Raw genomic sequence first — 57,671 nt, forward strand, 5'->3', positions numbered from 1 at the left:
GGCTACCGGTGAATACATCGCCTATGTCGACGGGGATGATCTGGCTCTGCCGGGCAAGCTGCAGAGCCAGGCCGATTATCTTGATACGCACACTGGCTGCACCCTTTGCTACCACGAAGCGGAGATGTTTGATGATGAAACTGGCGCACGAATCAAGCTCTTCACCCGCGATTATTACAATGCTCGCTATCTCGAACTAGTGATGACGCGGGAGGCATTGATCCGTTTCGGGGTGTTCGTCAATGCCAGTTCCATTATGTTTCGCCGTTATGAAGGGATGGAAAATGCCATCGATGAGGGGTGCAAGATCATCCTCGATTATCCCTGGCACATCTTGAACCTCTCCCACAATCCGGGGACGCTGGATTTTATCCCCGAATTATTGGGCCGCTATCGCTTCCATACCCAGAGCTTTGGAGGGCAAACCCGCAAATCGGCTGAACGTCGTGAACAGTCGCTGCGCGATCTGCTGCGCGCCTGTGATAACGCCGCTGCGTTTGGGGCGGATCCCGTGGCCATTGCCCAGGGGCGTGCCCATCACTATTACTCTGCCGCACTCTACTTTCTGCGGCAGGATGACGTTGCCCGCTTCACGCAACTTATCGAACAGTCAGTTACTGAGGTTGCGAAGCTGGCGCCAGGCTGGTTCTTCGATGAGAGACATCAACTGGCGTGGGCGCAGCGGGCCCATCCAGCACGGGTCATGCAACAACTGTTTGGAGAGGCTGCATGAGTTATCAGGCGATCGTCATTGGCGCCGGGCTTTCCGGTGCCGTCATGGCTGAGCGAATGGCCAGCCAGCTCGGTTGGAAGGTACTTGTGCTGGAACAGCGCGATCATATCGGTGGCAACTGCTTTGACGAGTATGATGAGCATGGGGTGTTGATCCATCGCTATGGACCGCACCTCTTCCATACCGATAATAAGGAGGTCTGGGATTACCTGTCGCAGTTTACCGAGTGGCAGCCTTATGAGCATCGTGTGTTGTCACGCATCGACGGGCAGTTGGTGCCGATCCCGTTCAACTTGACCAGCATCGAGCGCTGTTTCCCCGCCGACAAGGCCGGCGCCATGATTGAGGCCCTGCGAACCCGGTTTGGTGATGGTGCCAGAGTGCCTATTCTGGAACTGCGCAAAGAGGTGCATCCCCTGCTGGGTGAATTGGCAGATTTCATCTATCAGAAAGCTTTCGTCAACTACACCAGCAAACAGTGGGGGGTACCGCCCGAGCAGATCTCCCCCGAGGTGACGGCGCGGGTACCCGTTGTGGTCAGCAGGGATGATCGCTACTTCACCGACCCTTGGCAGGCGGTGCCGGCCGCAGGCTATACCGCCATGTTTGTGCGCATACTCGCACACCCGCTGATTGACGTGCGGCTGTCTACCCCCATGGTGCAGCGTGTCAGATTGGATTGGCAGCAGAAGCAGGTGATGTTGGATGGTGTGCCTTTCGACGGTCCACTGATCTATACCGGTATGCTGGATCAGTTGATGCCGGCAGAAGGGAATTGCCTGCCATACCGCTCGCTGCGTTTTGAACATCGCCATCTGGCGCAAGAGCAATTTCAACCTGTCACCACCGTCAATTATCCGAATGAAGAAACCTTCACTCGGATAACCGAATTCAAGCATTTCAGCGGGCAACAGCATCCCGGCACCAGTATCGTGTACGAATATCCCTGTGACTATAAGCCTGAGCAGGGGGTAGAGCCTTACTACCCGCTGTTTACCGACTCAGCTAAGCAGCATTATCAGGCTTGCCGCGATGAATTGGCACAGTTCCCGCAACTGATAGCTTTGGGCCGCCTTGCCGAGTATCGCTATTTTGATATGGATGATGCTGTCGACAATGCGCTGCAACACTTTCGACACCTGGCTAAGCCGATGACAGGGAGATAAGCGTGATGAATTATCTATCGAAATTGGATGGAGCTCTGCAAGCGCAGCCGATCCGTGCCATTTCATGTGATGTATTTGATACCTTGATCTTCCGTCACGCCGGAACCGTCGAGCAATTCTGGCAACAGTTGGCATTACAAGCTTACCAGTTGGGTATTCTGTGCAATGACGATCCCGAAGCCTTTGTTGAATATCGTAAAGAGGCTGAATCGATGGCGCGGCGTCAGATGATGCAGCGAGAAGGTCACAGAGAGGTGCGGCTAGAGCACATCTATGCTTGCTGGTCCAGCGCGCAGGGGGAGCAGTTGGCCCAGCTGGAGCAGCAGCTGGAATACGACAACTGGTGGCTTAATCCGGTACTGGTCGATTGGCTGGCCAGCCAGCAACAGCGCGGCCTACCGATCGTGCTGCTTTCCGATATGTATCTGCCTGCCAGCCTGTTGCAGCGCTTCTTCAGTACCAAGGCCCCGCAGCTGTTGCTGCATAGGATCTATGTTTCTGGCGAATATCGTGCCAGCAAACAGGATGGGGGTCTGTATCAGCGCCTGCTGGCCGAGCAGCAATGGTCGCCCGCATCGGTTTTGCACATTGGGGACGACAAAATTACCGACCTGCAGATGGCAAAGGCCTCCGGGTTAAGCGCCTGTTATGTTGGGTTAGGGGATGATTACCTCGCGCAATTGAAGTACGAGCAGCGTCTGTTTCCTCTTGCCATCCCTGGATTGGAGCGGTTGCGGCGGCAATGGCGCTGGCTGAGTGATGGCTCGGCCAGTTCTGGAATAGCCAGTCATGTCTATGCGCCGGTTCTCTACGCTTTTGCACGCTGGCTCATTGTGCGTTGTCAGCAACAGGGGATCACCACGCTGTTCTGTCTGCTGCGCGAAGGTGATGTTATCGCACGTCTCGTGGCACAAATTCCCGGACACACGCTAACTGTCAAGACGCTGGCGGTCTCCCGTCGTTCCAGCTTTCTACCCAGCCGAGAGTGGTCGCTGGAGCTGTTGCATCCTCTCTGTCAGCGTCGCGGCTATACACTGGCCGAATTGCTTGAGGATTTGGGGCTTGAGTGTTCACCGATGTGGTTCCAGCACCGGCTCTGTACCTTGTCTGCGCTGGTACAAACTCCACTCTGGCTTGAGGTGCTGAGCTGGTTGGAGACTGTCCAGCCGCAGATCGTTGCCCACTTGCAGCAACAGCGGCAGTGGCTGCTGCAATACCTGGTGCAACAGGGGGTAACAAACGCCCCTGAGATCGCCATACTCGATTGGGGATGTGGTGGCAGCCTGTTGCAAAATCTCCATCAGCTGGTAGGGCTAGATGATGTCACCTATTTCATGTTCTATGCCAGTCAGCGTGCGAGCCGGGTAGCGCTAAGCCAAAAACTGCAGATATTTCAGCCCGCATCATGCCAAGCATGGGCTCAGCAATTAGCTGCCTATCCTGAAATAAGCGAGATCTTGCTCAATGGTGCGCTCAGCTCGACCCGATGCTATCAGATAACGAATGATGGCCAGATCACGACCAAACCAGTTGCACAATCTGATGATGCGATCCTCGGTCGGCAATCGCGCGAGGCGTTTGTTGGCATCCTGCTGAGATGGGGTGAGCAAGCATCTGCAGCTGGCTGGATGGAGGAAGGGCCGTCACTCGCCGAGCGTCACTATCTGGTGGGAATTCTCTATCGTCTGATTCTTTATCCTATGTGGCATGAAGCGCGTGAGTTGGCCAATTTATCGTTGCCAATGGCGCCGGGATGCAGCCAGCCACTGTTGCCACATAGCCGCGTGATCGGGCTTAAAGAACGAGTATGCAGCGGTGAGCAGGCATATCAGTTGTTATTGGATGGCACAGATCCGATTCTACGTAATACGGTTTGGTATCCTGGACTGGTAGCTCTGGCTTTCCCTGACCAATTACAGCAGTGCGGTGAGTTGGCTACCTATCAGGATGATGAGAAGGTTGCACCGTTGTTGTTACAGAAGTTACGACAGTCAGGTATTACCAAAACGGCGTTATATGGTGCTGGTGAATTGGGATTGAAAGTGTATGAGTTCCTTACTGCACATGGTATCAATATTTGCTGCGTGATTGATCGTCGGGCCTTGAATAGTTGTATTCGATTGGGTGAACATCAAGTAATCACGTTGGCAGAGGCCAAAAGACGGGATGTGGACTGTTTTACGGTCGCGTCACGGGCCTTTGCCAGCGAAATAAGTGCCGAGATCCGGCTGCAGTACAATGATAAAACCGCTGGCACTAATATTATTGTCTTCAGATAGTAATGTCGGTGTTTTATAAAAAAGTGAATCAATGAATTGAAAATAGTGATGTTTTCGTATTCATAATATCAAATTATTATAGTGTTATGACTGTTTTAGTCGTGCACTAAAAGGAGTTAAAATGACTAATTCAATTAAGGCACCTGGGTTGTTTCAGGTTGAACTGACTAATTATTGCAATATAGATTGTACCATGTGCGCGCGTTCAGCAGGTCTGAATAGACCTATAGGACACATGGACTTGGAACTTTTCAAAAAAGTTGTCGATCAATCCCGTGAATATAAAATGCCGATCCATTGGTTACATCATTTTGGGGATACCTTAATTTATCCTAAATTGCGTGATGCTCTACAATATTTCAAGGCCCATGGTTATGGCCCAGGAAATGTTTCTACTAATGCAATTTTATTGAATGATGACAAGATTGATATATTGTTGGAGTATGGTGGAAATGTACTATGTTGTATTGACACTATGGATCCAGATGCTTATAAAAAAATAAGAAACAATAATCATTTTGAAAAAGTAAAAGGTAATATTGAAAAGTTCATCGCCGAACGTGACCGCAGGAATTCTGATACCGTAATTACGATACAGTTTTTACGTACTGCGCATAATATGGATGAAGATTTGACCATTATGATGGACCACTTTGGCCAACATGATAATGTTCGATTTATAGAAAAACGTACGGACAAGCATCCTAAAGGTGGAGATATTACTATTGTAGCATTGGATGACGAATTTAATCATAAACGGACTTGCTTTAAGATTCGTTCGGAGTTGTGTGTGTTATGGACTGGCGAGTGTGTACCCTGCTGTTGGGATGCTGACGGAGAGCAGATTATAGGTGATGTGCGTGATGAATCACTAGCTGATATCTGGCTGGGTGAGCGACATAAAAAAATGCAGCAACAATTATATAAGGGAGAAGAAGGAGTGTTGTCGCTGTGTGATAAATGCACTGGTCCTATCAGCGATAATATTATGGGGTTGAGAGAACAGGTCAATGCCCATGCTTTACGTTGGATTGAAGAGGGGAAGACGGTTGTGCTTGCTGCCGCCAGCAAGGCCATGTTTGATTTGTACGAAAAAACACAACTACGGAACCTGAATGTAGCGGCTTTTTGCGATATTAATCCGGAAGGGAAAGTACCCCCTGTTAATATTCCAGTCCTCCCGTACTCAGAAATTGAAAGGATCAAGCCGGATGCGATACTAATTTTCTCTCCAGCCTACAGTACGGAAATATACTTCCAACAGAAACATTGGCGTGAAGAAAATATTGAGATAGTAGTTCTCGGTGAATTTCTATAATCTGGTATGATAGCAGGAGTACTTTATGCCTTTTTGTATGCAGAGCTATCTTGCTCCTATTCCCTCTGTGGTGCTGGATAACTATCAAAAATATCTTGCACCATTAAAAAATCAGGGTAAACGTATTGTATTTGCACCACATTGTGAACTGGTATTTAATCTGGTGTATCGTGGCTATTTCTGTCATTTCACAGTCCTTGGTGCCTTGGATAAAAATAATAAAAAAATTGGCAAAACAGGTAATGGTATTTTTGCTTATAGCTATGACAGTCTCACCGAATTGAAACCGGATATTGTTGTCGTAGCCAATACCCGCTACCACAATGAAATTGTGGTAGCCCTGCGTACAGTCGCAGAGGCGTTAAATTTTGAATTGGTTGATCTTTGTGAAGGTTACGAGCATACTGCATTTAGGCAGGAATTAGCTGAATTTCTGGACTGCAGGAAAATAAGCCAATTACGACCTGGTTGTATCGATGTGCCAGCAACAATTACCGATACAGATGTGATGGCCGTCGAAATTGTAATTGAGACAGGTTGGGGGTTAGGTGATAAATTGTGTGCACTGAGTGCTGCTCGTGAATTTGCACGCAGTAATCCCAATCTGTCGGTTTATTACAATACCTTACCAGAAATTGTTTCAGCCTATAGTGATGAGCTTTTGAAGTTGGGCTCTGGGGCCTATCCTTTGCCGGAAAATTATGCGCTGTTTCATAGAGAAAAGGATTCATCGCCAGCAGCAAATTATTTAGGCTGTTATTACCTTGGTTTAGGTATTAATTTTTATTCTAATCCTGGGCTGGAGTTGCCCGCGGTACCACCTTGTGCCGGATTAATGCCAGATAGTTATATTGCATTACAGCCTACGGCTAATTGGGCAAGTCCGAATCTTTCCTTGGATAATATAAAAAGAATCATAAAGAACGCCCCTTTACCCGTCGTTTTGACAGGGAATTATATTACCAATAACTCGACTGATAATGTCTCAGACGAAGATAAGCAGCGATTCAATCAGGAACTTGTCACTGCAGGGGCAAATGCCTCTTATATCGGTGATGAAATGAATATGCTAAAAATTATCCGTCATGCAGCACTGGTCCTGACACCGCGTTCAGCCAGCGCACATATAGCAGCAGGTTATGGTGTCAAAGCCGTTGTTTGGGTACCCAATGATGGCGAGAATTGGCATCTGGATTATCCAAACTGGCAACATAAACGTATTTCCGCTGCACAAGAACACGTTGGTGATGAGCTGATTCGTGAAATGCATAACCTGATAAAGACAAAATAACATGGAGTTTATATGACATCCTTTATTCATGATTGTGTATACAAAAAAATATTCAGTTTATTGCCGGATCTCATTCGTTCGCAAGACCGAGTTTTATTGTATCCGGCAGGGGCCATGACTAAAGAGTTGATACAAAAGAATGTATTTAAAGAATGTAATTTAATCGGCATTGCGGATAAATCATGCAGTGATGGTTTCGATGCTGCACTTAATGTCACTACGTATAGCCGAGCATCCATTTTCCAAGCTGGGCCTGAATATATTCTGATCTGTTCGCTCTCATACCATAATGAAATCATGAGTGATTTTTTCGCTGACTGTTTGGCTAGAGATATAAAATTAGTTGATTTGTCAGAGCTTTTTGAAGCAGGAAAAGAAGATAGAACCGCGGCTTATATTGATAAGGTCAATGCCTTGTTATGTTCATCAGAGATTCGTGCATTGTTGGCTGATGACAAATACAAGGATAAACGACGCTTAGAGCCCTTTGGCTATAAATGTTACTCACAGCATGATGAAGACGGTATGTTAGCTGAGGTATTTCGTAGATTGGGGGCCACCTTGCCACATACATTTGTCGAGTTTGGTGTCGGTGATGGCTTGGAAAATAATTCATTATTACTTTTAAAACAAGGCTGGCAAGGTTTATGGATTGAAGGGAGTAATACTAATGCTGCCTTGATAAAAGAGCGTTTTGCCAAACAAATTGCTGATGGAATGTTATATTTTGAACATCAGTTCATCGACAAAGATAATATCAACCAATTGATTGGTAACCATTTCAATGGTGACATAGGCATGCTATGTATTGATATTGATGGTAATGATTACTATGTCTGGGAAAAAATTGATATTGTGCAACCTTGGGTTGTTGTAATTGAGTATAACGCCAAATTCCCTCCTCCCATGAAATGGTCAATAGAATATAACAAGAATCACATCTGGAATTTGACAGATTATCAAGGGGCCAGTCTGGCTGCACTGGCTGAATTGGGTGACAAAAAAAATTATCAACTGGTTGGCTGTAATCTCAATGGCACCAATGCCATCTTTGTGAGAAAGGATAAAATCGATAAACAATTCTTGGTAACCGATGAACTGCTGGAGTATTACCATCCACCAAGATATTTCCTGACGGATGGATACCGAATGATGTGTGGTCACGTGCCTGATCCGCGAATGGGCATTATTTTATAATTGGCGTAAAGTAACCTTGGTGCATCGTGAATTCTGGTGCGCCATTTTTACACCAGCGATCTGGCATAAATAAAACCCATATTATTAGGGGACTATAATGATGAAAGAACTTGTTCTTGGTATTAATTATTTTGGGCATGATTCAGCCGTATCGCTGGTCAATATGGATGGTGACGTTCTGTATTGCTTAACCGAGGAGCGTTTTTCCAATATAAAGCATGATGGGGCTTTTCCTATCATGTCTATCAATACAATTATAGATTTGATCAAACAGCATGCGCTTGGGGATTTGAGATATATAGCATTAAATCATGATCCTGAGCTATATGTAACCGATAAGTTATTCAACTACATTGACAGCTGTTGTGTTCGTGAATAGTCATCCCTGCTTAAGGATAATATTTTGGCTGTATTGCCTGAAATGCGGGTATGTCGGCAAGGGATGTACCCGCTTAATTTTTTGCAAGAGTTAATTATTCGCCTAGGGATTCATAGCGATGTATCACAAGACCTGCTTCGATATATAAAGTGGTCTCTGAATCGTTATCTTTATACGCGACAAATACTTAATAATATTGCGGCTATGTTTCCGGCATGCCAAGTCATTCCAGTGGCTCATCATACCTGTCATGCGGCCAGCGCTTTCTTCTGCTCTGGTTATTCAGAGTCTGCCATCATGACGATTGATGGTTACGGTGAGCATGATACGGTTACCCTAGGTTTAGGGTGTGGCCATGATATTTCAGTTATCTCGAAAAGTTGCTGGCCTAACAGTATCGGTCTTCTTTATAGCATGGTGACCCAATATTTAGGTTTTGATTGGTTTGGTGACGAATATAAAGTAATGGGAATGGCTGCTTATGGCGAACGCAAGTATCTGCCGCTTTTTAAAAAATTGGGCAGAGTGACAGAGGATGGAGTCTTTGAATTTATTCCTGGAGATCTGATGTCTAGAGATGAGGTGCCTGGCGCTCCCGGAGAACAATGGTACGCATTTACACCACTTCTTGAACAGTTATTGGGTGGGCGGCGTCATCACGATGACGAGTTCGAACAGCGGCATTTTGATGTTGCCGCAAGCCTACAGGCATTTGTCGAAGACTGTGGTGTCGACATGGCCAAATATCTAAAGCGTATCTATCCTCATGTCGACAAAATTTGTATCGCTGGTGGTGTCGGCCTTAATGGCTTAATGAATTCTCGTATTTTGAAAGAGGCAGGTTTTTCTAGTATTTATATTCAGCCTGCTTCATCTGATGATGGGACGGCTATTGGTGCTGCATTCAGTGTGGTGGCTTCCAAGTCTGAAAATCCGAAGTTTGGTCGACTACATAATATGTTTCTTGGTGTGGAACGTTCAGATGAAGAAATAAGGCTAGCTCTGGATGATAAAGGGTTGATTTATACTCGAGAGAAAAATATATCTGCTAAAATTGCGACCTTACTATCGGAAGGGAAAGTTGTTGCTAGATATGAAGGCCGATCTGAGTTTGGACCTAGAGCATTAGGGCATAGAAGTATCATGGCGAGTCCACTACACCAGGAAATGAAGGATGTTATTAATTCAAGAATAAAGCATCGTGAACGATTCAGACCTTTTGCTCCTGCCTGTTTGGCTGAGGATATAAAAGATTATTTCTATGCTGAGGATGATGCTGAATTTATGCTGATCATTCCGCAGGTTAAGCCAGATAAGCAAGATATTATTCCTGCTGTCGTGCATAATGATGGTACTGCGAGAGTGCAAGCCGTTCATAAGAGCAAAAACCCCGGATTTTATGACATTATAGAAGAGTTTAAAAAAATAACTGGTGTACCTGTCGTAATAAATACCTCGTTCAATGTTAATGGTGAAACGATCGTAGAATCACCCCAAGATGCAATAGAGTGTTTTTTGTACACTGATATTGATTATTTGGCCATAGGCGATTATCTGGTTAGTAAAACTGATAACCTTTCCGCTAGGATTAAACTATCCCGCTCGGCATTCTTGGAATTACGCAAACAGCGTTATTGCCAGCAGAGTTGGTGTCGGCAGTTGTTTTGGTCTTCTGACACGGGGTCTGTCAGTGCGTCAGAATCTGATCTCGACGCACAAGAGCGGCGTATGAAATGGCGTCGTATGGCATCGGTACTCCATCGGCATCTGGTGGCGATGCCTTATCCTGCATTCTGTATTGTTGGTGCAGGTGAGATCGGCATTGTATTTCTAAATGCATTGCGTAACCGCATGCAGATTAGTTGTTTGGTGGATAAACAGGCTGAATCTATGCAAGGATTCTCAGTACCGGTAAAAACCCTCGAACAAGCTATTGCCGAAGGTGAACGCCATTTTATTATTGCATCTGAGGCCTTTGAGTCGGAGCTTAAAGCTAGGATAAATCAGCTTTTGCCGATAGAAAAAATCGTTATGTTTGGTATTTCAGATCTTATTTCTATGATGACCAAATCTGTAGAGTGAGGTACGAGTGTTGGTGTATTCCATTTGCGAGTACGCCAGCAATTTTATTGATTTATCCACTATTCAAAGATGGTCTATGATACTCAAAATCACAAGCAATAAAAAATTATGCTTTTTATGGAGGATGCTATGGATAGTTTTGGTAATAAAGTAAATTTAGATGACGTGCTTAATTATGTTAATGATGGTGATGATGTGCGTGCACTACAAATATTAAGTTCTTGCATTTCGAACAACAATGATAATTTTCTATATTGTCATTTATATGTTTGTTGTTTAATAAATACCGGCCGTTTCTCAGAGGCAATTAGTTTTTTAAAAACAAAATCATCGACACCATTTTATAATGATTCACTTTGCAGAATTTATAACCTTACTAACAATGAACATGCGGAGATTGAACTGCAAGTTATTTCTGCAAAACAGAGAATAAAATCAAAGGAATATGTTGTAAGTGTCATAAATAAACTAATTGGTAAAAACTCTAATCGGTATAATTTGATTGCCTTTGAGTTGGCGCGTAATTTTACTGACATTCATCCTGATTATCCTCTTGGATGGCAATTACTTGCTAAGTTAGCCATGTATACTGATAATTGGAGGGAGGCGAATTAGCTTACCTGAAATTGCTGTCAATGGATGAAGGTAATGAAAATATACTAAATGACTATGAAAGTTTGTTAGCCAGAAAAACTATTGAACTCAGTTTTTTTGAAAATGAAACAGGTCTGGCACAGGGAACGGAATCAGAGAATAATAAACGCTCCATTAAAAAGCCCTATGTTATGGCACGCTATCCAATGAAAGATGAATTGATGACTAGTTTTAGAGATGCTTTTTTAAAGCATGTTGCAGTGGAGTTTAACTCTAATCCACCAAAGTTTATGCCTCATGATAAGTTTGTAATATTTGGTTCGTGCTTTGCATCTAATGTAGCTGCCGAATTAAAGTCTCAAGGTAAAGATGTGTGGCATATCCCTATTGGTGAAGATGTGAACAATACATATACAAATAAATTGTTTTGGCAATGGGTGTGTGGTCATGAAGTAGGGGCTGATCTAGAAAATAAGATGTTCAAATTATTAAATGTTTCTAGAGTAGAGGTTTTTCAAAAAATAAAAGATGCAAAATGCTTTATTTATACATTAGGATTGGGTGCTGCTTTCTTTTCTAAAAGCACTGGTGAACTTCTTGTGCCAGATTCAGATTGGGTAGGGACAAGGGCTTTGATAGAACATGGGGAATTCAAAACGACTAGTGTCAGCGATAATTATAGAAATATCCTAGAAATAATCAGTTTGATAAGAGAGGTTAATATAGGGGCGCAGATAATAATTACATTATCTCCTGTACCATTGCTTGCTACTTTTGAACGGCATTCCGCTGTAATCGCTGATTGCCTAAGCAAGTCAGTTTTACGTGTGGCGGTCAATGAGGTCATGAATGATAAAATTGATGCTGTTTATTATTGGCCAAGTTTTGAGGCTGTTCGTTGGTTAGGCCCACATATAGGTAAATGCTATGGAAGTGATGATGGTGTTTCACGTCATATAAATGAAAACATTATTTCAGATATCATTTCTGTATTTGTTGATTCAGTTACGGTGCGTGATTGTTAGTCATCATGGTGAAACTATTATATCCTGACTTTGGTATGAGTATGAATTGGTTGTGAAGAAGAGTGAAACTTGTCAGTGGAATAAACGTTACCCCCATTTAATTGCTACTTTTGGTTGGCGCTTCCGTTGTGCCAGACATGGGTCTTCAATAGATGACAGATTTCGCCTTGCTGCTTGGCCTGTAGCCCCGGAAAGAGTGGAAGCGTGATGGCTCCGGCATAAAACTGCTCGGTACATGGAAGAGGAGTCTGAGTCCACTTTTGATACCAAGGTTGTTTGTAAATAGGTATATAGTGCACGTTGGCGCCGATATCCTGTTCACGTATTTTTTGGAAGAGCACACTGCGTTGTTCAGGGACTACATGGTGAACATAGAGATGGAAGGCGCTACGCCGCTCGCTGTTGAAATATCGAAGTAGTTGTTGTGGTGCCAGTCTTTCGAAGTAGTACCGAGCAATCTTGTTACGCGTGTTAATCCATGTCTCCAGATTGGCCATCTGGCTCAACCCTAGTGCCGCCTGAATGTCGGTCATCCGGTAGTTGAAGCCCAGCATCTGCTGCTCATAGTACCAAGGGCCGTCCGGCTCATTGATAAAGTCTTCCGGTTCGCGGGTGATGCCGTGGCTGCGGAGCATGCGCATCGTCTTGGCAAGCGCAGGGTCGTTGGTCATGGCCATCCCCCCTTCACCTGTGGTGATGATCTTCACTGGGTGGAAGCTGAAGACGGTGATGTCGCTGTAGCGGCCGTTGCCGGTGGGTTCATCGTGATAGCGAGCCCCTAGGGCGTGACAGGCATCCTCGATGATCCGAAAGCCATACTCTTGCCCCAAGCGATGGATCTCTTTCATATCGCAGGGGAGGCCGGCAAAGTGCACCGGTATGACCACCTTGGGTAGTTTTCCTTCCGCCTTGGCGGCAATCAGTTTCCTCTCCAGCTCCACTGCGCACATGTTCCCTGTATCGGGCTCAATGTCGACGAAGTCGACTTGTGCACCGCAATAGAGAGCGCAATTGGCTGATGCCACGAAGCTGATGGGGGATGTCCAGACCCAGTCGCCGGGGCCAACGCCCAGCGCCAGACAGGCGATATGGAGTGCTGCAGTACCTGAATTGACCGCCACCCCAAATTTAGCTCCACAGTAGTCGGCAACCGCTTGCTCGAAGCGAGGAACGACTGGCCCCTGGGTCAGGAAGTCGGACTTGAGAACTTCCACGACAGCATCGATATCTGCCTGGCTGATAGACTGACGGCCGTAGGGGATCATTCTGCTACCTTGCTCTGGTTCATCTTCTGCAGCTGTTCAATGGAGAAAAAGTCAGGGTTGCTTCGAGAGTTGTATTCAAATCCCTGCTCGACCATCTTTCCTTTTTCGCCCGTAGCAGTCTTGGAGAAGTCGTTGTTGCGATTATTGAAGTTGATTGTTGGGCCGATCACGAAGAAGTCATCAAATTCAAAGGTGTGATAAGAGTCATCGGCAGGGCACATCACTTCGTGAAGTTTTTCTCCTGGGCGGATACCGATGATCTTGTGTGGCAGGTTCGGCGCCATAGCACTGGCGAGATCCGTAATTCGGACGGATGGCAATTTGGGAACGAATATTTCCCCTCCCTTCATCCGCCCAAAATTATCCAGAACGAAATCCACCCCTTGCTGCAAAGTGATCCAGAAACGCGTCATCTCCTCATGGGTGATGGGCAACGCATCTGCATTCTGGTCAATCAGCTTCTGGAAGAAGGGGACGACAGATCCGCGAGAACCTACCACGTTACCGTAACGAACCACGGCAAAACGGGTTGGGTCTTGACCCGCAATGTTGTTGGCCGCCACGAAGAGCTTGTCTGATGCCAGTTTGGTGGCACCGTAGAGATTGATTGGGTTGGCGGCTTTGTCAGTGGAGAGGGCGATAACTTTTTTGACTTGATTGAGCAAGGCGGCCTGGATGACGTTTTCAGCACCATGGATATTGGTTTTGATACACTCCATGGGGTTGTATTCAGCTGCTGGAACCTGTTTCAGTGCGGCTGCATGGACCACGTAATCGACACCACGCATTGCCATGGTAAGGCGGTTGGTGTCTCTTACATCACCGATAAAATAGCGCATGCAGGGGTCGTTAAACTCCTGCTGCATCTCGAACTGTTTCAGCTCGTCGCGAGAATAGATGATAAGGCGTTTCGGTTTATAACGTTCCAGTACTGTCTTGACCAATCGTTGGCCAAACGAGCCGGTGCCACCTGTGATCAGTAGCGTTTTATCGTTGAACATTGTGGGCATCTCGTCATAAAAACAGTAGATGAATCATATGCTAGCAAATAAAGTACCAGCTTTTTTGGCAAAGAGTGTGATCCATTCACAAAAACAGTTTTAAAGATTTGGTTACTACCCAGAACACCTCAGGTCGCTCCTCATCATCAGTGATTTATCAAGATGTGCTGGTTGCTTTGCGAGCTTAGCTGGATAGCTTGGCAAACCTGCTCCACTGCATTGAGGGCTCTTGGGGTGAATCGGTGCAGCTCATCGGAGTTGACCAGCATCAGTCGGTGATGTTTCACCGCATCAAGGTTTGGCCACTGCAGCCAGTGGCGCAGGGCGTCAGGATCTTGACTCCCGGCCAGGATCAGCGCGGGGTTGGCCCTGATGACCTGTTCCATATTCACCTGAGGATAGGGTGTTCTGGCATTGCTCATGACGTTGACTCCGCCGCAGAGTTCGATGGCCTGAGCGGGCCAGGCGTTACCGCTCACGCTGGTGAGCGGCGGGTACCAGAGCTGGTAGAACACCTTGACGCCGGTTGGTTGGCCATAGCGCTGTTGCAGGGAATGCAGGCGTGCCAAATAGCGATCTGCGGCTTCGTTGGCACTCTTTTCCACCCCCAGCAATGTGCCCAGCGCCCGCATCTCTTCGGCCAGCGAGGCAAAATCGGTAGGCTCTGAGTAGAAAACCGGGATACCCAGCTGCTCCAACGGGGCCAGCATCCGTGATTGAGCCGAGCGCCAGCCGAGGATTAAGTCCGGCTTTTGCGCCAGCAGCGCCTCGACATTGATGCTGCGATAATTGGCCACCTTGGGCTTGGTTTTCACCTCGGCGGGATAGTCTGAGGCATCGTCGATGGCCACCAATTTGTCGCCGGCGCCAATCTCGTAGAGCAATTCGGTCAGGTGAGGAACAACACTCACCACCCGGGTCGGCGTAGCGGCCTGCAGGACACCGGGCAACCAGGCAAGCAGCACGCAGGGCAGCCAGATCGGCAAGCGCAACACTCTACCCATGAAATAACCCCGCTACCGTGACAACCAGCGCCAGTATCAACCAGCCCCAGCCGCACCCTTGCAGAATGTTGAGCACCTTGCGCGGTGTCTCGCTATCTGGCTCAGCACCAGTGCCGATGACGGGCCAGCGCTGGAGAGCCCCCTGATAGTAGCGAGGGCCACCAAGGCGGATCCGGCACTTGTCTACCAGCAGAGTGAGCAGCATCCCCATGGCGGGATAGGGCCAGAGCGCGCCACTGCGCAGCAGCTGTGCGGCCTGTTTGAGACGGCTTGCCAGCAGTGGCAGCCCCAGCAGCAAAATGACGCAGGCATTGAGCCCCTGATAGAGGGTGCTGGCGGCGCAACCAAAGTGGTCGAAGGCAGGATCTTTGCGACTCCAGCTCAGGTTCATCAGCTGTACCAGCCGCCAGAGCAGGGCTCCCTGTACGCCAGCCAGGGCAAATCCCAGCAGCGGGCCAGCCCATTGGCCGACCAGACGCAGGGCGCAGCTCTCCGTCACCGCTTTGGCGAGCCCCATGGCCGAGAGTTTGCCGGTCTCCCGTTTGAGCCAAGGGGCTGCCTGCAATCTTGCCAGCGGCAGAGTCTCCTGCGTGGCGAGCGAGCGGGTGGCATGGGCGAGTTCGCGCAGTGGACGGGATTCGATCATCAGTAGCAGGAACAGCAGGTCGAAGACTGGCTCGCTCAGGGCCAGATTGCGCAGCGACCAGAGCCCGGCGGCGCAGGGGAGCCAGACTACCAGCATTGCCAGCAGGCCAGCCTGCATTTGCTGGCCGGGTGAACCATCGGGTCTGTGTACCTTGTGCCCCAGCTTGGTCAGCAGGGGCGTGACGGCCGAAAGACGCAGATGGGATGGCCACGGGATCACCGCCTCCAGTAGGGCAGCCCCCACCAGAATGGCCGCCGTCGTCGAGAGGAGGGCGTCGGCCATCAAATCAAGCGAGCCGGTCTCGATCACAGCTTGCCGAGCATCTTGATAATCACTTCGGCGGAGTGCTTGCCGGCCACTTCGATGAAGGCATCGAAGGATTCAACCTGTTCCTTGCCGGCGATATCGGACATCGCGCGCACCACCAGATAGGGCACTTTGAACATGTGGCACACCTGACCGATGGCAGCACCTTCCATCTCGACCGCCAGCATCTGCGGGAAGTCGGCGCGAGCCTTGGCGATGGCGTCCGGTTTGCACATGAACTGATCGCCGGTACAGATAAGGCCAACCTTGGTCTGGTGCTTGCCCTGCTCGGCGATGCAATCCTGAGCGACCGCGATGAGCTTCTCGTCGCAGGGGAAGGCGGCAGGTTGCTGCGCCATCTGGCCCATCTCGTAACCAAAGGCGGTCACATCGACATCGTGGAAACGCATCTCGCTGGCGATCACCACATCACCGATGTGCAGATCCTGGGCAAAGCCGCCGGCAGAGCCGGTATTGATGACGCAGTCGGGGGCAAATTTTTCCAGCAGCAGGCTGGTGGCCACGCTGGCGGCGACCTTACCGATACCGGAGCGGGTCAGGATCACCTCTTTGCCTGCCAGTATCCCTTGATAGAACTCGCAGCCGCCCAGTTGCAGGGTGGTGGGGTTGCTCATCTGGCTGCGCAGCAGGGCTACTTCTTGCTCCATGGCGCCGATAATACCTACTTTCATTGCTGACCTCGTCTTGATAGCCGTGTGGCTGAATTTAAGTTGCTGTAGATCATAACAAAAGATGGCGTCGGCGCCGAGAGGCACAAGCGAAAGGAGAGATGAAGCGCGGCGCTCCATATGGGAGCGCCGCAGGTGACAAAAAGCATTGATGAGAGAGGAGAGAGGGCCTTTAGCCGAGCGCGGTATCGAGGGTCATCATCAGGGCAAAGCCCGCCATCAGGCCGAGGGTTGCATAGGTCTGGTGACCGTTGCGGTGGGTCTCCGGGATCACCTCGTGCGAGACCACAAACAGCATGGCGCCGGCGGCGAGCCCAAGTCCGATGGGGTAGGCGATGGCAAGGCCGCTGGAGAGCCCGACCCCGAGCAGGGCGCCAACCGGTTCGAGCAGGCCGCTGGCGATGGCAACCAGCACCGCCACCGAGGGGCGAAAACCGGCGGCGCACATGGCCAGCGCCACTGCCAATCCTTCCGGAATATCCTGCAGTGCGATGGCAGTGGTAAGCGGCAGCCCCACCGACATATCCCCCTGCGAGAAGCTCACCCCGATGGCCATCCCCTCCGGCAGGTTATGCAGGGCGATGGCAAAGACGAACAGCCAGACCCGGGAGCAGCTCTCGTGGCCGGGGCCGCAGGGGCCGGTTTTGTCATGCTCGTGCGGGGTAAACTGATCCAGTCCCAGCATCAACAGCACCCCGAGGGTCATGCCGACCACCACCACGGCGGCGGCGCTAAAGCCGTTGCCGGTAATCCCCTCGGCGGCCTCCAGCCCCGGCAGCAGCAGGGAGAAGGCACTGGCCGCCAGCATCATACCGGCGGCAAAGCCCAGCATGGTGTCCTCAACCTTTTGCGGTACCGAGCGCAGAAACAGGGCGGGCAGGGCGCCGATGGCGGTGGCGGCAAACCCGGCGGCACCACCGATCAGGCCGTAGCGCACGCCGCTGGTTACCTCGCCGGTAGCGAGCATGATGAGACTCTGCAACAGCAGCAACAAGACGGCAGCCAGCGCGATAAAGAGGCCGAGAGCAGTGAGTGGGCGGCTTTGCATCTGGCTGCGCAGTTGCTGTGACCAGGATAACGGAGGAAGAGCTGAGAGATGGTCCATGGCATGACCTCAAGGTGTACAAAGTGGATAGTGGCATTACATCCACTTGGCCCCCCCTTGTCCATGCCTGCAAGGCGATTGTCGCTATCTGAAAATCTGGAAAGAGTTTATCCAAGCAACCACATGGGAATCTTATCGGTAGTCAAAGGCGGGGGGCAAGAGGGGTGGTATGCATATGACTGAAGTGGATGTTGAGTGGCAAGTGGGGATGCATCGCTAACTCTTTTAAATCAGCTGCAGATGTCTGCCTTAGTGTTCGGATAACAGAAACAAAAAAACCGGCTTGCGCCGGTTTTTTGTCTTGGTGAAGGCTGGGGAGCTGGCTTATTTCGCCAGGGACTCCGGCAGCTCTTCGCGGATCTTGCCGAGCATCTCTTTCAGGACACGCGGGTTGGCAACCACGATGTTGCCTGAGTTTTCGTAGTTGTGACCGCCTACGAAGTCGGTGACGATGGCGCCAGCTTCTTTGGCCAGCAGTTCACCGGCAGCGGTGTCCCAGGGTTTCAGGCCGATTTCCCAGAAACCGTCGACGCGACCGGCAGCCACGTAGGCCAGATCCAGTGCGGCAGAGCCGGAGCGACGGATGTCGGCACATTCGATGAACATGCTCTGGAACATCTTCAGGTAGGACTCGATGTGGTGCTTTTGTTTGTAGGGGAAACCGGTCGCCAGCACGGTGCCAGCCAGCTCTTTGGCTTTGCCGACACGGATGCGGTAGCCGTTCAGCTGGGCGCCGCTACCACGGGTAGCAGTAAACAGTTCGTCACGGATGGGATCGTAAACAACGGCTTGTTCGGTTTTGCCTTTCACGCGCAGGGCGATGGAAACGGCAAAGTGCGGAATGCCTTTGACAAGGTTGGTCGTGCCATCCAGTGGGTCAATGATCCATTGGTAGTCCGGATTGGTACCGGCAATCTCACCAGACTCTTCAGCAACAATGCTGTGCTCCGGGTAAGATTTTTTGATGGTGTGAATGATGGCCGCTTCGGCTTCACGGTCAACGTTGGTCACGAAGTCATTGCTGCCTTTTTGGATAGCCTCAATGTTCTCGGGCTGGGAGAAGGCTTTTACTACAACTTGACCGGCGTTGCGCGCAGCGCGCACGGCGATATTCAGCATCGGATGCATAGGTTCACCACTGGATGTTAAAGAACGGGGAATAAAAGGACGCGGTATGATACCAGTATTTTGTGCGATGGCAACTGTTATCCTCCTACGACCAATTGATTACCACTGCCAGATTTGACGGCTCCAATATAGACCAGATCTGCGCTAGTCTTATCCCAGCAGCCGGATACAGGCTGTCATGAGCATAGGGATGTGAACCATGAATTTGTCATTAGTGAGTCAGAACGTGTCAGCGGCCAGCGAGGGACTGTAGGCCATCTTGCGGTCATCACCCGAGTATGGTGATCACTTTGCCCACATCACCGTGACCCCCCTGGCCCAGTGGCAACCGGCCAAGACGGAGGCGGCGATCCTGCTGATCGATGGCGATGCGCCCTGGCAGGATGCCGGATTTGCCCGGGGAGAGGATGAGACGATCGGTTTGCCGGTCTTGCCGCTGCTGATCCGCAAGGGGGACAAGGAGCTGACGGTCTGCGGGCCGGATGTGCGTGACCCCCGTTTCTATTTTGTCTCAAACGGCATCGTGCTGGATGAGTCGGAGCTGGCCGAGCCTGCCTGCAGCCGGGTGCTGTTGCGCAAGCTGGAGTCCTACTTCCCGCTACTTTCCCGCCTGATCATGCTGCGTCAGCGCAAGCCGGTCGCCATGATCAACTAATATCTACCATTGCCAGAGCGCACCAGCGGCGCACCGTGGCCTTGTTTGGCCTACGGTGCGTCGCTTTTTAATGGTCTGGAGCCGGTCACTTGTTGCAAGATCAGGCGGCTATGGTGTTGCGCCCTGTTCCAACCGTGCAATCTGGCTATGACCAACAAGGAGTGAATTATGATCGACTTTTACACCGCCGCGACCCCCAATGGTTTCAAAGTGGCGATCGCCCTCGAAGAGCTGGGTTTGCCCTATCGGGTCATTCCTCTCGATCTTTCGGCGCTGGATCAGAAGAAGCCCGAGTTTCTCGCCATCAACCCAAATGGCCGTATTCCGGCTATCGTCGATCGGGATAACGACGATTTTGCCGTATTCGAGTCGGGCGCCATCCTCATCTATCTGGCGGAGAAAGCAGGCAAATTGTTGCCGGCCGATCCTAAACGACGCTCTCAGGCCATCCAGTGGCTGATGTTCCAGATGGGCGGGGTAGGACCCATGATGGGGCAGGCCAACGTCTTCTACCGCTATTTCCCCGAGAAGATCCCCGCCGCCATCGAACGCTACCAGAAGGAGGGGCGCCGCCTGTTCGAGGTGCTCGACAGCCATCTGGCTCATCACGAATATCTGGCCGACGAGTACAGCATCGCTGATATCGCCACCTGGCCCTGGGTACGTATTTATGACTGGAGCGGCATCTCCATCGAGGGATTGCCCCATCTGCAAGCCTGGATGGATCGCATGGCAGAGAAACCTGCCTGCCAGAAGGGGATCACCATACCGCCACGCAAGGAGCAGCCCGATGAGCTGATCAAGCAGGCGCAGCAGATGGTGACTCGCTAAGCTGACAAGATGGCCCTGTGACGGGCCATCTCTATCTCTTGCTTCTCTATCCTTGTTTTTACACCATTCCGCCACATCATCCATATCCATGGAGAAGCAGCGTCTTGCCTCACTATTTACTCCCGACAAACGAGTGATTCATCAAAAGCGAAAAGACGTTCAACTCGAGTTTTTGTTATGTTATAACGTTTTGTTTTTCGGCTGGTGATAAACATTATTCGGATGGAGAAGATGACAAAAAAATACGCTTATTCAGGATGTTGTGCCCTGGCGTTGCTGGCGGGGATGAGTGCTTACGCTCATGCCAAGCCGCTGACCATGGTGGGCCCATGGGAAATCCACAGTATCGACCCCGCCAGCAACGGTGTCTTTTTTACCCGTTTGCAGGTAGCCGAGACCCTGGTCGAAGTTGACAGTCAGGGAGGCTTGCAGCCAGGGTTGGCCAGTGACTGGTCCAGATCAGAAGATGGTTTGCAATGGCGATTCACGCTGCGCCCCCACGCCCATTTTCACGATGGCAGCAAGGTGAATGCCGAGCAGGTTGCGTTTGCGTTGCAACAGGCCTGGCGCAAACCAGGGGTACTGACCAGTGCACCGATTGCCACCATTGAGGCCAACAAGGGGGCACTGCTTGTCACCCTTACTCACCCCTTTGCCTCGCTGGCGGCTGTGCTGGCCCATCCCAGTACCCAGATCCTAGCCAGGGGGGCTTATGACGCCAAAGGGGAGGTGACGCAGGTGATTGGCTCCGGCCCCTATCGCATTACGCGTTTGCAGCAACCTCAGCGGATCGAAACTGCGCGTTTTGACCATTGGGATGGCCCTCAGGCTGCTATCGAGCAGGTCAGCTATCTGACGGTCGGCCGCGCCGAGAGTCGTACTCTGATGGCTGAGAGTGGTCAGGCCGACATCGCATGGGGGCTGGATCCGGTCAACATACGCCGCTTGCAGCAAGCGCCCAGGGTGAGCATCGCCTCTGTGACCTTGCCACGCACCATACAACTCAAACTCAATGGAGCTGATCCGCGTCTGAGCGATCCGGCCGTGCGTCGTGCGCTCAGTCTGGCCATCAACCGTAACGGTATGGCGACAGCCTTGCTGCGGGATCCCGAGATGGCGGCGACCCAGCTCTTTCCTCCCAGTCTGAAGGAGTGGCATCAGCCTGGTTTGACACCGCTCGCCTATGACGTGCAGGCGGCGCAAGCGGCCTTTGCCGCGGCAGGCTGGCAGAAGGGGGCCGATGGTGTGCTGTTCAAGGGGAAGGAGCGCTTCACTCTGACCCTGCGAACTTTCCCGGATCGTCCCGAATTACCGCAGCTGGCGACGGCGTTACAGGCCCAGTGGAAGGAGGTGGGTGTCGAGCTCAAGGTGGCGGTGGGCAACTCGAGCGAGATCCCGGCAGGTCATCAGGATGGTTCGCTCCAGCTCGGCCTTTATGCACGCAACTATGCGTTGGTGCCAGATCCGCTGGTGACCCTGCTGGGGGACTTGGCCCCTGCCGGAGCCGATTGGGGGGTAATGAACTGGCAATCCTCTGAACTCACCGCTCAACTGGCGCGACTTGGTCGTGAAGTCTTGCCAATGCAAGAGGCCGCCATGCTGAGGCGCGACATCGCCGCCACCTTACAACAGGAGTTGCCACTGCTGCCCATTGCCTGGTATCGCCAGAGTGCAGCCGTCAGCCGCCAGCTCAAGGGTTTTGAACTGGATCCCCAAGAGCGCTCTTATTACCTGACCAGGCTGACTTGGGGGGCGCAATGACAGGCTTGCCTTTGTCTGATGTCGTGGGCGTCCTGAGTCAGCGTCTGGTACAGGCACTGATGGTGGCGTTGCTGGTGGCCGGGCTCTGTTTTCTGATGGTGCAATCTCTGCCCGGGGATATCGCCTTTCGCATCGCCGCCGGTCGCTACGGCTATGACTATGTCACCGCAGAGGCGGCGAGCGCTGTGCGCCATGAGCTGGGGCTGGCCGAGTCGGCCCTGTCCCGCTTCGGCGACTGGTTGGTCGCCTTGCTTCAGGGGGATCTGGGCAGCTCGTTGGTCACCGGGACTCCGGTTGTCGGTGAGATTGGTCATCATCTGGGGGCGACTTTGTCGCTGGCACTGGCCGCCGTTGGGCTGGCCATGTTGCTTGCACTGCCCCTTGGCAGCCTGAGCGCCTTGCGTCCGGGGGGGCTCTGTGATCGGCTGACTTTGGCCTGGAGCGTACTGATGCGGGCACTACCGCCATTTCTGCTCGGCTTGGTGTTGATGGTACTGCTGTCGGTGGAGCTTGGTTGGTTCAGTGCGGCCGGACACGGAGAAGGGCGTAACCTCTGGCTGCCCGCTCTTACCTTGGGGCTCGGCCTGTCCGGCGTGCTGGCCCGCGTTGTACGAGAAAGTGTGCTCACTGTCGTGCAGTCCGATTATTACCGTTTTGCCCTCACCAAGGGGCTCTCTCCTGTACGGGTATTTCTGCGCCACGGATTGCGCAATATCGGGGTCAGCGTCATTGCCTACACCAGCGTGCAGCTGGTGCTCCTGATTGAAGGAGTGGTGGTGGTCGAGAGTCTGTTTGCCTGGCCCGGCATTGGTCATGCGCTGGTGCATGCCATCTTTTGGCGTGATGTGCCCATGGTGCAGGGCACAGTACTGGTGCTGGCTGGGCTGTTTGTGCTGCTCAACACCCTGACCGATCTGCTCTGTCTTGCCATTGATCCTCGCGGTCCCAAGGAGTGTTGAGCATGTCTCTCTCATTGAAAGCCGGCGCAAGCCTGCTCCTGCTAGTTGTGCTGTTTGCCTTGTTGGCACCGCTCATCTGGCCCGATCCTGCCGCACAGGATCTGGCCAACTTTCTGGCAGCCCCTTCCTTGCAGGAACCCCTCGGACGGGATCAGCTGGGGCGTAGCCTGATGGCGCGGCTGGCCGCAGCTACCCGCTTGTCGCTGTTGCTGGGGATCTTGTGCGTCATGACGGCCGCCCTGCTCGGTGCTCTGTTGGGGTGGCTCTCGGCCTGGCGCGGTGGTTGGGTCGACGGGCTGCTGCGCAGCCTGGCTGACGGTGTGCTGGCCCTGCCCAGCTTGCTGCTGGTGCTGTTGTTCTCCGCCATGGCCCAGGGTGGTTATGCCATCCTCTATTTCGGCCTGGCCATGGCGCAGTGGGTCGAATACTACCGGGTGGTGCGGGCCCGCAGCCGCACCTTGCTCGCGTCCCCCCAGGTGGAGGCGTCTCGCTTGCTCGGTTTTGGCAACGGCTACATAGTGCGCCGCCATCTCTGGCCCGAACTTGCCCCCCAGTTGCTGACCATGATGGCGTTCGGTCTGGCGGGGGCTATTCTGACCCTCTCCACCCTGGGTTTTGTCGGGGTGGGCATTCAGCCTCCCACCCCTGAGCTGGGCCTGATGATGACGGAGGCTTTGCCGCACTATCAGGAGGCCCCCCGTCTGCTGCTTGCTCCCATCATGGTGATGGGCTTGATGCTGTTGGCTCTGGTGCTGCTCAACCACAGATCAATGCCCCATCCCCGTTCGTCACAAGGAGTCAGGTCATGACTGCTATTCACATCAAGGGCGTGCAGGTTGGCGCTGGCAAACAGACCTTGCTGCAACCGCTGGATTTGACTCTGACACCCGGCAGCGCCCTGACGCTGGTGGGAGAGAGTGGTTCTGGCAAATCCCTGCTGGCCCATGCCTTGATGGGGACACTGCCTGCTCCGCTGAGTGGGCAAGGTCAGCTTGAGGTGGCCGGGCATCACTACGATCTGGCCGAGCCCCATCGACTGCGTGCCCTGTGGGGGCGAGAGGTAGCGATGTTGCCGCAAGAGCCGGTGATGGCACTCGACCCTACCATGGGGGTGCTGCACCAGGTAGAGGAGGGCTGGCTTGCGGGAGGTCAACAGGCCCGCTCGCGGGCGAGAACCCTCCTCGAACACCTGGGGCTTGCTGGATGTGAACGTCATTTCGCGCACCAGCTTTCCGGCGGCATGGCCCAGCGCGCTGTTTTTGCGGCAGCCACACTGGGACAAGCCCGACTGCTCATCGCCGATGAGCCCACCAAGGGGCTGGACAGTCTGGCTCGCGACAGGCTGCAAGCGCAGTTACTGGGCTATCTGGCGCAGGCTCGTCAGTTGTTGACCATCACCCACGACCTGACACTGGCCCGGGCGCTGGGTGGCTGGGTGTTGGTGGTCAAGGAGGGAGAGATAGTGGAGCAAGGACCTGCCGAACGGGTATTGCATCGCCCAGCCCATGTCTATACCAGGGCGTTGCTGGCGGCAGAACCCTCGGCTTGGCCCAGGAAAAGACCACAGGCTACTGGTGACTGGTTACTCAGGGGGGAGGGACTGACCATGGGATATGGCGAACAGACCCTGTTCCAGGGACTCGATGTGCAACTGACGCAAGGGGCGCGACTTGCTATCATGGCACCGAGCGGTGCGGGCAAGAGTACGCTCGGCAATGTGCTGCTCGGCTTGCAGCGCCCTTTGCAGGGACATGTGCTGCGCCGGGAAGGGGTCGCTCACCACCGCTGGCAGAAACTCTATCAGGATCCTGTCCAGGCGTTTGCCAGCCGGGTGCGCCTTGGGACCCTGTTTGACGATCTGCTGCGCCACCATCGCTTGCCCCGTCAGCGTCTTGTCGATTATCTGGCTCGGCTTGGGTTAGATGAGGGGTTGCTGAGGCGTCTGCCGGGTCAGGTATCTGGGGGAGAGTTGCAGCGTCTGTCGCTGATCCGGGCCCTGTTGCTACGCCCTGTACTGTTGTTTGCCGATGAGCCCACCTCACGGCTCGATCCCCTCAGTCAGCAACAGACCATGACCTGCCTGCTGGATGAGCTGGGAGAGATCGGTTGTGCCCTGTTGCTTGTGACCCATGATGAAGCCCTGGCCGACAAGGTGGGTGAGCGCTGCCTGCGGCTGGGAGGGATAACTGGGACCCAAAATGAGGGCATGGGTGTTGCGTGCGAACGACGGACAGTATGATGACGAGGCCTGAAGGCGTTTTGCCGATGGTAACACGTTGATTTTGAATTGCTGACGGGGCGTAAAGCCCCGTAATATTAGAAAAACTAGGGCAAGCCGATTATAAAGATTCGTTCGTTTTTTGTGAGCTGAATCACTATGATGCCCCCATACCACCAAGCGTCCTGTGCGGTGGCTCGGCGGGCTCCCCGCCTACTGTTTCCAACACTGTTTTTGATTGCATCACAGCCTTTGTGATCAGATTCCTCTGGGCCATTTTGTGCCAGAGGGGCGGCAGCATTTTTTCGATTTTTTGGGACTGATATGGATCGGCACAGTTTTTATCCGTTGTTTTTACTGACCATTCTGATGGTCGCTGTGGGCCAGATGACCCAGACCCTCTATGTCCCCTCCATTCCCATGATGGCGGGGGACTTCAATGTGGCCTCGGGCCAGTTGCAGGCGGTGATGGCCTGCTATCTGATCCCCTATGGCCTCTCCCAGTTTGTCTATGGGCCGCTGTCGGATCGTATCGGCCGTCGTCCGGTGTTGATCGTCGGCATGATGGTGTTTCTGGTGGGCACCCTGATCATTCAGGTCATCCCCCATTTTGCCGCCCTGCTGGTGGGCAGCTTTATTCAGGGGCTGGGTACCGGTGCCGGTGGCGCCATGAGCCGTACCGTGATGCGCGATCGCTACAACGGCGCCGAGCTCAACCGCGCCAACAGTCTGGTGAGCATGGGGGTGATCTTCTCCCCGCTGCTGGCACCGGTGCTGGGTGGCTGGTTGACCGAGCTGTTCAACTGGCGCGCCGGTTACTGGTTCCTGTTCGGTTTTGGTGCCGTAGCCACCTTGGCGATCATGGCCTGGTTTGGTGAGACTCTGCCTGCTGCTGCCCGTCAGCCGCTGCGCGTCGGAGCTGCCTATCGCCATGTACTGGGCAACCCCAAGTTTCAGGGCAACCTGCTCTGCCTGATGGCGACCTTTGCGGGACTCGCGGTATTTGAAGCAGCGGCCGGTGTGCTGCTGGGCGATGTGCTGAAACTGAGCGCCCGTACCGTGAGCGTGCTGTTCGTGCTGCCGCTGCCAGGTTATCTGTTCGGGGCCTGGCTCTCTGCCAAACTCAGTTTTCGCCTGAGCCAGGGAAAGCTGATGCGTCTTGGCATCGCCTTTCTGGCGCTCGGTTCCCTCATCATTCTGGTGCCGGGGCTGTTCGGGGTGGTGAGTGCCGCCTCGCTGGTCGGTGGTGCGGCTGTCTACTTCATCGGTAGCGGTATTCTCTACCCGACCGCCACTTCCTGTGCCATTGAGCCCTTCCCGGGTCAGGCCGGCACCGCAGGGGCCATTCTCGGCGGGATGCAGAATCTGGGAGCCGGTGTGGTGACCCTGCTGGCCGCCGGTTTCCCGATGACAGGTCAGGTGACTCTGGGGGCCATCATGACCCTGATGGTGCTGATCGTGGCGCTGAGTTTTGTCTGGCTGCGCCACCACGGCTCGCCGCACGAGCAGATGGCCATCTAAACGTGTTTGCCTGCTGCAAAACAAAGCCCGCCAAAATGGCGGGCTTTGTCGTTATGGCTGCTTGTTGGTGGGGGCATCTTCTGCCACCAGATCGAGAAAGGCGCGCATGGCGGGGGTGATGCTCTGCTGGCGGGTCAGAAAGGCGGTATGGCCGATATTCTCCAGCGGAGCGAGAGGCAGGCAAACGAGATCCGAGAGCTTGCTGGCAGAGCGGGCGAGACCGGAGCTGACGATGGCCCAGCCCAGCCGGTGGCGTACGGCGCTGACCAGATGGAACAGCGAGTCGGTCTCCAGTACCACGTTGAGCGAGGTTTCCCCCTGCTCGGCGGCGCGATCCAGATATTGGCGAAATTGCATGGTGCGGCTGGGCAGCACCAACGGCTGTTGCTGCAGTTCAGCAAGCGCAATGTCGCCGCTGCGCGGAAACTGATCCGCTTCGTCACGGTTCATCAGCACCGCCATCTGGTTGGCGCCTTGCGGGTAGACGTGAAAGGCGCGCCGGCCAGCTCCCCCGGCGGGTTCATCAAATCCCAGTCCGATATCGCACTGATGCAGCTCCAGCTGTGATAGCAGGGCTTCGTTGCTGAGCACCGACAGGCGAATGGCGATATCGGGATAGCGCTGCTTGCAGCGGGCGATAAACGGCATGATGTCGAGATTGGACTGGGGCACGATACCGATACGCAGGGTGCCGGAGAGTTCGCCTTGGAACAGCGCCAGCTCTTGCTTGAGCGCCTCCTGTTCCAGCAACATCCGTTCGGCATACTGGCGTACCAGCACGCCCGCTTCGGTCAGGGCGACAAACTGGCTGGTGCGTACCACCAGATCGGTGCCGACACTCTTTTCCAGCGCGGTAATGCTGGCCGAGAGGGTGGGCTGGGTGATGTGGCAGGCTTTGGCCGCTTTGGCAAAATGCCGGTGTTTGGCCAGCTCGTGAAAGTAGTGAAGTTGCTTGATGTTCATCTGGTTGTAGTGGAGGCAGTGGAACCGGCCATTGAAAAATTAATCAATTGAAAAAACATCTTCGATAGAACAACTCTATCAGGATATAGATTTATTTCATTGGTTTTGCGTCAGTCGCCTCTCTAAACTTGAATGCAGTTTGCATTTTTAGGCCAACCTGCATGCCTGCCCATTCTCCCGTCGCAACCCCCGCCAACTTGCCGTCACTGGATCATCTGGTGGAAGAGGTAGCCGTCGCCATCAACATCAATGGCATCAACCATGCGGTGATGATGGCGACTCCGGACGATCTCGACGACTTTGCCGTCGGATTTCTGTTTGGCGAGGGGATTATCCGGCATAACCACGAAGTCCACGACATCGAGGTCGCGCCAGCCGAACAGGGTATTGTACTGGATGTGACCATCGCCAACCGCTCTCTGGCCGCCCTGACCGAGCACAAGCGCCGGCTGACCGGGGTGACCGGCTGCGGCATCTGCGGCGTGGCGGCGGTGGAGCAGGCGCTGCCTGCACTGCCGGTGATGCCGCTGACGCCGCCGCTGGATGGGGTATTGCTGGCGGGTTTACGTGCGCAGATCGCCCAGTGGCAGCTCAAGGGACAGCAACACGGCGCCCTGCATGCGGCGCTGGCGCTGGATGCCGAGGGGCAGATCCTCCACTGCCGGGAAGATATCGGGCGCCACAATGCCCTCGACAAGCTGATCGGCCTGCTGCTGCGTCAACACAGTGCGTGCGACACCCTGGTGGTGACCAGCCGTTGCGGTAGCGAGCTGGTGCAAAAAGCCGTCCGCTTTGGTGCCCGTCATCTTATCTGTCTGGCATCGCCCAGCCAGCTGGCGGTCAGGCTGGCCCTCAAATACAACCTCAACGTCGTTCATATTCCCAAGTTTGATGCCCCGGTCAGCTATTCGAGCTATCGCCCGGCGGATCCCATCGGAGAGTGCCATGAGTCATATTGAAAAGCCCGCCAAAGCCGGCGGTTTTTCGTCCCTGCAATCCACCATGAAACAGGTGCTGCGCAGCCAGAAGACCCGTCAGAACATCAAGAACCTGCTGCGGGTCAACCAGACCGACGGCTTCGACTGCCCGGGCTGCGCCTGGGGGGACAACGACCACGGCACCTTCCAGTTTTGTGAAAACGGCGCCAAGGCGGTGGCCTGGGAATCCACCGGCAAGACGGTGGGGACCGACTTTTTTGCCGCCCATTCGGTGCGCCAGCTGGCCACCCAGAGCGACTACTGGCTCGAGTATCAGGGGCGGCTGACCGAGCCGATGCGCTACAACCCGGCGACCGATCACTACGAGCCGATAAGCTGGGACGACGCCTTCTCCGTGATTGCAGACACCCTTAAGGGGCTGAATAGCCCGGACGAGGTGGAGTTTTACACCTCGGGGCGTGCCAGCAACGAAGCTTCCTACCTCTATCAGCTGTTTGGTCGCCTGTTTGGCACCAACAACTTCCCCGACTGCTCCAACATGTGCCACGAGGCGAGCGGGGTTGCGTTGATCCAGTCGGTCGGCATCGGCAAGGGGACTGTGGTGCTGGATGACTTCGACCAGGCCGAGGCGGTGTTCGTCTATGGTCAGAATCCGGGTACCAACCACCCGCGCATGATGAATGCCCTGCGCCAGGCGGCGCGCGGCGGCTGCAAGATCGTCAGCTTCAACAACTTGAAAGAGGTGGCGCTGGAGCGCTTTGCCAGCCCGCAGAGCCCGCTGGAGCTGCTGACCCCGGCGGCCACCACCATCAGCCACCAATATCTGACGCCGAAACTGGGTGGCGACATGGCCGCCATCCGTGGCATGGCCAAATACATCCTGGAAGAGGCGCCAGAGGCGGTGGATCGCGACTTTATCGCCCGCCACACCCACCACTTTGCCGAGTACGAGGTGCAGGTGCGTGCCACCGACTGGGCGGCGATCGAGCAGCAATCCGGCCTGACTCGCGCCGACATCGTGCAGGCCGCCCGGGTCTTTGCCGTCAGCCAGCGCATTATCAGTTGCTGGGCTATGGGGGTGACCCAGCATCTGCACTCGGTCGATACCATCCGTGAAATCGTCAACCTGCACCTGATGCGCGGCCAGATTGGCAAGCCGGGGGCGGGGCTCTGTCCGGTGCGGGGCCACAGCAACGTGCAGGGCAACCGCACCATGGGGATCAACGAAAAACCGACCGCCGCCTTTATCGACCGGCTCGAGCGTCACCTGCAGGTGAGCCTGCCGCGGGCCCGTGGCCACAACGTGTACGAGGCGCTCAAGGCGTTGCATGAAGGCAAGAGCAAGGTGCTCATCTGCCTGGGCGGCAACCTGGCGGCAGCGGCGCCCGATACCGACTTCACCTATGGGGCGATGAAAAGGGCCGAGCTCAACGTGCAGATCAGCACCAAGCTCAACCGCAGCCATCTGCAGGTGGGCAAGGCGGCGCTGATCCTGCCCTGCCTTGGTCGTACCGAGCTCGATATCCAGCGCAGCGGCAACCAGAAGATCACTGTGGAGGACACCTTCAGCATGGTGCACGCTTCGACCGGTGCGGCCGAGCCGGTGTCGCCCCTCTGCCTCTCCGAGACCGACATAGTGGCGCGGATGGCTCATGCCACCGTGGGTAGCGAGCGGGTCGATTGGCTGGCCCTGCGCGATGACTATGCGCTTATCCGTGATCTTATCGAGCAGACCATCGCCGGTTTCACCGATTTCAACGCCCGCATCCAGCAGCCGTGCGGTTTTCATCTCGATAACTCTGCGGCGCTTCTGACCTGGAATACTGCCAGTGGCCGCGCCGAGTTTCGCGCCAGTACCCTGCCGCAATCTGTGTTGCCGGAGTGTACCCGCCATGCCGAGCAGATGGCGGATCAGCCGGTACTGCTGCTGCAGAGCCTGCGCTCCCACGATCAGTACAACACCACTATCTACGGCATGGACGATCGCTATCGCGGCATCAAGGGCCAGCGCATGGTGGTCTTCATGAACGAAGCGGATGCCCGTCGCCTCGGTTTTGTCGAAGGGGACAAGGTCGATATGGCGGCTATCTGCAACGACGGACGCGAGCGTATTGTGACCGGCTTTAGCGTGGTGATTTATGACATTCCGCAGGGCAACATCGCGGCTTATTATCCGGAGACCAATCCGCTGGTGCCCATCGACAGTATCGGTGCAGGGTCGTTTACCCCGACCTCCAAGTCCATCCCGGTGCTGGTGACTGCCTCCCGCCAGCAGGAGAATTTGTTGCTGGTCAAATAAAAGCGCTAACGCGACTGTCTGCACTAATACCTGCCTGCACTTTGAATGCAGCGATGCCCCGGATGAACTGTCCATCCGGGGCATTTTTCTGGTGTGCGGGGCAGGGGGCTGGTTGCGTGGACAAGCAGGAAAAGAAAAAGCCCGTCACATCAGTGACGGGCTTTTTGCAGTTGGAACCCCGGAGATGCCGTTGCCGGTTTGGGCCCTTGAACCGTCGGTTCAAGGCGGGGTTCGGATCTGACCGCAGGCTTCTCGGTCGTGCCGAGCATGCGCAATAGCCAGAAGGCAGAACCCCTGTTTGGTATGAATATCGGCTCGGGGACTTGAACCGGCTGACAAACACCCCAGGGTATTTCAAAACAGTTTGCGATTAGGGCTGCTGCCCCTCTTCGCTGGAATCGCCATATTGACCGTGTTCGATCAAGGCCGCTTCGATGGTGCGCTGCAGCATCTTGATCCGCTTGTCCATGGTCTCAGAGTATTGGTGGTTCTTCTCTTTTTCAAGACAGAGCTCATGGCAGAAATTAAGCGCCGCCATGACAGCCAATTGCTCGTTACTGGAGACTTTGGAGCGTTGACGCAGGTCGATCAGTTTATCGGTCAGCTGGTCGGCGGCCTGGCGCAGGGCATCCTGCTGTCCCAGGGGACAGGATACCTTGTAGGGACGTCCCAAAATGACGATTTCTACGGCCTCTGTGCTCATGCCTTCCTCAATACGGCGGAGCTGATTTCCGCCTTTATCCACGTGGACAACTGGGCGGGACTATATAGCGCAGATACATAAGTTTCAAGGCCTTGCTGGCTCTGGAAGAGGGAGAATGCTAGGATCCTGACCATTAATTCTGCAAATTTGCCTGAACTTTGAGCGGATCCTCTATGAGCAAAACAAACCCCCTTAAATATGCGGCTGTGGCCGACATCATGGAGCAGCATGAGCTGATGGCCAGTGCAGTCGAGGCCCATGGTGTGATCTGCGGTCTGGTGTGTGGTGGTGTGGCACTGGATGAGAAGAGCTGGGTCCCCCATTTCAACGATTTGGTGAACGACGGTTTCGGGCTGCCGGCCCCGGTGCGCCAGGTGATGACCGATCTTTATCACAATGTGGTCGAGAGCCTGATGGCTCAAAAAGGGGTGGAGTTGTTGTTGCCAAGCGATGATGCTCCCCTCGATGAGCGGATCGATGCGCTGGTGGACTGGTCCCAGGCATTTCTGGCCGGTTTCGGTGTAGTGCAGCAGGAGCTGTCGCGTGCGTCGGAAGAGCTGCAGGAGATGATCCAGGATATCGCCAGCATCACTCAGGTCTCTGCCGAGTTCGATCAGGAAGATGACGAGAACGAAGCCTCCTTCCTGGTGCTCTACGAACACGTCAAGCTGGGGGTCATGATGGCCTTCGAAGAGTTTGGCAAGCGCCCCGATACCCCGAGCGCGCCGCCGACCCTGCACTGATAGATTGTTGCAGGCAAGCCAGCCTCCTTTTGCAAGAGCGCCAACAGGCGCTCTTTTTGTTGGCCATATTCTGGCTAACCCTGTGAGCTATAACCGCTTTTTTGCCCTCAAGCGCACATCCGCCGGTCGCCTTTGTGGTAGCATGAGGCCACGTTTTTCACTTCTCCCTCTCTGCTTATGCCCCAATCTGATGTGCGACAGGTCGATGTGACGCTGGTCGGTGGTGGAATGAGTGGTGCCGTGCTGGCCCTCTCGCTGGCGGCCCTGCGCAAGCCGGACGGCTCGCCCCTCGACATCCTGCTGCTGGAGGCCAGTGCCCCCGAGGCGCAACCATCCGCAACTCCTGCTCACCCCGGTTTTGATGCGCGCGCCATTGCGCTCTCGGCCGGTACCTGCGAAGCCCTTGAGCGGCGCGGACTCTGGCCCCTGTTTGCGCCCCACTGCGCCCCCATTACTCATATCCATGTCTCGGATCGTGGCCATAGCGGTCAGACTCGTCTCTCGGCGGCGGAGTATGGGCTGCCTGCGCTCGGTCAGGTGATCGAGTTGGCGGCGGCGGGGGGGGAGTTGCAGCGGGCGATGGTAACCATTTCGCACATCCGGGTGATCTGTCCGGCCAAATTGCGTGAGGTAGCGCCACGGGAGGAGGGGGTGACTCTCACCCTCGAGAGCGGTGAGCAGATTGATACCCGCCTGCTGGTGGCGGCAGACGGGGGCAACTCCTTTGTGCGCCAGCAGTTAACGCTGCCGGTGAGCCGCCACGACTACGAGCAGAGCGCCATCATCGCCACCGTTAAAACGCAGCAGGAACCGGCGGGCCGTGCATTCGAGCGCTTTACCGAGAGCGGGCCGCTGGCGCTGCTGCCGATGCAGGACGGCCTCTCTTCGCTGGTGTGGAGTGTCAGACGGGACGAGGTGGATGAGCTGATGGCGCTCGATGATGCCGCCTTCCTTGCCCGCTTGCAGCAGGCCTTTGGCTGGCGGCTCGGTCGCTTCGAGCGATGCGGCGTGCGTAACGTCTATCCGCTCATTCTGACCGCCTGCGACTACCCGCTGGCCCAGCGCACCGTGCTGGTCGGTAATGCCGCCCACGCCCTGCACCCGATTGCCGGACAGGGCTTCAACCTCGGGATGCGGGATCTCGACCTGCTTACCGGCGCCGTAGCCAAGGCGTTGGCAGAGGGGGAGGATATCGGCAGCTTCAAGGTACTGAGTGGCTACTGGCAGCAGCGTCAGCGCGATCAGGCGCAGACCGTCTGGCTTACCTCTTCGCTGGCCCAGCTCTTCTCCAATGGTCACGATCCGCTGGTGGCGGGGCGCAATCTGGCGCTCACCCTGATGGGGCGCCTGCCGTGTCTCAAGGCGCCGCTCGCTGCACGAACTCTGGGGTTCGTTGCCGATCTATGTAGCAATAATCGGCGGCAATAAATCGCCAGAGTTCAACAAAGAGCCCAGCAAAGAGTTCAACAGTTGCACGAGGGGAGGCCATGCGCCTCCCTCTGCTGGCCGATGGCCAGCCATGAAAGGATGAGATGATGCAGATGCAAAGTGTCGATGTTGTGATTGTCGGTGGTGGCATGGTGGGCCTCGGGCTCGCTGCCGCCCTCAAGGAGAGCGCCCTCAAGGTGGTGGTGGTCGAGGGGCAACTGCCCGACCCGCAGCTGGGGGAGGTGGCTGATAATCGGGTCAGCGCCCTGAGTCTAGCCAGCCAGCAGATTCTGCGCCATGTCGGCGCCTGGGGCGGCATTGAAGCGCGCCGCCTGCAGGCCTATGACAAGATGGCGGTGTGGGAGCAGGACAGTTTCGGCCATATCGACTTCGATGCCGCCAGCCTGCGTCAGGCCAACCTCGGCCACATCGTCGAGAATCGGGTGATCCAGCTGGCGCTGCTTGAGGCGATTCTCGCTGACGGGACACGGGGTGCCAGCAATATCCAGTTGCTGACCCCCGCCAGAGCCAAGAGCCTGCAGAGCGGCCCGGCGGGCGCCCTGCTGCTCCTTGAGGATGGTCAGGCCATCTCGGCCAAACTGGTGGTAGCCGCCGATGGCGCCCACTCCTGGGTGCGCCGTCAGGCCGATATCCCGCTCACCAGCTGGGATTATGGCCACCACGCCCTGGTGGCGACGGTGCGCTGCGCCGAACCCCATGAAGCTGTTGCTCGCCAGATCTTCACCCCGGATGGCCCGCTCGCCTTTTTGCCGCTGTGGCAAGAGAACCTCTGTTCCATCGTCTGGTCGCTGCCTGCGGCCCGCGCCGAGGCGCTCTGCGCCTGCGATGATGAGCAGTTCAATCGCCAGCTTACGGCCGCCTTCGATGCCCGGCTCGGTCTGTGCAAGGTGGAGGGGCCGCGCAGCGCCATTCCGCTCACCGCCCGCTATGCCCGCGATTTTGCTCGCGAGCGGTTGGTGCTGGTGGGAGATGCCGCCCATACCATCCACCCGCTGGCGGGGCAGGGGGTCAACCTTGGCCTGCTGGATGCTGCCGCGCTGGCGGAGCAGATCTTGCAAAATCATGCCGCGGGTGAGGATATCGGCCTGCTCGCCAACCTGCGCAGCTACGAGCGCTGGCGCAAGAGCGAAGCGGCTCGCATGCTGGCTGCGATGGAAGGGCTCAAGCGGCTGTTCAGCGGGGCCAACCCGCTCAAGAAGCTGGTGCGGGGCGTGGGATTGCGCGCGGCCAATCTGCTGACGCCCTTCAAGGAGGGGGTGATCCGGGCAGCCATGGGGCTGGAGGGCGAGCTACCCGCATTGGCCCGTCCTGACTGGGCTGTTGCGGCGACCAAGGGCAGTGCCATGCAGGCCAAGGGTGAAAAAAACTAATATTACTCGCGTTTTTTGACAACAAAAGTAATCCGACAAGGCTGATGACCCGTTTTGGGTGTCAGCCTTTAATTTTGCTCTGGAGCGAAACGTTTTTCTGCAAATTGTGACGAAACGGTAAAAATCAAAATTTAATCTCGCATGGGTCGGCTTATGGCTGTTTTTATCACTGCATTTATCTTAGTGTCTGGAGTCAGTTTTACGGGAGGGGATTAGTTTTTTTTGAGCGGCACGCTCGCCTGCTTGTCATATAATCCGCTCCGTTCAAGGAATCCCTCTTGCCTGGCAAGGGCAGGAGCGAGCACACACTTTTGGATCCGGTCGCTTTTTATTGCACGCAGTGCAGTCAGAGCGGTGGCGCGGGTCGCAAGGGTGGTCGCCAAAGCGAAAAGGCTTTTTGCTAAGGAAAGAATGCGATGATCCAGACTACTGTACTGCATCCCAAACACCTGGAAGCCGGCGCCAAGATGGTGGACTTCCACGGTTGGGAAATGCCCATCAACTACGGCTCCCAGCTGGAAGAGCACCACGCGGTGCGCAGCGATGCCGGTATGTTCGATGTCTCCCACATGACCATCGTCGATTTGACCGGCGAACGGGTCAAAGCCTTTCTGCAACACCTGCTGGCCAACGACGTGGCCAAACTCACAGCCTCCGGCAAGGCCCTCTACAGCGGCATGCTCAATCCGGAAGGCGGCGTGATCGATGACCTCATCACCTATTACCTGACCGATACCTTCTACCGGCTGGTGGTCAACTCCGCTACCCGCGAGAAGGATCTGGCCTGGATCCGCCATCACGCCATCGATTTCGATATCACAGTGACCGAGCGTCCGGAGCTTGCGATGATTGCGGTGCAGGGCCCCAACGCCAAGGTCAAGGCTGCTGCTGTGCTGAGCGCCGCTCAGCGTACCGCCGTGGTGGGGATGAAACCCTTCTTCGGCGTGCAGGCTGGCGATCTCTTTATCGCCACCACCGGCTACACCGGCGAGGATGGTTATGAAATCGTGGTGCCGCAAGAGAAAGCCTGCGAGCTGTGGCAGGCACTGCTGGATAACGGCGTCGTCCCGTGCGGCCTCGGTGCCCGCGATACCCTGCGCCTCGAGGCGGGGATGAACCTATACGGTCAGGATATGGACGAGTCAATCTCTCCACTCGCCGCCAACATGGCCTGGACCATCGCCTGGGAGCCGAGCGATCGAAATTTCATCGGCCGCGACGTGCTGGAAGCGCAGAAAGCGGCGGGCAACCAGCCCAAGCTGGTGGGGCTGGTGATGGAAGAGAAAGGGGTGCTGCGTGCCGGTATGCCGGTCACCTTCACCGCGGCAAATGGTGAGAAGCGGGAAGGTGTGATCACCTCCGGCTCTTTCTCCCCCACCCTGGGCTACAGTATTGCCCTGGCGCGGGTGCCCCGCGATATCGGTGAGCTGGCCGAGGTGGAGATCCGCAAGAAGCTGGTCACCGTGAAGGTCACCAAGCCCGCTTTCGTCCGTAACGGCCAGAAGCTGGTTTAATACCGTTTTGGGGGAGGGCAGTACCTGCCCCATCCCTTCTCATATTCGTTTTTAAACGCGACTCAAAGATCAAAGGAAGCACAAATGAGCCATATCCCGAGCGAACTGAAATATGCCACTTCCCACGAGTGGATCCGTGTTGAAGCCAACGGTGAGGCCGTGGTCGGTATCACCGAACACGCCCAGGAGCTGCTGGGTGACATGGTGTTTGTCGAGCTGCCGGAAGTGGGCAAGCAGGTCAGTGCCGGTGACGACTGCGCCGTGGCCGAGTCGGTCAAGGCGGCCTCCGACATCTACAGCCCGGTGAGCGGCGAGATCATTGCCGTCAACGAAGAGCTGGAAGGGAGCCCCGAGTTGGTCAACTCCGATCCCTACAGCGCTGGCTGGCTGTTCCGCATCAAGCTCGATGACGAGAGCGAGCTGGCCAACCTGCTGGATGCCGAAGGCTACCAGAACGTGGTGGACGAAGAGTAATACCCCGGGCCCTGCACCAACGTGCGGGGCCCTTTTGTATGGCTGCCGACGGAGTCGACAGCAGGGTGAAGTCACCCGTATCCGGCGTGTTGGGGTTTAGCCTGCGCGCGGTTTACAGGGTGATCCCCGGGGTGCCAGCGAGCATCCAGTGCCGTGCTCTCTTGGCTGCGGCATAGCGAACATGAGTGGCGTCGGTATCAGCCGACGATCAGGAACATCAGGTCTTGGTTATCAGGATGTCATGCCAGGACTTATTTATCAGGAAATAGGGAAATGACCCAGTCACTGTTTGAACTCGAGCAAAAAACCGATTTTGTCCGCCGCCATATCGGCCCGGGCGAGGAAGAGCTGCGCCAGCTGCTGGCGACCGTCGGGGCCGAGAGTCTGGACGATCTGATTGCCCAGACCGTGCCCGCCGCCATTCGCCTGCCGGGCCCGCTCGGCATCGGTGCCGGCATGACCGAAGTGGAGGCGCTGGCCAAGCTCAGGGGCTATGCCGCCCAGAACAAGATTGCCAAGAGCTATATCGGCATGGGTTATCACGATACCCATGTGCCCCACGTCATTTTGCGCAACGTGCTGGAAAACCCGGGCTGGTATACCGCCTACACCCCGTACCAGCCCGAGCTGGCGCAGGGCCGTCTCGAAGCCCTGCTCAACTTCCAGCAGCTGACGCTGGATCTCACCGGCATGGATCTGGCCAGTGCCTCCCTGCTGGATGAAGCGACCGCCGCAGCCGAGGCGATGGCGCTGGCCAAGCGGATGGCCAAGTCCAAATCCAACCTCTTCTTCGTGGCCGATGATGTGCACCCGCAGGTGATCGACGTGGTCAAAGAGCGCGCGGTTCACTTCGGTTTCGACGTGGCGGTTGGCGCCGCGAGCGACGCGGTGAGCGAAGAGGTGTTCGGGGCCCTGTTCCAGTACCCCACCACTACAGGTGAGGTGAAGATCTGCGCGCCCTGATTGCCGCAGTACAGGCCCAGAAAGGGCTGGCCTGCGTCAGCGCCGACTTGCTCTCCCTGCTGCTGCTCAAGTCCCCGGGCGAGCTGGGCGCCGATGTGGTGTTGGGTTCCGCCCAGCGCTTTGGCGTGCCCATGGGCTACGGTGGCCCCCACGCCGCCTTTTTCGCCACCCGCGATGCCTACAAGCGCTCCATGCCGGGCCGCATTATCGGCGTTTCCAAGGATGCCCGTGGCAAGGCCGCGCTGCGTATGGCGATGCAGACCCGCGAGCAGCACATCCGCCGCGAGAAGGCCAACTCCAACATCTGTACCGCGCAGGTGCTGCTGGCCAATATGGCGAGCTTCTACGCCGTCTACCACGGCCCGGTGGGGCTGAAAACCATCGCCTCCCGTGTCCACCGTCTCACCACCATTCTGGCGCTCGGCCTCAAGGCCAAGGGCGTGGTCCTCAAGCATGCCAGCTGGTTCGATACCCTGACCGTGCAGACTGCCGACAAAGCGGCGCTGATCGCCAAGGCCGAAGGGCTCGGCATCAACTTGCGCGCGGATCTCGACGGTGCGGTAGGGGTGTCCCTCTCTGAAACCACTACCCGCGCCGATGTCGCCGAGCTGTTCGAACTGTTCCTGGGGGCAGGCCACGGCTTGGATATCGAGGCCCTCGACAAGGCGGCGCAGGCCCATCACGCCATCCCGCAGGATCTGCTGCGCACCGACGCCGTGCTGACCCACGAGGTGTTCAACAAGTACCACTCCGAAACCGAGATGCTGCGTTATATCCACCGTCTCGAAGCGAAAGATCTGGCGCTCAACTACGCCATGATCTCCTTGGGCTCCTGCACCATGAAGCTCAACGCCACAGCCGAGATGATCCCGGTGACCTGGCCCGAGTTCGGAAAACTGCACCCGTTTGCCCCGCTGGCGCAGGCCAAGGGCTATCAGCTGCTGCTGGCCGACCTCGAAAATTGGCTGGTGAAGGTGACCGGTTACGATGCGGTCTGCATGCAGCCCAACTCCGGGGCTCAGGGGGAGTACGCTGGTCTCTTGGCCATCAAGAAGTACCACGAATCCCGAGGCGAGGGGCATCGCGACATCTGTCTCATTCCGGCTTCTGCCCACGGGACCAACCCGGCCTCTGCCCAGATGGCGGGGCTCAAGGTGATCGTCACCGCCTGTGACAAGTCCGGCAACGTGGATCTCGACGACCTGCGTGCCAAGGCGGCCGAGGCGGGTGATCAGCTCTCCTGTCTGATGGTGACCTACCCCTCCACTCACGGGGTGTATGAGGAGACCATCAAGGAGGTGTGCGACATCGTTCACCAGCACGGTGGCCAGGTCTATCTGGACGGCGCCAATATGAACGCGCAAGTCGGGTTGACTGCACCGGGCTTTATCGGGGCGGACGTCTCTCACCTCAACCTGCACAAGACCTTCGCCATTCCTCACGGTGGTGGCGGCCCGGGCATGGGCCCCATCGGCGTGAAGAAGCATCTGGCACCGTTCGTGGCTGGCCACGCCGTGGTCAAGACCGACAAGGAGAGCCGTGACAACGGCGCCGTGTCGGCGGCACCGTTCGGCTCGGCCAGCATCCTGCCCATCAGCTGGATGTATATCGCCATGCTGGGTGACGAGGGGCTGAAGAAATCCACTCAGGTGGCCATCCTCAACGCTAACTATCTGGCCAAGAAGCTGGGTGAATCCTTCCCAGTGCTCTATTCCGGCCGCAACGGTCGGGTGGCCCACGAGTGCATCCTGGATATCCGTCCGCTCAAGGAGGCTTCCGGCATCAGCGAGATGGACGTGGCCAAGCGGCTGATGGATTACGGCTTCCACGCTCCGACCATGAGCTTCCCGGTTGCGGGTACCCTGATGGTCGAACCGACCGAATCGGAATCCAAGCGCGAGCTGGATCGCTTCGTCGAGGCGATGACGTCCATTCGCGCCGAGATTGCCAAGGTGCAGGAGGGGCAGTGGAGCCTCGCCGACAACCCGCTGGTCCATGCCCCGCACACCCAGGATGATGTGATGGATGCAGAGTGGTCCCGTGGCTACAGCCGAGCCGAGGCGGTCTTCCCGTCGGACGCCGTGCGCGCCAGCAAGCTGTGGCCGTCGGTCAACCGCATCGACGATGTCTACGGCGATCGCAACCTGTTCTGCTCCTGTATCCCGACTGAGGATTACGCCAAGTAAGTGGCGTTTATGATCACGGCCATTTAAGTTGGAAACCGTGACATTGAAGTTGGAAACCGACCATTCAAGTTGGAAACTCAAAGGCCCTGCAACAGCAGGGCCTTTTTATTATTCCGTGGACTGAGAGTCATTAAATTATAAAAATGATCGCATTTTGATCTTTCAGCCGTGTTGGGGAAGGTGCGAACAAGACTCTGGTGTGAGACTATCAGTCTCACTTGGTATCAGGGATGAGGTTCAGCATGGTCCAACAGTTTACTTTCGCGGATAGCAAGTTCAATGGTAAACGCCGCAAAACCCGCAAAGAGACATTCCTAGCCCGCATGGACGCTTTGCTCCCATGGGCCAGAATGCTCAGTGTCATTGAACCGGTCTACCCGAAAGCTGACAACGGCAGCCGTTCCTATCCACTCGACACCATGCTGCGAATTCACTACATGCAGCAGTGGAATAACCATCTGCGATGGCGCCATGGAATATGAGCTCTACGAGATTACTTCTCTGTGCGGTAGATGGGCATACAGATGACCGAGTTGATAAGAGAAGAGCCCACCAAAAGAGGTGACGCTACCAACCAATACCGAAACGGCGCAGATATCCAAGCCATTTGATAAGGAAACTCCACCTTCAGAGAGGGTTTAGAACAACATGAATATTGATTGGGATGTTGTGCGAAAAAACATAAAATTTTTAGTTGCACTATATAGACCTTCATTAGCGAAAGCACTAAGTGTACCGTTGTTGTTGGCAGGAGTAGGCATTCTCAACACTCCTTTATGGCTAGATATTTTAAATTGGCTTTTGAGTAACCAAAAATTCTTCCCAGAATATAATGGACCAATATCAACTCCAATGTTTATAACCGGGTGGGTGTTAATTGGTCTAAGTATTTTTATTTATTTTATTGAAGTGTGGCTTCAAATTAAATCAATGCGCCAGGAAAGTGAAAAAAAGCTACTGGATACCGTTAAAAATCATCCAAAACAAACAGCGGATTTGATAGTTGATCAGATGAGGGGGGCCGGATTTACCGCTCAGCATCTTCAAGACGAAAGAATAGAAAAACTTGCCCACGAAATTACCTTGCTGAGATTTTTCGGTTCTTTTCCTAAGGAAGAGAAATCGATTGCTTTAGCAGAAAGCATTATTGATGGAGAGCTGTCCGGCGGCACCCCTCAAGTAAAAGCTAGGGCGCTAGCGCTAATTGCAAGATACTTATGTGTAGGAGAAAGGGCTCAGCTAGCGAAAAAATGGCTATCATGTTCTAAAAAATTGTGTCAAACGGAGGAGGCTGCGATAGCACAGGCCTTTATCGATGCTATTGAATTGAACAGAGTAGATGCGGCGTCTGGTTTGCTTGCAGGGGGGGCTTCAAATTATTCTGCCTTTTTTATGATTAAAAAAATAGTAGAAGGAAACGACGCTGCTTTGCTCTGGTTAGAAAGTGCAGGATTAAGCTCTCAAGATTTAGACAATGATGGCAAAGTCTTTTTGGTTTCTACATTGTTGATAGAGCATCAATGGGAAAAGGCTTTAGATTCGGCGCAGGCGATAGGCGACGCATCATTTTATATTTCACCAGCACTGGCGCAGATTTCTGCGTTTGCATTCTTGGTAAATGCAATTAAGGCTGTTGAACTCCGCGAGAGCGTGTTGGCTTTTATTCCTTTAGCAGCAGATAAGTTTCCACTTGCAGATGATTCTGAATCGACAGCGCTTAGAAATAGAGCTGTCGAACTATTCAAATATTGTTCAGGTCAGGCAAGGCACCTCGGTGCTGAAGATGTCGCTAATGTATCAGATAAATATGTGCTGTGGTTACAGCTTAGAAACAGTGAAACACACGAACAAGCAATTTCAGAACTTGAGAGCTACTTTGTTAGTTACACTCAGAAAACACTTGAGAATTTGTCATTGGCATTTGCTTTTGGAATTGAAATCGATTTTGATGCGATAGAAAAGGAAGTAAATAGACAAACAGCACTAAGTCCAGAGAATGATGCAACTCTTGGTTTAGCCAGATTTGTATTGGCACAGGTACAAAAGCCAATATCGGCAGCAGTGGATTATATTAACCGCCACAGAACTCAAATGGAAGCCGCCGTTAATTCCATTGCAATTAGTATGCTAGAGATAGAGGCATTAGCGAAGTCAGGGTTGGTCGATGATGCACAACAGCTTTTACAGAAGGTCGGGAATTCTGGAGCGTCAGATGCTGATGTCAGAAAATTGCAAAATATCATCGAATCAGTTAAGGGGGCTGACCCAGTTGCATTAGCTATAAGTCAATATCAACAAAGTGAAGATACAAGTGATCTTGCTCATTTGGTTAATTTGTTAGAAAGGACAAATCGAGGTAGTAAATACTACTCATACTGCCGAGATCTTTTTTACCGTACAGGCCAGGAAACTGATGCTATCAGAGTCTGTAATGCGGCCTGTTTATTGGGGCGGTTTGCTGAACTTCATCAGTTTTTATTAGATAAGATAGATCTTGTAAAAAGAAGCGAGAGGCTGCAAGCCCATTGGGCTTGGTCTCTTTTTAGAAAAGGAGACTTAATCGGTGCTCATGAACAGATTGTTCGATTGAAGCAGTATAAGTCGCAACAGACTGATCTTAAAACTCTTGAGATCAATCTATCTATTTTTGGTGGTGACTGGGAGTCTCTTAGCATTTTTGTGGAAGATTGCTGGAATAATCGGGATGAGTTAAAGGCCAATGACCTTTTACAAGCTGCCCAGTTAGCTAAAGCAATTTCTCCACGGAGAGCAAGGCAAATTTTAGATTTCTGTACAGGAATATATGGATGATCCTCAAGTGCTAGCATCATCATACTTCATCGCTACAACAATGGGCACGGAGGACAATCAAGAAACATCAGCATGGCTCAATAAGGCAATAGATCTCTCTAATGACAACGGCCCATTGCGAAGGGCTTCATTCGAAGATGTAAGGGAGATGGTGTCCGAGGCTAGAGAGAAAAATGAGAGGGTCTATAAAGCCTATTTAGATGGCGATGCACCCATTTTTACAGTGGCGGAACTATTGAATAAGACAATGTCTGATTTTTATCTGATCCAGCCATTTGAAAATAAAAAGGCTAAAGATATAAGGCGGAAAAATGTAATTCCGCTATTTCATGGTGTAAGGTTGGATCAGGTCATTGTTGGTAATACAATTGTAGTCGATGCTTCCAGTGCTTTGGTGATGGAAAATATTGGGATATTAACCCATCTGTTTGATTGTTTTGAAAAAATAGTTATCCCGCATTCTTTTATGCGATGGCTTTTTGAAGAGAAGCAGAAAGTTGCTTTTCATCAGCCGAGCCAAATTGAAAAGGCAAAGTATTTTGAGCGGCTTGTTACTGATGGCAAAATTTCCGTTTTTCATCCTAAGAAAATTAATAATCCTGAGCTGGCACTAGATGTAGGTGAAGAGCTTGCGTTTATGCTAGAAGAGGTGCGTGAGAATCCTGCGAATGAGTCGCAATCTGTGGTCGTGTGTTCCTACCCTGTATATAAGGCAGGAGGCACCTTTAGAGAGGTGGAAGCTGACCTTTCTTTATTTCATCACAGTCTGACTTCATGTTCCCAATTAATAAAAAAACTCAAAGATCTAGCCGTAATCACTGAATTTCAGTGTGTTAAAGCCTTAAATTATCTTAGCCAGCACGAAAAAGAATGGCCTGTCGATCTTGAAGTAGTCAGTGGAGCACGATTATTTCTCGATTCACTGTCAATTACCTACCTGATTACCGTTGATATGCTTGATAGACTTAGCGAAGCCGGATTCGAAGTGTATGTATTTAAGGGCGAGCGCGATAGATATAGAACGCTGATAAACTACGGTTCAGTTGTCGAGCAGGCAGATTCGAAAATAGAAAGTATAAGAAAGTTGTTTTTTAATGGGCTTACATCTGGGAAAGTTACACTCGCTGAAATACCTTTAAAAAAAGACCAAGTAGCTGCTTCTGAGAACAATTATGCCAAGCCAACAGAAGAGCTTTTTGAGGCGCTAAAAATATGCGATGCAGCTTTGATAGATGATCGATTTATGAATAAGCATCGAAATATTGCATTTGATGAAAGAACAGTACCAATCTATACATCATTAGACTTTATCGAGACGCTACACCATAAAGGACTTATTTCTAAAGCTCAGAAGCTTGAATTCAGAACATTACTTCGGGAGTTTGGGTTAGAGATTGTTAGCATTTCCAGTGAAGAGCTTGAATATCACCTAAATCACTCCGTTATGTCTGATGGTGAGTTTAAACCAACTAAACAGCTAAGAATGATAAGAGAAAATCTGTTTTTGATCAGGATTAGTGGTCTGGTTCAGCTCCCAAGAGATGCCCAGTGGCTACATGAGACGATGAAGACTATTGCAAAAGCAATAAAAACTCAGTGGACCGCCGATATCTCACCTGAACTAAGTCGCGCTAGCTCCTGCTGGCTATATGAGCTTATGGGTTATAGGGAGTGGGCCCAAGCTCATAAAATAAGAGGGGATGAAGGTATGGCCTATTTAGGCGAGGTTATTAAAGTGAATTCAGTGTTGATTCCGCCGGAGTCTTTATCAGACGAGCAAAAGAAAGGCTACAAAGCATGGTTGGATGAGTTTGTTTTGGGGCCGCTAAAGGATAATGACCCGTGGAGCTTTAAGACTGTAATTGATTCGATGAAGTCGGAGGTTAAAAGTATCGCTCAGAAATCGATACTGGAGGAAGAGGTTTATGACTAACTCATATTCAGTGCGAGCTTATATGGTTTCGCACACTCTCAATTTATTCCCCAGTTTGGTGAGAGAGGAACTATTATCTGATAGTAAGTTGTTGGAAGAACTAGAGCTAGTAACAGATGTCACGATTAGTTTTGGTGATAAAGAAGTCGCATTTTCCAGAACCGCTCTCTTTAAAGCTATTCGCAGTACTTTTGACAATGTCGAGGAAGAGTCCTCCTTAGAGGATATTAATCGCAATGTTTGGTTTCTACGAAATATTCCAGAAGAAAGTTCAGCATTTTCTTTAACCAAAGGTGATGTGCAGATACTTAATAATAGTTTTTGGCCGCTTTTGGGAGATATCGACAGACGGTTAAGTATATTTGAGACAGTAGCGAAGAAGAGTTGCCTTTCGAAAGAGGAGTTTGAGTACTGGAGAGCAGTTCTCTCAATGGAGGCAGTAAGTGATGATGATGTATCTGACTTGTTGCTTGATTTGGATTTATCACCAGCCCACATTAAAGGTGTGTTAAAGAATGAGTTTCAAGGACCATCAAATAGTGTTTCAACACTGGTCCCAAATGAAATCCGTTATTATGAACGGCTTGTGGGTAAGTACAGCGGGAGTAAAAACATTGAGGAGTTCTGTAATAATGAACTCAAGCAGTACCTCGAAGGTAGAATAGAAGGTGGAGTAACTGAAAATAATATATTGCTTTGTATGCATAAGTCAATATCAAAAGTTATTTCAACTAGGCTCGTTGACGAAGATTCGTATCAGTCAATAGCAAAGCGAGCAATTGAAAGCAGTCATCCGATACTTTTGATATCTTGCCTTGAAATCGGTATTTTGAAATTCGCAAATTCATTAGATGCGACTCTTAAAGCTCTTTTTGAGAGTGTGTCGGCTGTAAAAACATTAGAAAATCTACGTCTTTTTTGCTCGATGGCTGTTTTCGTCGATGGTGAACTGGCGCGACTTCAGATATTTCGCAGTATGCCACCATTCTACCGGCGTCTCGCTTCACTTGCCCAGTCAGCCTTAATTGTTGAAGCTGCACTGGAAGAAAATGTTACCTTTGACAAAGTAGAGCAATGGGCGGCTCAACAGAGAGGGCTTTATTTTTACTGTCAAAATTTTATTGATCTACTAGAGGAGCCAAGATGGTTACCAACGTACTTGACAGCAGATCAATTCATTAATGAGATTTATGGACGGGTATATAATGTATGTCAAGAAGTTGGTGAATTCGAGATCGCTGAATGTCTGCAAGAAGAGCTTATGACTGGTTCTCGACTCAATATGAATTCGTTTTTACCTGGACCGTTGGAAGGTAACTCTATTCCAGCTGATGTACCGAGAGAAATATTTAATTTGCTTGATAAGCAAGTCGGCGCTAATGTTTCATTAGCATCGTTCAAAGTTTTGATGAATTCAGCGCCTTTCTGGAAAATTGATGAAAAATATTTGGAACATACAGTTTCGCTGTTAGAAAGCGCACAGCATAAGTTATCCTCGGTAAACGATAAAGATTCAGTCTATCAGGTGCTGAACGGGTTAGCGCAAGTTTCTTGTCTGACTAGAAGCAGAAAGCTTTCTGCGTCGGTAGTGATTTTAAGTCGTCTATATCGGGACTATATTGATGTGGACTCTGAGCCCGAAAACTATCTTTCATTAGGTTTAGTCGCAGGAGCTGCCTTTGAGGATAAGAATGACTGGGCTGAATATATAGGGCAATGGTGTACAGAATTAGCATATCTGCCAATCAGTGATGATGCAATTTTTAGAATAGAGGCAATGCTCGAAAGGCTTTGCATCTTGGAACCTTATTTGTATCACACCTGTTCAAAGGCTCTAGACATATTTAAGATGCTGAGTAGAAAATAATTTGTATTATCAACTGGTGTCCTGACATTAAGGGAAGGTTAGGGAAAGAGCGAATAAGTCCTTGATGTGAGATCATAAGCCTCTATTGGTATGTACAGATCTAGTTATCACCTGACACCGGCCTCAAACCGGTGTCTTGTTTACGCTATTTTAGTGCGCACTTCCTTCGGTATCAATTTCAGACTCTTCTTGAACATGTTGTAGGGGGGTTGACCCTCCATCATCCTGCCTTGATGTGACCGCTGGGTGTTGTAGTGCTCCAGGTAGCTATCCTGGTCTGCCTGCATCTGTTCTACCGACTCATACCAGGTCGTCCTCCCCTTGATACGGAAGTGTTCATCCAGCAGTGTGCGATGCAGTAGCTCGATAAAGCCGTTGCGCTGCGGCCTGCGTACCTTGGTTGTCCGGTGCTCAATCCCCTCCAGTTGCAGGAACAGCTCGTAGGGATGGTGGTCAGGTCGTCCACAGAACTCACGCCCGTTGTCCGACAAGATGGTATAGATCAGTGCCTCGTGGGCTTCGAAAAACGGCAGTACCGTTTCATTGAGCACATGGACCGAGGTCACCGGCAGCTTGCTGGTGTAGAGCCCCCAGGCGTGGCGACTGTAGCAGTCCAGCACTGTTTGCAGATACACCTTGCCAACCCCCTTGAGCGCGCCGACGAAGAAGGTATCGACCGCCACCAGTTCCCCGGTGTTGTGGACCTCAATCTGACGTTCGCGAAACTCGGGGCTGAAGCGCTCTAACAGGCGAATTTGCTCGTCATTGAGCTCAATGGTCTGCTCACGTGCGTTTTCTCAAGGCGCAGCAAGCGGTCGTGTTTGGAGAGCAAGTCGTGCCGTTGCCACACGCCACGCACTCCACCGGCACTGACGTTGATACCATGCAGAGCCAGTTCTTGGGCGACCCGCAGTGGGCCATGGGTTGGTCTGGTGAGGGAGTAATCGAGGATGGCCTGTTCAATCTCGGGAGCGACCCGATTGGGATGAACCCCTTTGCAGCCGGGCAATTTGTCGAGCAATCCCTCGGCACCATAGGTCTGGTAATTACGGCGAATTTCGTAGAACTGCTGACGGCTGTAGCCGATGAGCTTGCAGGCTTTGCTGACGTTATTGAGCTCTTTGGCGAGCTCTAACAGGCTGAGTTTTACCGGTTGATGAGTCAGGTGATGCCCGGTTGGGAAAAGACCAAAGCGAAGCTGGATGGCATGTCTAATCGCTTGTTGACGTGAGTTATCCGCTCGTCAGTCACCCACAGCCCGGCAGGCCACCCTTGCCGGGCTGAATTTTTTGGTATGGATGCATTGATTGCTCTTCGCATGGAGCCTTTTGTAGCCCAAAATGGACATTTTTTCTGAGCGGAATCACCAATCGCCTCAGAATAATGTTCTATATCCGCCACCCTCTTATGTCAAAAAAGGAATAAAAAACATTTACTTATTATTTATAAAAATAAATATTCGTGATTATGTATGCTTATGTGATTTTTTATAACCATATGTTTTTTAAGATAAAAAATGAAATTTAGTTGAGTGTGGTATTTTTGCCATGATAGCGTCGATAGTTATTATTTATAAAAATAAATAAGTAAAAACACAGCTGAAGTTGAGCGGGGAATATGGCGCCAGGCGTTCATGGGGGGAGCACGGCAGCAGATCGCGCACAGTCATGATGTTTCTGTCGGGGCGGTCGAAGCCATTATTCAGAGCCACCAGGGGCTGTCTGACTGGCGACGGCATTTGAGAAGGGTTAACCGTCTACGTGAGCACCGTGTAACGGTGGCTGCATATTTGGCACAGCATGCCGATGTCAGTCGAGGCTGTGTCGAACAGGTGTGTAGAACCGCAGTTACTTGGCTCTATAAACATGATCGTGCCTGGTTGTATCAACAGTTACCTGCCGCCAAGCGAGCAGTTCATCATCCCAGTGTGGATTGGGAAGAACGGGATAGGAAACTGGCTGAGCAACTGGGGCTGCTGGCCGAGCAGGCAAGCTCTCTATCTGCATTGGAACGGGCAGTCGATAGGCCAGATTGCCTGAGGAAATACAAAACACGTCTACCGCTCAGTTACGCATTGGCTGTGCGGCTGGTTGCGGCGTATGCCGCTCAACATCCTATGCCCTGATGCTCGCCGTCGATACCTATACAGGTTCTGATATCAGGCATCACAACGAGGAGTATTGCCATGAAGGTCGAAGCAATCGTTCCTACCACACAGGTCGTCGATATTTTGTGCGATGTCTGTGGTGCTAGTACTACTAAATCGCTCGGTACGCAGGAATTCGGCACGCTGGAGGCTTGCTGGGGTTATGGTTCGCAGCACGATGGTGAACGATATCAGGTACACCTATGTGAAGGCTGCTTTTTTGGGGCGCTGGCCAACCTGAGACAGGAGCATCGGTTGATGAATATGTTTTTGGATGATTATCAACCCGCAGACCCTGATCAATTTGGGAAAATTGAAGGCAATCGAGAGCTTATCTAACCACGATTTGAGTGGTTGTGTTGGTCGGCTCATCAAGTGAGCCGATTGGTCGAGGTCATCGGCTCATCAAATGAGCCGATTGATCGGGGTGATCGGCTCATCAAATGAGCCGATTGGTCGGGGTGATTGGCTCACCAAATGAGCCTATTGTTGGTGCTTTATGGTCACGTATGAACTGTTAATCAACAGGGGATGCCATGCCTAATCCGGCCGACAAGATCGATAACTGCCTGCGCTCCCATAGGCGTAGTAATCACATCGGCCGGTTTTTCACCACCTAATCCCCACGCAGAGCGGGTGAGCCATCTCATCGTTTTAGCAGTATCTCCCCGGTGTAGGGATATGGCTGCGTCCACTGCTAAGGCTGCCCAGTAAACGCGATCTCCCTGAGCTGTCGATAAGTGATTGCCCCGTTTGATTTGGCGATTCAGTGTGTCTCGGCTAATGCCAATCATCTGGCAAATTGTTCGGGTATTAGACCCCAATAGCTTGCTCAGTTTGACGACGATCTCAGGAGATACACCAGACACTATGTGCTGATGGGCGGCTAGCCAGTTACGTGGTAGACCGAGCGACTCCAGAACAGATAGATTGCTGGTTGGGGGAGATTGCTCTACATGAGTCATGATTAGTCTGCGCCTCCGTCTGGGGGGTGTTGATGGCAGCCCAATGCGAATCATCACTCAGGAGTTCATTGGGACATCATCTAGTTTGGGGTATTCGTGAGCGGTTGACCACAAGAACGATAAACATATTAAATCCTTTTGAATCAGTATCTTATATTTTTTTGTGTCGATTGGCCCCCGCGATCTTCAACGCAGGTGTTTGCATCAGGCACTTAATGACTACAAGCTACGAGTCACTAGGACCATATAACTAGCATCCAATCTATGCAGGGTCATTCGCGGGGTCTGTCTAGTGGTCAGCTAAATACTCGCAAGATATAGTGGTTGTGACATACACCCAGCATTAACTACATGTTTTAGGTTACGCTGGCGAACTGTACTTGAATTGTTGCCTTATGAAAAAAATCCAAATGAATCCCAGTAATTTTGAGCCGTTAAAAGCCTGTTGGCCACAGCTATATCAGCATGCTGCTTTCGCTGAGCAATATGCGCACACGGATCCACACACAGTTGCAGTAAAGCTTCGCTGCTTCGCGGAAGTACTGGTTGGTATCATATACAGAGAACTGAGGCTGCCCAGTGAGTTAACTGACGGTTTTTTCGAAAAACTCAAATCTCCCTATTTCCAAGACGCAGTTGGTGAATCCGTATGTCAGAAACTTCACGCCTTGCGTATCCTCGGCAACAAAGCCGCTCATGGCTGCTCGATAGATGCTCAGACTTCCTTGTCACTGATTGAAGAGGCATACCTTCTCGCATTGTGGTTCTACAAAACCTACAGCGGTGATGTTCTCGAACCGTATCCGGCTTACATCCCACCGGCCAAGGCCTCGGAAGGCGTTGCTGTCCCCGACACCGACACAAAGGCAGAAATGCATGCCGCTGCTAAGGAGGAATTGAGCCGCTTGGAGGCTTCTGAGAAAGCTGCGCAAGCAGAGATCGCTAACCTCAGCCAAGCTCTCGACGAAGCAGCTCTTGTCAGCTTCAAGCATGCTTCCACCAATGCCTCAAGGGCAATTGACTTCAGCCCTTCCAACACGCGCAGGTTGATAAGTATTTACGACGTTTTCGCGGGATATGACCTGACCGACGGTCAGGCGAAACTCGTCAGCCAACTTGAACGATTCCTAGATGGCAGAATAGAAAGCGTTTTTCTCCTCAAAGGCTATGCGGGAACCGGCAAGACCTTTATCACTAAGGGGCTGACAGAATATTTTCGTGCCATTGGGCGCAATTATGTTCTGGCTGCGCCAACAGGCAAGGCTTCCAAGGTGATCGCAAGCAAGACTAAATCACCCGCATACACGATTCACAAGACCATCTACTCGTTCGATGATATAGCTGAGTATTGCGACGACGATACCGACGATACCGACGGTACCGAAACCTACAAATTTTACGCCAGACTGAATGTTAACTGCCTCTCTTCCGACACAGTTTACATCGTGGATGAAGCCTCCATGATTTCGGATATCTATCAAGAGGGCGAGTTTTTCCGATTCGGAACGGGATATCTGCTTGCTGACTTCCTAAAGTTCGTAAATTTGGATCACAATGATCACTGCAAGAAGGTAATTTTCATCGGTGATGATGCGCAACTGCCACCGGTCGGGATGAATTTTTCCCCCGCATTAGATGCTGACTACCTATACCGCGAACATCACGTGCGCTCGACTGAGTTCGAGTTATCTGAGGTTGTCCGACAGAAATCGGAAAGCGGCGTAATGGCGAATGCAGTTCCCCTTAGAAGCGCATTGCGTGCCAAGTCTTTCAACCAACTGGTAGTTGATTTCAGTTACCCCGACGTTCAGAAGGTCGAACACCAGGATTTGATGGGGCGATATCTCGAATCCTGCGGGAACAAGATAAACGGAGAATCGATACTTATTGCTCACTCTAACTCCGAAGTCGGTGACTACAATCGCCTGATTCGTGAGCATTTTTTCCCTGGCCACCCGGAAGTTGTACCGGGAGATAAGGTGATGGCTGTCTCCAATAGCAACGCATACGGGATATTCATTTCGAATGGCGATTTCGGCTTGGTTCGGCAGGTGGGCACGGTCACAGAGAAACGCACTATTAAACTAAAAAGGAAAATCCAAGATTCAGGGATGCTTGAGGAAATCCCCGTCTCGCTGCTTTTCAAAGACGTGATTATCGGCTTCAAAGACTTCGATGGCGTCGCGCACTTTTTTCAAGCCAAAATCATAGAGGATCTGCTTTACAGCAAGGAGTCTGCATTATCTTCTGATCAGAACAAGGCTCTTTATCTCGATTTCTGCATCCGAAACCCTCAGTTGAAAAGAAAAAGCGTGGAGTTCAAGCAAGCATTGAAAACAGACCCGTATTTCAATGCTCTTAGGCTAAAATTCGGCTACGCAATTACCTGCCACAAAGCCCAAGGCAGCGAATGGAACAACGTGTTCGTGAAATGCAAGAGCCATCAAAGCCAACTGACGGCCGACTATTTCCGATGGCTCTACACCTCGATAACGCGTACTGCCCAAAAACTCTATTTGCTTGACCCGCCTAATCTACAACCGTGGAGCGGCATTAAAATTGTCTCAAACCCTGTACGGGGTCTATTCGATGCCGCAGGAGCTCTAGAAGTCTGCCCTTCAGCCTCTGTTTCTTCACCTCCCTCATCAATGGGTGCATCCGCTACGGAGAAGTATGAAACTTTCGGCATTCCCTGCAACGCCAAGTTTCTACTCTCGATACTGACGGAGGTTCATAAACTTACCGATGAAAAGGGCATCGTTATAGTAAATATTTCTCATAACCAATACCAAGAGGCCTACCACTTCAATCGTGAAGCGGAGTCCGCCCGCGTAGATATAACCTACAACGGCAAGCATAAGATTACCGATGTTATCGAACGGAACTTAAACGACTTGGGCGTCGAGGTTGCATCCCTACTTTCCCCTCTCAAAGGCAGGCTGATTTTTCCTGAAAGTGGTTCAGCAATTGCGGAAGCGAGTTTTTCCAAACAGTTCCTGAATGACTTCCACCAGAAGGTCATCGGGCTGTGCAGCGCGAGCGGAATAACGGTTCAGAATGTCGTAGAGCAGCAATGGTTTCTGCGCTATCACTTTGTCAGGGACGGATCTGTCGCCGTTTACGACGTTTGGTACAATGGTAGAGATCAATTTACTAAATGTCAGCCCGTGATAACTGCCTGCACACCTAGCCCATTGGTCAGAGTAATTGGCCAGATGCTTACAGAGGGTATGCGAGGATGATTACACGCACCGACGTTTACGCAAAACGCAAGCAGGGGGATGTTGATGAGGCATATCGCATGGCATTGGAGCTCATGGGATCACTTGATCGTGATTACTGGGATAAGAAAGCTTATTGTTGGTGCTTAATAGACCTTATCAAACGTGATGCCAGCAATGGGATGCTTGATAACCTGCCCCATTATCGTAGCCAACTGGAGAGTATTAGAGTTGACCCATCTGACGAGGTTCTCACGAAGGGAATTCGTAGTGCCCTAGCTTTGTGCAGCCCCTGTGGGCGGGAAATCAGTCAAGCCAAAGCTCTTAGCAAGGCGGGCAGACATGCGGAAGCAGTCGCCGCATACCGAAAGGCTCTGGCTCAATGCCAGGCAGACAGGGAAACACAAACGGGGTTCGGCTGGGAGTTGTTCAAACACTCCAAGGCGCTGATTGCTGCCGAGAACGTCAATATCGGAACGATCAAACGCAACCTGAACGACTATCTCAAACTGGATGTTGAAAAGCCTTCACTCCTGCACGCTTGCTTTCTCCAACTCGCCTCAAAACTGGCGGGTCAAGACAAATTGAGTATGCTCGTTTTCTCTCGTCTGTGGAATCTGGAATATCTGCGTCCTGAGGATTTCGAGCGATATCGCTCGGAAGACGGAAAGGAGTATCCGTCCCTGGCTGAGAGGGTACTCCAGCAAGCGGGAAAGGAAGCCGCTGCCTCCGAAAACGAGCGAGAGCAAGAATACGTCCTCCCTTACATCGATGCGGCGATCGAGCGCTTTCCAGACAACATCTGGCTCAAATTGGACAAGGCAAAGGTGCTTATCTCCATCGGTATGCATGCCGAAGCTTTGGCTTTCGGTCTCGCCGTCGCCAAGGCCAAACCGAACGACTACTGGGCTTGGGGTTTGTTGGGTGACATCATTTCTCCGATGGATCGGAATGCAGCCATCGGCTGTTATTGCAAAGCATTGTCCTGCCGTGCCGAGGATAAGTTCACAGGAAAAATAAGGATTAGTGTCGCTCAATACATGTTGGAAGGTAGCGATTTGGCCGCAGCTAAGCTTGAAATTGAGACCCTCATGCGTGTGAAGGAGAGCGAGGGGCATAAAATCCCCGAAGTGGTAGCGGAAATCGCCTCCCGGCCCTGGTTTGCTGAAACACAGGCAGCCTCGTCCAACCATGATTTCTATAAGTCCCGTTCCCCGGTTGCCGAAGCCCTATTGTGGAGTGACTTGCCATGGGTCAATGCAAACGTGGGTGAAAAATTTACCGCTCTCAGCAAAGATGGTAAGTCGATACAGAAGCGAAAGATATTCCTTGAAACATCCACATTCCCTTCGGAGGAGAGCATTCCCGAATCAAAACTCGGAGGAAAAAAATTCATCCTTGGCGACGCGATAAGGGTCAAAGGCGAGATCGACGACAACCAGCGCTTCAAGATTTTCCTTCTCGACAGTAGGGCGTCCAAAACGAGGTGGGATGTGTTCCACGAGATAATTGGCGTTGTTGATCACGTGAATCGCGATAGAGGGGTTCTTCATTTTATTGTTGATCGTATTATTGACGGACTTGTTCCTCTTAATGATTTGACTGAGTCGTTCTCTGAAGGGGATTCGATTGCTCTCAGGTTGTCTAGGTACATATCAAAAGACGGGCCTAAATATCGAGTTTGCCAAGCTACTCCCACAAGCAAACAACCAAGCGAACACATCAAGAAGCAGTTTAGCGATAAAGTTCGCGTGTCCAACGGAATGGGATTTACGGAAAATGACATATTTATTGCTCCTCCACTGGTTGTGGAGCACAACATAAAAGATGGCTTGATGATATCCGGTACGGCAGTTCTCAATTTCAACAAAAAGCGCGGTACTTGGGGATGGAAAGCCGTTTCTATTGCGCAGGCTTTCCCGATGGAGTCCTAGGGTAAGGCTCGATGTGGAACGAATAGGCGTGCCAATGATTACGTCATATTAAGATGTGGCGGGTTTCGGTTTCCAACTTCAATGTCCTGTTTGTTTGTGGAGCGGATGGAGAATCTCTTTCAAGTTTCCAACTTAATTGTCATATTGGGAATCGCTAAGATATTGAATTTTTTGACCAGAGAGTTTCCAACTTAAATGGTCGTGATCAGTTTAGGAGCTACAGTTAAGCCTTATAAACAACAGGGCCACCCAGACGGGTGGCCCTTCGTTTACATGGACTTTATCTGCATGCTGCTATCCGAATGTCCGGCTTAAGTCCTTGAGCTGGCTCGCTTTGCTCTGCAAGTTGGCACTGGTTTCACTCACCTGATCGATTTTGAGGCTGTTATCGTGAGAGAGCGAGGATATCTGGTTGATATTGCGACTGATCTCCTCGATGACCGCTTGTTGCTCGGTGGCCGCGGCGGTGATCTGGTTGGAAAAATCAGAGACCTTGTCTATCTCGACCACAACCTGATTCAGGTTGCCGGTGCTTGCCCGGGTGGTGGCGAGGCAGGCGTTGGTTCTGGTCACATTGAGATGCATCATCTCTTTCCATTCCCCCAGGGTTTGCTGGATATGACCAATGCTGTTCTGGATCTGCTCTGTCGCCTTGTGGGTTCTGGTCGACAGGCTGCGAACCTCGTCCGCCACAACCGCAAAGCCGCGCCCCTGATCGCCTGCCCGTGCGGCTTCGATGGAGGCATTGAGCGCCAGCAGGTTGGTTTGATCCGCAATGCCGCGAATTTCGCTCATGATGGTGCCGATCCGCTCGGACTCGCTCGCCAGCTCGACGGCTGACTGGAAGGCTTGCTCCGCCTGGGTGGCCAGCGCCGACATCTCTTCCCCCGCTTCTGAAAGTTGGGTACTGGTGGTGATGCAGTGGCTACGAGCCTCTTCGATCTGGCTGTTGCTGTCTTGAATATTGCGGTTGATCTCCTCGGCGGCCGAGGCCATCTGGGTGACGGCAGTGGCAATCTGCTGGATCTGCGTGTCTTGGGAAGATATATCCTGGCTTGCCAGCGAGGCGGAGCCGCGCAGGTCATTGGCCATGGCATTGAGCGACGCGGTGGTGTCATCCACCCGACCGAGTACGGTACGGATCTTCGCTTGCCCGAGCTTGATATGGAAATCGGCAATGCTGTGGGGGGCATCCCCCGAGAAGATAAGGCGGCTGATGCTGTCGTAATCCTGTTCGAGCTGCTGCAAGAATCGCGGTGTGAGGAAGAGAGGGTGGCGATTGAACCAGATGGCTGCCAAGAGAGGAATGATGACCCAGAGCGCCTGCAGCGGTGAGAGCAGCCAGAGCGCGCTGATCACGCTGACGAGCAGCAGAGGGATGGTCATCATGGCCGGTGTGAGTTGACGCAGGCCCATGTGAATGGCAGAGCCGGTTTCACGGGCTTTAAGGGTTTTGTACATCTTGCTGGCACGCGCTTTGTGCTCTGCGGCGGGACGGCAGCGGACGGATTGGTAACCCACCATCTTGCCATCTTCATAAATCGGGGTGACATAGGCATCAACCCAATAATAACGACCATCTTTGCAGCGGTTTTTTACCATGCCTCGCCATAGTTTGCCTGCCTGCAGGTGGGCCCAGAGATCGGCAAACGCTGCCTTGGGCATGTCGGGGTGGCGCACCAGATTGTGATGCTGCCCCAACATCTCTTCCAGGCGATAGCCTGCCACCTGACAAAACGCCGGATTGGCGTAGGTGATGTCCCCTTTGAGGTCGGTCGTCGATACCAACTGGATATCGTCGGCAAATTCAACCTCGGTATCTGTGGTGTGAAGCGAGCTGGTTACCATGATCAGGCTCCGGTTTCGGCGTAACGGAATACTTCGTTTGAGTATGGCAGAGGATGTTCATTTATTGTGTTGTTGCACATTAACTCTTGTGCTACTGCGTGGGGACGGGATGGGTCTCACATTTTTACAGCGCGGTTTGGCGAGGGGAGGCAGGCCAAGTCACATGGCCCGGAGAGCAGCAAACCCCTCAT

Annotated in this window: 43 protein-coding genes, 1 other RNA gene and 3 pseudogenes (1 of these 47 cut by a window edge); 33 read left to right on the forward strand and 14 right to left on the reverse strand. The window is 52.8% G+C overall.

The features are described from left to right. The 10 genes from ACTG1P_RS21210 to ACTG1P_RS21255 form a co-directional block, all read left to right on the forward strand. A protein-coding gene (locus ACTG1P_RS21210) for a glycosyltransferase family 2 protein (RefSeq protein ID WP_440002184.1) crosses the window boundary here: on the forward strand, window positions 1-733 show its 3' portion. It extends 239 nt beyond the left edge of the window; 733 of the gene's 972 nt are visible here — the last part of the coding sequence; its start codon lies off the left edge, out of view; it ends in the stop codon at window positions 731-733. After that, window positions 730-1,899 (forward strand): UDP-galactopyranose mutase, encoded by a 1,170-nt coding sequence (gene glf, locus ACTG1P_RS21215; protein ID WP_440002185.1) that lies wholly within the window; start codon window positions 730-732, stop codon window positions 1,897-1,899. Before ACTG1P_RS21210 ends, glf begins: the two co-directional genes overlap by 4 nt. 5 nt (window positions 1,900-1,904) lie before the next feature. Then, entirely contained in the window at window positions 1,905-4,178 is a 2,274-nt protein-coding gene (locus ACTG1P_RS21220; protein ID WP_440002330.1) for an HAD family hydrolase, read from the forward strand. A 121-nt stretch (window positions 4,179-4,299) separates the two neighbouring features. After that, entirely contained in the window at window positions 4,300-5,496 is a 1,197-nt protein-coding gene (locus tag ACTG1P_RS21225) for a radical SAM protein (RefSeq protein ID WP_440002186.1), read from the forward strand. A gap of 25 nt (window positions 5,497-5,521) precedes the next feature. Continuing rightward, window positions 5,522-6,787 (forward strand): hypothetical protein, encoded by a 1,266-nt coding sequence (locus ACTG1P_RS21230; RefSeq protein WP_440002187.1) that lies wholly within the window; start codon window positions 5,522-5,524, stop codon window positions 6,785-6,787. 12 nt (window positions 6,788-6,799) lie between these two features. Further along, on the forward strand, window positions 6,800-7,984 hold the full coding sequence (locus ACTG1P_RS21235; protein WP_440002188.1) for a hypothetical protein: 1,185 nt from the start codon (window positions 6,800-6,802) through the stop codon (window positions 7,982-7,984). 97 nt (window positions 7,985-8,081) lie between these two features. Beyond that, the gene (locus tag ACTG1P_RS21240) at window positions 8,082-8,363 is read left to right on the forward strand and encodes a carbamoyltransferase N-terminal domain-containing protein (protein WP_440002189.1); all 282 of its coding nucleotides are present in this window, start codon (window positions 8,082-8,084) and stop codon (window positions 8,361-8,363) included. A 24-nt stretch (window positions 8,364-8,387) separates the two neighbouring features. Further along, complete coding sequence (locus ACTG1P_RS21245) at window positions 8,388-10,445, forward strand: carbamoyltransferase family protein (RefSeq protein ID WP_440002190.1); 2,058 nt, start codon at window positions 8,388-8,390, stop codon at window positions 10,443-10,445. 129 nt (window positions 10,446-10,574) lie between these two features. Beyond that, entirely contained in the window at window positions 10,575-11,060 is a 486-nt protein-coding gene (locus tag ACTG1P_RS21250; RefSeq protein WP_440002191.1) for a hypothetical protein, read from the forward strand. A 20-nt stretch (window positions 11,061-11,080) separates the two neighbouring features. Beyond that, the gene (locus ACTG1P_RS21255) at window positions 11,081-12,064 is read left to right on the forward strand and encodes a GSCFA domain-containing protein (RefSeq protein WP_440002192.1); all 984 of its coding nucleotides are present in this window, start codon (window positions 11,081-11,083) and stop codon (window positions 12,062-12,064) included. Window positions 12,065-12,168: 104 nt separating this feature from the next. On the opposite strand, the gene pseC is transcribed toward ACTG1P_RS21255, so the two are convergent. From pseC to suhB, 7 genes are all read right to left on the reverse strand, one after another. Continuing rightward, a complete protein-coding gene (gene pseC / locus ACTG1P_RS21260; protein WP_440002193.1) occupies window positions 12,169-13,329 on the reverse strand; it encodes a UDP-4-amino-4,6-dideoxy-N-acetyl-beta-L-altrosamine transaminase in 1,161 nt (386 codons plus the stop codon). Next, window positions 13,326-14,330 (reverse strand): UDP-N-acetylglucosamine 4,6-dehydratase (inverting), encoded by a 1,005-nt coding sequence (gene pseB, locus ACTG1P_RS21265; protein ID WP_440002194.1) that lies wholly within the window; start codon window positions 14,328-14,330, stop codon window positions 13,326-13,328. Before pseB ends, pseC begins: the two co-directional genes overlap by 4 nt. Window positions 14,331-14,476: 146 nt before the next feature. Further along, window positions 14,477-15,334 carry a cobalamin-binding protein gene (locus tag ACTG1P_RS21270; protein ID WP_440002195.1) on the reverse strand — a complete coding sequence of 286 codons (858 nt, stop codon included), beginning with the start codon at window positions 15,332-15,334 and terminating at the stop codon, window positions 14,477-14,479. Next, complete coding sequence (locus ACTG1P_RS21275; protein WP_440002196.1) at window positions 15,327-16,289, reverse strand: cobalamin biosynthesis protein CobD/CbiB; 963 nt, start codon at window positions 16,287-16,289, stop codon at window positions 15,327-15,329. Before ACTG1P_RS21275 ends, ACTG1P_RS21270 begins: the two co-directional genes overlap by 8 nt. Further along, window positions 16,286-16,978, reverse strand: a complete 693-nt coding sequence (gene mtnN, locus ACTG1P_RS21280) for a 5'-methylthioadenosine/S-adenosylhomocysteine nucleosidase (protein ID WP_108542042.1) — start codon at window positions 16,976-16,978, stop codon at window positions 16,286-16,288. The genes ACTG1P_RS21275 and mtnN overlap by 4 nt, the downstream gene beginning before the upstream one ends. Window positions 16,979-17,147: 169 nt before the next feature. Beyond that, a complete protein-coding gene (locus tag ACTG1P_RS21285; RefSeq protein WP_005361496.1) occupies window positions 17,148-18,080 on the reverse strand; it encodes a ZIP family metal transporter in 933 nt (310 codons plus the stop codon). A gap of 324 nt (window positions 18,081-18,404) precedes the next feature. Then, entirely contained in the window at window positions 18,405-19,208 is an 804-nt protein-coding gene (gene suhB, locus ACTG1P_RS21290) for an inositol-1-monophosphatase (protein WP_005352992.1), read from the reverse strand. Window positions 19,209-19,464: 256 nt separating this feature from the next. Here suhB and ACTG1P_RS21295 point away from each other — a divergent pair, with 256 nt between their 5' ends. The 7 genes from ACTG1P_RS21295 (at window position 19,465) to emrD (ending at window position 27,153) form a co-directional block, all read left to right on the forward strand. Next, window positions 19,465-19,863: a hypothetical protein gene (locus ACTG1P_RS21295; RefSeq protein ID WP_440002331.1), complete on the forward strand. Its 399-nt coding sequence runs from the start codon at window positions 19,465-19,467 to the stop codon at window positions 19,861-19,863. Window positions 19,864-20,031: 168 nt separating this feature from the next. Next, the gene (locus ACTG1P_RS21300; protein ID WP_005333923.1) at window positions 20,032-20,694 is read left to right on the forward strand and encodes a glutathione S-transferase family protein; all 663 of its coding nucleotides are present in this window, start codon (window positions 20,032-20,034) and stop codon (window positions 20,692-20,694) included. 231 nt (window positions 20,695-20,925) lie between these two features. Then, window positions 20,926-22,455, forward strand: coding sequence for an ABC transporter substrate-binding protein (locus tag ACTG1P_RS21305; protein ID WP_440002197.1), 1,530 nt, complete (start codon window positions 20,926-20,928; stop codon window positions 22,453-22,455). Further along, window positions 22,452-23,414, forward strand: a complete 963-nt coding sequence (locus ACTG1P_RS21310; protein ID WP_440002198.1) for an ABC transporter permease — start codon at window positions 22,452-22,454, stop codon at window positions 23,412-23,414. Before ACTG1P_RS21305 ends, ACTG1P_RS21310 begins: the two co-directional genes overlap by 4 nt. Before the next feature lie 2 nt (window positions 23,415-23,416). Next, window positions 23,417-24,223, forward strand: coding sequence for an ABC transporter permease (locus ACTG1P_RS21315; RefSeq protein WP_440002199.1), 807 nt, complete (start codon window positions 23,417-23,419; stop codon window positions 24,221-24,223). Beyond that, on the forward strand, window positions 24,220-25,653 hold the full coding sequence (locus ACTG1P_RS21320) for an ABC transporter ATP-binding protein (protein WP_440002200.1): 1,434 nt from the start codon (window positions 24,220-24,222) through the stop codon (window positions 25,651-25,653). Before ACTG1P_RS21315 ends, ACTG1P_RS21320 begins: the two co-directional genes overlap by 4 nt. 303 nt (window positions 25,654-25,956) lie before the next feature. Beyond that, on the forward strand, window positions 25,957-27,153 hold the full coding sequence (emrD, locus tag ACTG1P_RS21325) for a multidrug efflux MFS transporter EmrD (protein ID WP_076492248.1): 1,197 nt from the start codon (window positions 25,957-25,959) through the stop codon (window positions 27,151-27,153). A gap of 51 nt (window positions 27,154-27,204) precedes the next feature. On the opposite strand, the gene ACTG1P_RS21330 is transcribed toward emrD, so the two are convergent. Next, window positions 27,205-28,116, reverse strand: a complete 912-nt coding sequence (locus ACTG1P_RS21330) for a LysR family transcriptional regulator (RefSeq protein WP_440002201.1) — start codon at window positions 28,114-28,116, stop codon at window positions 27,205-27,207. Between the two features lie 161 nt (window positions 28,117-28,277). On the opposite strand from ACTG1P_RS21330, the gene fdhD reads away from it, so the two are divergent. Then, window positions 28,278-29,075, forward strand: coding sequence for a formate dehydrogenase accessory sulfurtransferase FdhD (gene fdhD, locus ACTG1P_RS21335; protein WP_440002202.1), 798 nt, complete (start codon window positions 28,278-28,280; stop codon window positions 29,073-29,075). Beyond that, the gene (locus tag ACTG1P_RS21340) at window positions 29,062-31,353 is read left to right on the forward strand and encodes an FdhF/YdeP family oxidoreductase (protein WP_440002203.1); all 2,292 of its coding nucleotides are present in this window, start codon (window positions 29,062-29,064) and stop codon (window positions 31,351-31,353) included. Before fdhD ends, ACTG1P_RS21340 begins: the two co-directional genes overlap by 14 nt. A 171-nt stretch (window positions 31,354-31,524) precedes the next feature. Here the strand turns inward: ACTG1P_RS21340 and ssrS are convergent. Both ssrS and zapA read right to left on the reverse strand, forming a co-directional pair. Next, window positions 31,525-31,707: non-coding RNA, 6S RNA (ssrS, locus tag ACTG1P_RS21345), on the reverse strand. A 16-nt stretch (window positions 31,708-31,723) separates the two neighbouring features. Continuing rightward, a complete protein-coding gene (zapA, locus tag ACTG1P_RS21350) occupies window positions 31,724-32,056 on the reverse strand; it encodes a cell division protein ZapA (RefSeq protein WP_033116026.1) in 333 nt (110 codons plus the stop codon). A 173-nt stretch (window positions 32,057-32,229) separates the two neighbouring features. On the opposite strand from zapA, the gene ACTG1P_RS21355 reads away from it, so the two are divergent. The 3 genes from ACTG1P_RS21355 to ACTG1P_RS21365 all read left to right on the forward strand — a co-directional run bounded on the left by ACTG1P_RS21355 (window position 32,230) and on the right by ACTG1P_RS21365 (window position 35,618). Beyond that, the gene (locus tag ACTG1P_RS21355; protein WP_033116025.1) at window positions 32,230-32,799 is read left to right on the forward strand and encodes a UPF0149 family protein; all 570 of its coding nucleotides are present in this window, start codon (window positions 32,230-32,232) and stop codon (window positions 32,797-32,799) included. Window positions 32,800-32,976: 177 nt separating this feature from the next. Continuing rightward, window positions 32,977-34,227: a 2-octaprenyl-6-methoxyphenyl hydroxylase gene (ubiH, locus tag ACTG1P_RS21360; protein WP_440002204.1), complete on the forward strand. Its 1,251-nt coding sequence runs from the start codon at window positions 32,977-32,979 to the stop codon at window positions 34,225-34,227. A 107-nt stretch (window positions 34,228-34,334) separates the two neighbouring features. Next, window positions 34,335-35,618 carry an FAD-dependent 2-octaprenylphenol hydroxylase gene (locus ACTG1P_RS21365; protein ID WP_440002205.1) on the forward strand — a complete coding sequence of 428 codons (1,284 nt, stop codon included), beginning with the start codon at window positions 34,335-34,337 and terminating at the stop codon, window positions 35,616-35,618. A gap of 212 nt (window positions 35,619-35,830) precedes the next feature. Here ACTG1P_RS21365 and ACTG1P_RS21370 read toward each other — a convergent pair whose 3' ends face one another. Continuing rightward, window positions 35,831-36,058, reverse strand: coding sequence for a hypothetical protein (locus ACTG1P_RS21370; RefSeq protein WP_440002206.1), 228 nt, complete (start codon window positions 36,056-36,058; stop codon window positions 35,831-35,833). On the opposite strand from ACTG1P_RS21370, the gene gcvT reads away from it, so the two are divergent. From gcvT to ACTG1P_RS21405, 7 genes and pseudogenes are all read left to right on the forward strand, one after another. Beyond that, entirely contained in the window at window positions 36,035-37,132 is a 1,098-nt protein-coding gene (gene gcvT, locus ACTG1P_RS21375) for a glycine cleavage system aminomethyltransferase GcvT (protein ID WP_440002207.1), read from the forward strand. The two genes, ACTG1P_RS21370 and gcvT, sit on opposite strands and share 24 nt — an antisense overlap. Window positions 37,133-37,216: 84 nt before the next feature. Beyond that, the gene (gene gcvH / locus ACTG1P_RS21380) at window positions 37,217-37,606 is read left to right on the forward strand and encodes a glycine cleavage system protein GcvH (protein WP_005333898.1); all 390 of its coding nucleotides are present in this window, start codon (window positions 37,217-37,219) and stop codon (window positions 37,604-37,606) included. A 273-nt stretch (window positions 37,607-37,879) separates the two neighbouring features. Beyond that, window positions 37,880-40,755, forward strand: a pseudogene (gene gcvP / locus ACTG1P_RS21385) (aminomethyl-transferring glycine dehydrogenase). Window positions 40,756-40,997: 242 nt separating this feature from the next. After that, window positions 40,998-41,259: pseudogene (locus ACTG1P_RS21390) on the forward strand (transposase); the annotation flags it as partial. 144 nt (window positions 41,260-41,403) lie between these two features. Beyond that, a complete protein-coding gene (locus ACTG1P_RS21395; RefSeq protein WP_440002208.1) occupies window positions 41,404-43,566 on the forward strand; it encodes a hypothetical protein in 2,163 nt (720 codons plus the stop codon). After that, window positions 43,559-45,499 (forward strand): HTH domain-containing protein, encoded by a 1,941-nt coding sequence (locus ACTG1P_RS21400; RefSeq protein WP_103251525.1) that lies wholly within the window; start codon window positions 43,559-43,561, stop codon window positions 45,497-45,499. The genes ACTG1P_RS21395 and ACTG1P_RS21400 overlap by 8 nt, the downstream gene beginning before the upstream one ends. Next, window positions 45,492-47,366 (forward strand): hypothetical protein, encoded by a 1,875-nt coding sequence (locus tag ACTG1P_RS21405; protein ID WP_440002209.1) that lies wholly within the window; start codon window positions 45,492-45,494, stop codon window positions 47,364-47,366. The genes ACTG1P_RS21400 and ACTG1P_RS21405 overlap by 8 nt, the downstream gene beginning before the upstream one ends. A 140-nt stretch (window positions 47,367-47,506) precedes the next feature. Here the strand turns inward: ACTG1P_RS21405 and ACTG1P_RS21410 are convergent. Next, window positions 47,507-48,531 (reverse strand): annotated as a pseudogene (locus tag ACTG1P_RS21410) (IS481 family transposase). A 468-nt stretch (window positions 48,532-48,999) separates the two neighbouring features. Here ACTG1P_RS21410 and ACTG1P_RS21415 point away from each other — a divergent pair. Continuing rightward, window positions 49,000-49,491 (forward strand): TnsD family Tn7-like transposition protein, encoded by a 492-nt coding sequence (locus ACTG1P_RS21415; protein WP_440002210.1) that lies wholly within the window; start codon window positions 49,000-49,002, stop codon window positions 49,489-49,491. A 60-nt stretch (window positions 49,492-49,551) separates the two neighbouring features. Continuing rightward, on the forward strand, window positions 49,552-49,851 hold the full coding sequence (locus ACTG1P_RS21420; protein WP_362811523.1) for a hypothetical protein: 300 nt from the start codon (window positions 49,552-49,554) through the stop codon (window positions 49,849-49,851). A gap of 182 nt (window positions 49,852-50,033) precedes the next feature. Here the strand turns inward: ACTG1P_RS21420 and ACTG1P_RS21425 are convergent, their stop codons facing one another. Then, window positions 50,034-50,531: an antitoxin Xre/MbcA/ParS toxin-binding domain-containing protein gene (locus ACTG1P_RS21425; protein WP_440002332.1), complete on the reverse strand. Its 498-nt coding sequence runs from the start codon at window positions 50,529-50,531 to the stop codon at window positions 50,034-50,036. 341 nt (window positions 50,532-50,872) lie between these two features. On the opposite strand from ACTG1P_RS21425, the gene ACTG1P_RS21430 reads away from it, so the two are divergent. Further along, the gene (locus ACTG1P_RS21430) at window positions 50,873-53,719 is read left to right on the forward strand and encodes an AAA family ATPase (RefSeq protein WP_440002211.1); all 2,847 of its coding nucleotides are present in this window, start codon (window positions 50,873-50,875) and stop codon (window positions 53,717-53,719) included. Next, on the forward strand, window positions 53,716-55,632 hold the full coding sequence (locus tag ACTG1P_RS21435) for a tetratricopeptide repeat protein (protein ID WP_362808128.1): 1,917 nt from the start codon (window positions 53,716-53,718) through the stop codon (window positions 55,630-55,632). Before ACTG1P_RS21430 ends, ACTG1P_RS21435 begins: the two co-directional genes overlap by 4 nt. Window positions 55,633-55,926: 294 nt before the next feature. Here the strand turns inward: ACTG1P_RS21435 and ACTG1P_RS21440 are convergent, their stop codons facing one another. Beyond that, window positions 55,927-57,480 (reverse strand): methyl-accepting chemotaxis protein, encoded by a 1,554-nt coding sequence (locus ACTG1P_RS21440; RefSeq protein ID WP_440002212.1) that lies wholly within the window; start codon window positions 57,478-57,480, stop codon window positions 55,927-55,929. Window positions 57,481-57,671: the final 191 nt, after the last annotated feature.

The organism is Aeromonas sp. 11P, assembly GCF_051920165.1.
In the GTDB taxonomy this organism is placed as follows: domain Bacteria; phylum Pseudomonadota; class Gammaproteobacteria; order Enterobacterales; family Aeromonadaceae; genus Aeromonas; species Aeromonas veronii.

Excerpts from the sequence above, each read along its gene's own strand:
- glf (WP_440002185.1), top strand. The coding sequence starts at position 730 with ATGAGTTATCAGGCGATCGTCATTGGCGCCGGGCTTTCCGGTGCCGTC.
- ACTG1P_RS21220 (WP_440002330.1), top strand. The coding sequence starts at position 1,905 with ATGAATTATCTATCGAAATTGGATGGAGCTCTGCAAGCGCAGCCGATC.
- ACTG1P_RS21225 (WP_440002186.1), top strand. The coding sequence starts at position 4,300 with ATGACTAATTCAATTAAGGCACCTGGGTTGTTTCAGGTTGAACTGACT.
- ACTG1P_RS21230 (WP_440002187.1), top strand. The coding sequence starts at position 5,522 with ATGCCTTTTTGTATGCAGAGCTATCTTGCTCCTATTCCCTCTGTGGTG.
- ACTG1P_RS21235 (WP_440002188.1), top strand. The coding sequence starts at position 6,800 with ATGACATCCTTTATTCATGATTGTGTATACAAAAAAATATTCAGTTTA.
- ACTG1P_RS21240 (WP_440002189.1), top strand. The coding sequence starts at position 8,082 with ATGATGAAAGAACTTGTTCTTGGTATTAATTATTTTGGGCATGATTCA.
- ACTG1P_RS21250 (WP_440002191.1), top strand. The coding sequence starts at position 10,575 with ATGGATAGTTTTGGTAATAAAGTAAATTTAGATGACGTGCTTAATTAT.
- ACTG1P_RS21255 (WP_440002192.1), top strand. The coding sequence starts at position 11,081 with ATGGATGAAGGTAATGAAAATATACTAAATGACTATGAAAGTTTGTTA.
- pseC (WP_440002193.1), bottom strand. The coding sequence starts at position 13,329 with ATGATCCCCTACGGCCGTCAGTCTATCAGCCAGGCAGATATCGATGCT.
- pseB (WP_440002194.1), bottom strand. The coding sequence starts at position 14,330 with ATGTTCAACGATAAAACGCTACTGATCACAGGTGGCACCGGCTCGTTT.
- ACTG1P_RS21270 (WP_440002195.1), bottom strand. The coding sequence starts at position 15,334 with ATGGGTAGAGTGTTGCGCTTGCCGATCTGGCTGCCCTGCGTGCTGCTT.
- mtnN (WP_108542042.1), bottom strand. The coding sequence starts at position 16,978 with ATGAAAGTAGGTATTATCGGCGCCATGGAGCAAGAAGTAGCCCTGCTG.
- ACTG1P_RS21285 (WP_005361496.1), bottom strand. The coding sequence starts at position 18,080 with ATGGACCATCTCTCAGCTCTTCCTCCGTTATCCTGGTCACAGCAACTG.
- suhB (WP_005352992.1), bottom strand. The coding sequence starts at position 19,208 with ATGCATCCGATGCTGAATATCGCCGTGCGCGCTGCGCGCAACGCCGGT.
- ACTG1P_RS21300 (WP_005333923.1), top strand. The coding sequence starts at position 20,032 with ATGATCGACTTTTACACCGCCGCGACCCCCAATGGTTTCAAAGTGGCG.
- ACTG1P_RS21305 (WP_440002197.1), top strand. The coding sequence starts at position 20,926 with ATGACAAAAAAATACGCTTATTCAGGATGTTGTGCCCTGGCGTTGCTG.
- ACTG1P_RS21310 (WP_440002198.1), top strand. The coding sequence starts at position 22,452 with ATGACAGGCTTGCCTTTGTCTGATGTCGTGGGCGTCCTGAGTCAGCGT.
- ACTG1P_RS21315 (WP_440002199.1), top strand. The coding sequence starts at position 23,417 with ATGTCTCTCTCATTGAAAGCCGGCGCAAGCCTGCTCCTGCTAGTTGTG.
- ACTG1P_RS21320 (WP_440002200.1), top strand. The coding sequence starts at position 24,220 with ATGACTGCTATTCACATCAAGGGCGTGCAGGTTGGCGCTGGCAAACAG.
- emrD (WP_076492248.1), top strand. The coding sequence starts at position 25,957 with ATGGATCGGCACAGTTTTTATCCGTTGTTTTTACTGACCATTCTGATG.
- ACTG1P_RS21330 (WP_440002201.1), bottom strand. The coding sequence starts at position 28,116 with ATGAACATCAAGCAACTTCACTACTTTCACGAGCTGGCCAAACACCGG.
- fdhD (WP_440002202.1), top strand. The coding sequence starts at position 28,278 with ATGCCTGCCCATTCTCCCGTCGCAACCCCCGCCAACTTGCCGTCACTG.
- ACTG1P_RS21340 (WP_440002203.1), top strand. The coding sequence starts at position 29,062 with ATGAGTCATATTGAAAAGCCCGCCAAAGCCGGCGGTTTTTCGTCCCTG.
- zapA (WP_033116026.1), bottom strand. The coding sequence starts at position 32,056 with ATGAGCACAGAGGCCGTAGAAATCGTCATTTTGGGACGTCCCTACAAG.
- ACTG1P_RS21355 (WP_033116025.1), top strand. The coding sequence starts at position 32,230 with ATGAGCAAAACAAACCCCCTTAAATATGCGGCTGTGGCCGACATCATG.
- ubiH (WP_440002204.1), top strand. The coding sequence starts at position 32,977 with ATGCCCCAATCTGATGTGCGACAGGTCGATGTGACGCTGGTCGGTGGT.
- ACTG1P_RS21365 (WP_440002205.1), top strand. The coding sequence starts at position 34,335 with ATGCAGATGCAAAGTGTCGATGTTGTGATTGTCGGTGGTGGCATGGTG.
- gcvT (WP_440002207.1), top strand. The coding sequence starts at position 36,035 with ATGATCCAGACTACTGTACTGCATCCCAAACACCTGGAAGCCGGCGCC.
- ACTG1P_RS21370 (WP_440002206.1), bottom strand. The coding sequence starts at position 36,058 with ATGCAGTACAGTAGTCTGGATCATCGCATTCTTTCCTTAGCAAAAAGC.
- gcvH (WP_005333898.1), top strand. The coding sequence starts at position 37,217 with ATGAGCCATATCCCGAGCGAACTGAAATATGCCACTTCCCACGAGTGG.
- ACTG1P_RS21395 (WP_440002208.1), top strand. The coding sequence starts at position 41,404 with ATGAATATTGATTGGGATGTTGTGCGAAAAAACATAAAATTTTTAGTT.
- ACTG1P_RS21400 (WP_103251525.1), top strand. The coding sequence starts at position 43,559 with ATGGATGATCCTCAAGTGCTAGCATCATCATACTTCATCGCTACAACA.
- ACTG1P_RS21405 (WP_440002209.1), top strand. The coding sequence starts at position 45,492 with ATGACTAACTCATATTCAGTGCGAGCTTATATGGTTTCGCACACTCTC.
- ACTG1P_RS21415 (WP_440002210.1), top strand. The coding sequence starts at position 49,000 with ATGGGGGGAGCACGGCAGCAGATCGCGCACAGTCATGATGTTTCTGTC.
- ACTG1P_RS21420 (WP_362811523.1), top strand. The coding sequence starts at position 49,552 with ATGAAGGTCGAAGCAATCGTTCCTACCACACAGGTCGTCGATATTTTG.
- ACTG1P_RS21425 (WP_440002332.1), bottom strand. The coding sequence starts at position 50,531 with ATGATTCGCATTGGGCTGCCATCAACACCCCCCAGACGGAGGCGCAGA.
- ACTG1P_RS21430 (WP_440002211.1), top strand. The coding sequence starts at position 50,873 with ATGAAAAAAATCCAAATGAATCCCAGTAATTTTGAGCCGTTAAAAGCC.
- ACTG1P_RS21435 (WP_362808128.1), top strand. The coding sequence starts at position 53,716 with ATGATTACACGCACCGACGTTTACGCAAAACGCAAGCAGGGGGATGTT.
- ACTG1P_RS21440 (WP_440002212.1), bottom strand. The coding sequence starts at position 57,480 with ATGGTAACCAGCTCGCTTCACACCACAGATACCGAGGTTGAATTTGCC.